This is a genomic window from Frischella sp. Ac48 (genome assembly GCF_019641635.1).
Lineage (GTDB): Bacteria > Pseudomonadota > Gammaproteobacteria > Enterobacterales > Orbaceae > Frischella > Frischella japonica.
Map to the genome: position 1 here is coordinate 696,994 of NZ_JAETXP010000009.1, position 57,671 is coordinate 754,664.

The following is a 57,671-nucleotide window of genomic DNA, read 5'->3' on the forward strand; positions in this document are numbered from 1 at the left end:
AATTGCTGACTAATAGTAAGAAGGCTTTAAAGTTAGTAATTGACAATCAAACACAACGTCTATATTCAATGATGTGCATAACAGAACAGTGGTCGTATACAGATTGGCATCATTATTTATATCAACATCCGATAATGAATCGATTAATTCAACGTTTGGTCTGGCTGGAAATGGATCAAAATGGGCAACTTATTCATGCTTTTCGACCAACGGAAGAGGGTGCGTTCATCAATATTGATGATCAAGAAATTACGCTAAACACCAATCATCAATTGCAGTTAGCCCATGGCATCCATTTGCCAGAACATGCGATATCAAGCTGGTTGATCCACTTTGAAGATTACAAAATCAAACCTTTATTCAACCAGTTCGCACATCCAAAACCGAATATTAGCCATCAGGTTGAGAATAAAATCGCTGATTATTTTGGACAGAATATCGCTGTGATGACATTAAAAAATCGGCTGCATAGCCGTGGATATCAGCCGATTACTGATTGGGATCGAATTGAAGGTTATAGTAAAAGTTTTCCAAAACTAGCGATACAAGCATGTATTACAATAAGTAATTATTATCGTCAGATGAGCACAGCCAACGAAACCGTAAAGCTTTACCATTTGTACTTCAAACAACGTATTGGACTTATTGATAAAATTATGCATATTGAAAATGTGCCACCTATTATTTTAGCGGAATGTTATGGCGATTATCAATCATTGATAACTGTGTAATTATTTCAAAATTATCACTGACATTGTTAAGGCAACAAAATAGCTGAGCTGCTAAATGTTATCGCTAAATAAATGAAACCAGCGTAGGAATAAATAGGCGTAAAAATGAATAACGACATCCGAAATATTTTGTGTTTTTTTATCTATTTGATGATTTCTTTTAATAGTTATGCAACAGGGATTGAAAAAACAACCTATTCAATAAGACGTGATATGCAACTTTTTTCAGTGGCTAAGATTGATTATCTTGCTCAAACTGATCCTTTTCTCTTTGTTTCTTTGTCGGATGTCATTCCTTATGGCGGTAATGATGAAAATATTCAATACATACCAGAAAAAAATTTAACCGACTCGCATCAATATCAATATAGTAAAAGGCAATATCTTATCACCAAACCATATCGCGCTAATCTTATGAAGGATCTTGGCTTATCAGAAAATGATCAGGTTTTTATCTACGATTATGCGCTGAATCGGTTAATTATGTTTAAAATAAGCGAACTTAAAGCATTAGCGGTGATTGATTTACTTAGTTATCAGCAAAATGGTCCTTTTTATGGTTACCAATATATGCTTGGATTTGCCATTACACCACCAAAAGCCTTTGATCCTGCTACCACATTAGTCTATTTCGGTAAACAAAATCCATTTGCGCAACAAAAATTGACACTGTTGAAATGGGAAAAAATTGATAATCAGCGATTTCCTAAAACGAATGACTTTGAAGTTGACTACTCCAAACCTATCAAATACTTATTAGATCGAATTACATTTTTAGCTAATGCAAATGGTTTACGTTATTTAGTACAATACTATCAAAATAGCCAGCGATTAATTATAGAAGATTCTAAGGCTAATATTATTGCTGATTTTATTCATGTTGTAGACGAAAATAATGATTTATGGTTTTTAAATGGTAACTACAATGGTATTTATTATACCAAACAATGGTCCGGTTATTTATTTGAAAATCAGTCGCTAGTCGTTTTTGGATTTGAGCGACCTTTATCGGGTTGTCCAACCATTAATTTTATTAATCCATCTTATGATAGATTAGTAATAAATTGTGATTATCGCCACTTGCAACCTATGAAGGATCTGAAATTTAAAAAAACAGATCAATAAAAAGGATTTCAAAATCATAAAATTGCAGTTCATCGAGTAAACAATATATATTTCTAAAAAATATAATTTTTAGTAAATTTATTTTTAATAAGGACAAACAATACCCACAGAACCGTGAGCAGAAGGTTATGCTGAATATATGGCAATGTTAGTGTAATGAGTTGCAATGATTCAGAATGGTAATAAAAACGATTTAGATGAAATAGTGCAAGTTTAAATTATTGCCATCAAAGATAAAATTACAATCATCAATACTTGAAATATTAAAATAAGATTGGAGAAAGGGATGTTTAAAACGTTAAAAAGTAAAATTTTGAATAATAATTCTAAAGAAGGGCAATTATTATTAGACATATTTGAACCATTGGATTCATTAGAAAAAAATATATCAAAGCAAATTACAAATTTTATTCTAAAAGGGGATGATATCGAGGTACTAAACCGTGTATATCAATTAGCAAGTAATCAACCCTTACATCAATTATTGGCCTATCCATGTAGCTCTGATAGGTATTATCTTGATAGAGATCTAAAGAAAAATGTTAAAGCCAGAATAAGATTCTATAAGGACTGGACCAATGTTTATTCATTGCAGCAAATTACGCGTTTTGGTAAAGTTTTAGCCGCTACCGATAGACCTGATAATCATATTAATGTTATCACACCAAAGCTACCATTATGGTTTCTATATTTGTTATTAGATGGATTGGTTACCACCCTCCCTAGGGGGGATATGGTGACAATTTTAGCTACTGAACGTAAAGCTTGGTCAATTAGTCAATTACATGATCTGCTTGAATTAGAAGAAGCGGGTTTGGGGCAAAAATTGCTATTTGCGATTTTTGATCGTCAAAACATCAAAGAATATTACCTCAGTGATTTTAAACATTTTTATCATTTTCAAGATTTATTACCTTATATAAACAAACATCTGGATATATTTAAATCTTTACCGGAGCAAGGTCTTTCGCTGTCAGGGGAAATAGAACAATTAAACTATATCGCCTGTCATCCAGAGCTATCTGTATTGACCATCGATTTGCTAGCTGAGCAATCAGTCAGCGAATTAAAGCGAATTAATGAAGTAGCAGCGACAATTTTAGTTAGTTCTCCGCAAGAAAGAGTACTAACCGAATTACAAACCATCTTAACCCAAGGGACTGCTAAGCAGCGTAGTAGGGCAGTAACCATACTGGCCAGATTATCTGCTGATCGAGAAATTTTTGACAATGCTCTACAGAAAGAAACCAATAAAACGGTAATTAAAGCACTGGAAAAGGCACTGTCGGCGCTAGAAAGTACTCAACAAGCTAAATTGCATGAGCTGGAATTAATTATTCCGCCTTACCAAACTATTACTGAAGTTGCATTGCCAGCTAGTGCACGAGAAATCATAAAGCAGAATTTTGTTGAACAGTTGGCAAAATGTGAGCAAAACGCGCTATATGAAATCGAAATGAATAAAAAAAATAACAGTAATTATCGCTATCAGCAATCTCATTTAGCCAAACTAAAAAAAGTCACTGAAACTGATCTCGATTCAATTTTTGATTATATCAATGGTAAGACAGAATTGTCGCAAAGTTTATTAAAAAAGAAAATCGATGAGAATTTCGACTTTATTTTAATAAAAGGTCGCTTACAAGCATTACCTGAATTTAACCTGTTTCACTTACTACGGATTCATAAACTTTCTTCTTCTGGAACATCACATTATTCTTTATTTACATTATTTGAAGAAAATACATTATTGTTACAGAGTGATTTACGACAAATTGTCGATGTGTTAAATAAAATAGATTATTGTTCTGATGCAAGTCGCTCTGTAGCGTATCTTTTTTTGGCTAATTCTTATTTTAATCTTACTTGGCACGTTGATTCGCATTATATTTGGCCATTTTTCGCAGAAAATTTAGTGTATATAGATGAGAGCTTGGGATTATTACCCCCACACGTTGATAAAGACTATGATAGTATTTGTTTAGATAAAGCTAATGCAATTGAAATTTTAAGTTTTTTCCCTAATATTCCAGCAAAATATGTTAGTTACTTACTCGAAATTGCTTTTGGCGATAATAAATCATTGCGAGTTTTAGCGCAAAAGGCTTTGGGTTCTTTACCAGACATTCATTATCGAGCAGAAGAAGCACTTTTATCCGCTAAACAGGATGTGCGAATTAATGCTGCACAATGGCTTGCCAAGCTCGGTCAAACTTCCTCGATTAAACCCCTTAAAGAGGCATTAAAAAAAGAAAAACGTGAAACCGTTCAAGCGGTCTTTCTAGTTGTGCTTGAAGATTTAGGAGAAGACATTAGCCAACATTTAACAAGTAAAAAATTATTAGATGATGCTCGTAAAGGATTAAAAGGTAAAAAACCTGCCGACTTAGAGTGGTTCGATGAAACACAAATACCGCCACTAACTTGGAAAACGGGGGAGACGGTAGAACCAGAAATTATTAAATGGTGGATATGGTTAGCTGTGAAATTAAAAGAGCCAGCTAACCCCTTATTATTCATATACACTCGCCTTTTGAGTCCACAAAGCCAACATCACCTGGGACTATTTGTGTTACAGTCTTTTATCCATAAAGATACCCTAGCACCGACCATTCAAGAGGCAGAAAGAGAAGCCAAACGAGGTGCGTTACGGCGTCAACAAGATTATTTAAACTACGCTAAACGTTATCCCGAATACTATGGACAATATGCAAATATGACACTGGAAGATGCTTTCGAGATGATCAAGAAGGAAGAGCTTGCGCGATTAATTGGGTCAGCTATTAAATTTAAAGGTTTACTCGCTTTAACCAGTGGCATTGAAGGTTCTTCCGTCGTGCCGATTTTGTATAACTACATGAAAGTGTTTTATAAACGACGTGCGCAAATTGAGGCAATGTTGGAATCGATAGCGAACAGCGATGACCCTCTCATCATACAGTTATTATTGTCAATTGCGCGTCGTTATCGTACCTCTTCTATACAAGAAAAAGCGAAATTATTGGTTAATAATATTGCTGAACGCAATCACTGGACACCTGATGAGCTGGCTGATCGAACGATTTCGACGGCTGGTTTAGATGAATCAGGCATACTACATTTAGATTACGGTGAACGTGAATTCACGGCTATTTTAGATCACAATTTTAAATGGATCTTAAAAAATCCCGAAGGTAAAGTGATTAAAGCCTTACCAGAAGGACGTAAAACTGAAGATGAAGAATTAGTGAAAGAAGCGAAAAAACAGTTTAGTAATAGCAAAAAAGAAGTTAAACAAATTCTTGATTTACAGATATCACGCCTATATGAAGCTATGTGTATCCAGCGCTATTGGACAATAGCGGATTGGCAAAAATATTTACAAGGTCATCCGATCATGAACCGCTTAATTCAGCGTCTTGTTTGGTTAGTGATTGATCAGCAAGGTAATATTTGTCAAAGTTTCCGACCAACCGAAGATGGCAGCTTGATTGATTTCGAAGATGATGAGTTAACGCTGAACGAAGACTGTAAAATCATACTGGCTCATGGCGCACTATTGACTCAAGAAATGGTTGAAAAATGGCAAACCCACTTCAAAGATTACAAAATTAAATCACTGTTTACTCAATTTGATCATCCTTTACCTGATCTCTCAGCGGTGAAAGATGGGATCATTAATGACTATAAAGGCTGGGTAACCGATACCTTTACCTTACGCGGTATTTTAACTAAATTAGGGTATAAACGTGATGATATCGGAGATGCTGGAAGTTTTGATGGTTATTATAAATATTTTAGTGGTAGTGAATTATATATTAATATTCAATTTAGTGGTAGTTATGTTCCTGAAGATAATATTCCTGCCGTGCTATATAGTCTGTACTTTAGTAAACAACATGGTTGGAATGATAAAGCAATTGATATCAATGAAATACCGCCGGTGCTATTAGCTGAAGGTTATGCGGATTATACGGCAGTAGCCAATGCATCAAGTGGCTATGATCCTGAGTGGGAGAAGAAAGCATTATGGTAAAAGTAACACAAGCAATTCGGTTAAGTGCTGAAGAACGTTATCGTGAAGAATTAAATCGATTAACCCAAATTGATAGCCAAAATAATAAGCCAGAAGGCTGGTTATTATCGCCGAAATCGGTACGGCAGTTTATATTAGGTGATGAAAATTTAGCTGTAAGCCGTAAATTTTTTGGTGATGATCCGTTGGTTGATAGGGCGATAGTTTCTCTACTTGGTAAGCAAGGCTTAATGCTCGTTGGGCAACCCGGCACAGCTAAATCGATGTTATCAGAATTGTTAGCGGCGGCGATAAGTGGTGACTCAAATCTAACTATTCAAGGTACGGCTGGTACAAGCGAAGATCATATTCGTTATTCATGGAATTATGCATTATTACTGGCTGAAGGACCAACTGAACGCGCATTAATAGGATCACCTATCTATCAAGGAATGAAGCAAGGAAAGATCGTTCGTTTTGAAGAAATAACCCGTTGCCAACCAGAAGTACAAGACATGTTAGTATCTTTAATGTCAGAAAAGAAAATGATGATCCCTGAAATGGGATCTAATAGTATGATCAGTGCCAAGCCTGGCTTTAATTTAATTGGCACGGCGAACTTGCAAGATCGTGGCGTACATGAAATGTCAGCCGCTTTAAAACGACGTTTTAATTTCGAAACCGTTAATCCAATTACAGATCAAAAATTTGAAATTGAATTGATCCAAAAACAGCTTACACAAGAGCTAGGTGATTTGATTACTCAGATCACTATTCCGATCGATGTGATTGAACTTTTAGTCACAACCTTTCAGGAACTTCGGGAAGGCGAAACTAGCCAAGGTACAAAAATCAAAACACCTGATGCTGTTATGTCAACCGCTGAAGCAGTTAACGTGGCCTATGCTTCGGCATTAGATGCCTACTATTTAGGAGATGGTACGTTAACGGGTGGACAAATCGCTAAACAACTTATTGGTGTGGTTTTAAAAGATAATGCTGATGATATTAAACGTATTCAATTCTATATGGATAATGTGGTACGTGAGCGTGCAAAAAAATCAGATAGTTGGCATTCATTTTATCAGGTATCAAAAACCTTCTGGAAATAATAGTGGATGAATATGACCAATAGTGAAACACGACTACCTGAGCGTTTGTTAAAAGCATTAGCTAATCAGCAGGCTTTACAGCAAGAACAAATCTACTTTGCACCGGTACGTCACCATAGTCCCGCTTGTAGTTATGCCGTTAGGCAGTTGATTAAACAAGTGAAACCGACACATGTTCTAATTGAGGCGCCGGCCAGCTTTTCTACTATGCTGGAAGTTTTATATGACAGCAGTATCCAACCCCCTATTGCCATACTCTGTCAAACAAAACTTAGTGCTAAAGCAGGAGCAGAAAAAATACAGCAGAATAATGTATTAACCGAGCAGAGGACGCATTCGGCATTTTATCCGTTTTGTGATTATTCACCAGAGTGGCAAGCAATGCGGATGGCAAAAGAACAGCATGCTATCGTTCAATTCATTGATTTACCTTGGTCTGAACAAATTCTTTGTGAAAAAAATACTGAACAAAGTCACTCATTACTTTCTGAAGTCTATTTAAAACATAGCCAATATATTAAACAGCTCCAGCAAAAATTGCATTGCCGAGATCATGATGAAGTTTGGGAACATCTTTTCGAATTAAGACAATATGATGATATTGCTAATTGGCAAAAATTTTTCTTAGATACATTTATTTGGTGTGCCATGGCACGCTTGGATTATGAACCTGAATCACTTGAAGCAGAGGGTACATCGCAACGTGAACAATATATGTTAACTGCGATAGCACAATTAAAACAAGCTCAGCCGGATGTGAGTATTGTAGTGGTAACAGGAGGATTTCATACATTAGGACTTCTGGAAGGATTGTGGCAAAATCAACTCGTTTTTCCAACAAAATCATCCATAACCCAATTTGAGCGTCAACAAAAAAGTGCTGAACAAGATCAATCATGGCTTATCCGCTATAGTTATGATCGATTAGATGCTTTAAATGGTTATGCATCAGGGATGTTATCACCTGCATTTTATCAAGCTTCTTGGCTATCTATGCTCGATTATGAACAAAATCCGCAGCAATATGGCACGAGTAAATCTAATCGACAAAAGCATGTATTACAGTTTTTATCAATAATTGCTGGTCAACTACGGAAGCGATCACAATTTGATGATGTGGTTGGGTTTGTTCCATTACGATCTGCAATCGAACAAGCTTGTTTATTGGCTGAGCTGCGTGGGCATGATGGTCCAGGACGTTTTGATCTACTTGATGCCATTCAATCGGCATTTATCAAAGGTAGTGTTCACGATATGCGAAGTGAGTTTTGGCAAATAGTTATCAATTGTTTATCAGGTAATCAATTGGGACATATTCCAGATGGTACAGTATTGCCGCCATTAATTCATCATGTTTATACAACATTGAAAACATATCGTTTTAAATTAGAAGATACCCAACCGAAATTGTCTCATATCGATATTTATCGCAAACCTGAGCATCGGCAACGTAGTCGTTTTTTACATTTAATGGCTTTTTTAGAAATTGGTTTTGCCAAACGTCTTGATGGTCCCGATTATATACATGGTCAGCGATTATCGATTATGTTTGAAGATTGGCAATATGCTTGGACCCCAATGGTTGAAGCCAATTTGATCGAATTATCTGACCAAGGTACTGAGCTAAAGCAGATCGCTATAAAAAAATTGCATTGGCAGACAGAACAATTAGCGCAAAAAGGTTTATCACAATCAAGTGGTCATGCAGTGAGCAGTGTAGTTCAAGCCGCGTTAATGGGACTTCAATCCTATTTTAGACAGGTGTTAAACGATCTGAGATATTTTATTGAAAGTGATAATGATTTAGATTCGTTAATCAGTTGTGGTGACCAGCTTCTTTATTTATGGCAGGGGCGAACTTTCTTAGAACTTAATGCTAATGATACATTATTGACGCTATTAGCTAAAATTCCTGCACAAGCCTTCTTTTTGTTTGAACGTTTTAAACAATCTGAAGAAGAGCAACAACAGCAAAATCTAAAGTTATTACTATCATTACGAGATTTTATCACTAATTTACCTGAACCGCTGGATAAGAAACAGCTTAAACAAGATTTTTATCAAAATCTATATCGTATACGCCAAGGTTTAAATTCAGCGCCGTTATTGCGAGGTGCAATCGATGGTATCAGTTACATAGATTCTTATCTTAGTGAAGTAGAATTAGAGAACGCGATAAAAACGGCATTTGCTATTGGTGCAGAGGGCGAACAAGCGACTAATTATTTCCTTGGAATCATGCAAAGTGCGCCGGAATTAATTCTTTACTCGACTATCTTAATTGATAGTTTGGATCATTTAGTCAAAACTTGGCAAGTTGAGAACTTTATCACAATGCTGCCTAATTTACGCTGTGCATTTAGTCAACTCACACCTAAACAAAATGTTATTTTAGCTGAGAAAATTGCCAGAAAATATGGTATTGAACATGAGGGTTTAGATCTTCAACCATCTGAATTTACCGAAAATGATCTTAAAACAGCTATTTCTTTAGAGTTATTGATCACGGATCATATTAAAGAACAGCATTTACAAAACTGGTTTAAACAATAGAGGTTTAACATGACAAATCATGATTCAGCCAGTGAGATAACTAACGCTGAACATCTAAAGCGCTGGCGACTGATTTTGGGCAAATATGCTGAAGAACATTTAAATCAAAATCAATTTAATTCAACCGATAAACAAATTTCACAGTCGTTGGATTATCTTTACCAACACGAATATCGTCGTCGCGGATTGCTCACTGAAAAAGAAGGGCAGGAGAAAAGCCAAGCAGGGGGGAAAGAAAGCTCAATTTATAATACGGTTAATTGGCTTAATCAATCACGTAAGTTATTTCCCCAAAGTACCTTTGAACGGATGCAATCACAGGCGATTGAGCGATATGGATTACAAGAAATTTTAAACGATCCCAAAGCAGTCCGATCGTTAGAACCCAATATTAATTCACTTCGTTTGTTGATGAATCTACGTGGTAAATTAAACAATGAAATGCATAGTGCAATAAAAGATGTATGCCAAAAAGTTGTCGATGAAATTTTACAAAAGATTCGCTCGCATTTCATCAGAGCGATAACCGGTAAAAAAAATCGTTTTAACCGATCGCAGATTAAAATTAATCAAAATTTTGATTGGCGTGCTACGATTAAAACAAATTTAAAACATTATGATCAGGTTAAGCAACGAATCACAATCGAGAAAGCCATTTTTAATTCACGTTCAAATCGACAGTTGGCTTGGGATATTATTTTATGTGTTGATCAAAGTGGTTCAATGGACAGTTCGATCATCTATTCGGCGGTTTGTGCTAGCATTATTGCTAAATTACCGGCGGTAAATTTAAAGTTATTTGTATTTGATACTCAAATCGTTGATTTGACTCATTTAGCACATGATCCGGTTGAAGTATTAATGACCGTACAACTTGGCGGTGGTACTGATATTGCTAAAGCGCTTGACTATGCTGAACAAAGAATAACCAATCCACTAAGAACAGTATTAGTATTGATTAGTGATTTTTGTGAAGGAGGAGCCCTAAATCATTTATATAATACCGTTGCAAGAATCAACAGCGAACGGGTTAAGATGCTAGGTTTAGCCGCATTAGATGAGAATGCTGAGCCTGTCTACGACACGCAAATATCTCAACAATTGGTTAACCGCGGTATGCATGTTGCTGCCTTAACACCAGAACATTTTGCTAATTGGTTAGCAGAGGTAATGCAATGAATAACTATCAAGTTTATCTAAGTTTTGACAATGCTATGTTGAAACAATACACCAATACCGAACAATTACTACGAGCACATAAAGATATTGCCGCAAATAAAATAATCTTGCTTGAAAAGCAGCAAGATGCAATAACGTTTAAAATAGGAAGTCAGCAAGTGAAACTTTCATCGCAAGGGATTCACATGGCCAGTTGTAGCTGTCAAGCCCATGGTCATTGTGCACATATAATTGGCGCTATATTATGGTTACAAGCCAATGCAGCTAGCTTGGACATTCAATTTACCCCTATAAATCAATCAGATCACTATTTCAATGAACAATCCTATTTAGACATTGATTTTATAGCGCATTTATTTTCAATCGTAACTTGGATATTCAAATGAGTTGGTACAAAGTCTATTTAAATTATGACCAAGATGCACTGGCAATGTATGCCAATATCGGACTAATTCGTCGGGCACGTAAAGATATCGAGGCAAATAAAATCACCTTGATTGAACAACAACATGAGGCTATGACTTTTGCTGTGGATGGACAAAATGTTACACTTTCATCGCAGGGTATCCATAATGCCAGTTGTGACTGTCCGGCTCATGGTCATTGTAAACATATCATTGGTGCTGTGTTATGGTTACAAGCAAATACTGATCGTTTAGCTCTAGAATCACAATCTGCTATTGATGTTATATCTAATGATCAGCAACCTAGCCAACAAGTTCGTGCTACAGTCGATGTCATATCTGAAATACTCTCTTTAGATGTCAAAAAACTATTAAAAAATTTTGGTAAAGCTGATATACGTTTAGCTTATCAATTGGTTTTTGATTGGCAGGAGCAAAATAGTATTAGCATACAGCAACAAGATGGGCAATTACGTTTTAGTATAGCAGAAAGTAGCACTCCTATAATCTATATGGCTGGGGCAGGTTTTAATGGTATGATTTCTGAGTTGCCGGCAAAACAAAAAAAAGCGGTGCATTTAGCGCTGATTGCTTATCTATTCCAACAACATCAACAAGCATGGGCTTGGCCCGAAGATTTGGCTAACACGCAAAATGACATCGGCAGACTTTCGTCTGATGAAATGGCATTGTTAGAACAAATTGAATCCTATATTCATGCGTTAATTCACCATGGATTGTTCCATGTTACACATAGCCAAGCTAAACAAATACAACTGCTTAATATGTCGGCGCGATCGCAAGGTCTTCCCAGATTAGCTGCTATGCTCAGGCATCTCTGTAAATTAGTGGAACTTATGGCAGATCGCCATTTTTCGGTAGATGAGCAAGATATTTTGCTTTTTTTAGCGCAGCTAAGTGGTTATATCAATATGTTATTAAATCATCAAGGTCAACAATTATCGGTGCTACGTGGGCAATTAAAACGTAACTATCAAACAGAAAAACAAACATTAGATTTATTACCATTGGGGGGTAATTGGTGGCAAAGTAGAACCGGCTCATTGGGAGCAACGTTTTATTTTTGGGATAAGAAACAACAACAATATTATGAAACAACCATAGCCAGAACTAATAGAAGCGATAGTAATTTTAATCAGCACTCAATATGGAATACGGCATCGCTTTGGCAAATGATGCCAAGTGCATTAATGACACACGCTTTTACACTTGATCATCCACGTTTATCAGTAGAAGGGAAACTTGCTAGCAGTGGTTCGAAAGTAACATTACAAAAAACCAGTTGGCAGCATCAAGATTATGAACAATTTAAAGCTAAGGTTGGTTTTAACAATTGGTCAGAATTAAGTCATTATTTACAAAAAAACACGGTGGATAATACATTATTAAATGAAGTCATTTTTATACATATTACTAATTTTGAGCAACCAAAGTTTGATGAAGTTGCGCAAAGCTTAATTTGGTGTGTTGAAGATAATCAACAAAATCAGCTTTTATTAAGAATATTTTGGTATGGGCAACAACAAAAACGTTTGGATCTCTTACATATATTTCTAAAAGCAGGTAATCGACCATTGACGGTACTAGTAAAATGCATAAGGAATGACAATTGCTTAGATCTCGAACCCTTTGCCTTACTTTATAAACCGTTGTTAGATGAAGATATCAATACGTTCAGTTTAGACTTCAACAATATTGAACAAGAACAAAAGGATAAATCAATACTGAGTAAACTGTTAGCTCGTTTCAAATTATCCGTGGCATCAAACACAAAATTCAAGCCAACGCATTACATGCAAAGTACCTTATCAACAATGATAATCCAACCTCTTTTAAATTTACTCCAAAGCTTGACTTGTTCAGGTCGATTGGAACTAGCGACTTACCATAAATCACGATTGATTCAGCTGAAAAATGATTGTAATACTTTAGGGTTAACAACACTTAGCGAAGTGTTAGACAAAATCGAACAAAACCAACAAGTAAACATTGATCATATCCTTCAAGCGGTTTATCTATGTAATTTAATAAGTCGATCTCATTATGAGCTCCCTATAAAGTTAAATGTATAATCATAATACATCCCGTGAGAGTTTACTGTTAACAACGTTCTAACAATATGCAAGTTTAAGCGTTGTTACCAATTTTAATATAATATTATTATGCTAATTCAAAATAAGTTTGATATGACCGAAAAATAGCTAAATTTGCTCAAAAACTTAACGCTTAAATGCGCATTGTTTATGATAAATATTTTTAAATACTAAATGGATATTATTTACGGTTAAAGATAGATATATTATTAATTAGAAACCGATTTATTTAAAATCCTTTTACTTTGTTAATATGCAAAAAATATGGGAAAATTTCTATTAAATAGACTCACTTCGCAACAGTATTATTAATTTATGTTTAAGACAACATTCAATTAATACCTTTTTATAGTAACCCTTACTGAACAATAGCGTACTAAATGAAACCCTTTATTTGATAGCAATGAAATTTAAAGCAGTTGGAATGTTTAAAGGCTTGATATGTTAATTGTATGCATTAGTGTATGAATAATATGCTGACAACAAATTGCGTTTTTTTTATTAATTAATAAGCCAGCCTATGGAAATTATGGTCCATCGATAAGTTAACAATTAATGATATTGGGAGTGTAGAAAATGATATTTGAACTAAAGATTTTTAAGAACATTCTAAAAGCGCTTTCATACTAATAAACTATTTTTACAGAATGTAAAAAAATTCAAGATAAGAAAAAAGTTGCTGAGCTTCATGGAATTTAAAAGAAAGCTTAGATTAAGAGGTTAATTTCAAAAAATTAAAATCATTTGTCAACTAATTTGATTTATTTATATTACTTTAGGTTAAGCATAAATGTTTAAATAGAAATAATGATAACTATATGCGTAACGCTAATTAATTGACTTTATGTGATTTTTAATATAATATTTGATTTAAAACTTGTTTTATATATTATTAATTTTGTATGTAAAATTAATTAAGTCTTTAGCCAAACTGTCGGTTGTCAGTTTATTTAAGTTCATACATCAGAAGTTTCTATCGATTAAACTAATTGGTATTAACTAATTAGTTAATAAGTTTTTAACGTAGACATAATTTTGTCTTTTGTTATAATTTGAATTAATTATTCAATAAAAACATGGTGTTATAATAAATATCGCGTCGTTTAGCAAGAGGTGCCTCAACTTAGAGATACTTCTTGTGTAAAATTATTATTAAGAAAAATTCGAAATAGCTTGCTATCTGTCATGTTATGTGCGTTAATATGCACAGCATACGACGTGCAGCTCTATTAAAGCATTAGAATTTGAAAATAATTCGTTAATAGTATACTTACCATTGTTTGTTTTTATTAGCTTTAGCTTCTTTCTAAGTGTTATAAATAAGATTTGTAAGTTTTATGTCAATCCACATATTTTTGATATGTGTTTATTTTGTTTATATATTTAGGATATTGTTAAATGACTAAAAAAACTGGCCAAGTTAAATGGTTCAATGAAAGTAAAGGTTTTGGATTTATTACACCTGCTGACGGAAGTAAAGACGTGTTTGTTCATTTTTCTGCAATTGTTAATGATGGTTTCAAGACTTTAGCAGAAGGTCAAAATGTTGAATTTTCAATTCAAGACAGTGCTCGCGGACCAGCTGCTGCGGACGTAAAAGTAATCTAAATAACCGATTACACCGAATATTTAAGAACCCTATTTATAATAGGGTTTTTTATTTTTTGTGTGACTGCTTATATACCCATGGTTCAATTGGCTGTTTATCTTGCCATAATCCTAATTTTTTTTGCCTTGCATTTGCTTCAATTTTTAGAAATTTTTGATTGGTTGCATTATTTTTAAAGCTATAAGCCCAAGCATAGCCACTTTTTACCATTTCTTGATTAATATTCATCTGATGATACAAAATAATAGCCAATGTTCTTTTATAAATATCCTTGCCTTTATCTATAATTAAAACCTGTTTTTGATCTATCAATGACGCTAGGTATTGTTTTGACTTATGAGAATAGGGTTGACCATGTTCTGGTGCATCAATATCTATTAAGCGTACTTTTATTTTATTATTTTTCGTGGTTAGAACCTCAACTGTATCACCATCAATAACTTTAATTACTTTTGCTGAAAAATTAGCAAATGCATTAATACTAAAAAAAATAAAAACAATAATCCATTTTTTCATAATGTGGCCTCTAAATTTTATTTAATTACTATAACCGAATTTAGCGTAGATTAACTGAAAGGCATGGCATTTCTCTTATGGTAATAAAATCTATGTGGAAGTTAATTTAATTTTAATGCTAAGTAGCGTTTTTGTGATTTATGTACCAATTTTCTTTAAATGATTTTCATCCGATTTTCGCGTCTATTTATTAAATAAAAATATTTAATCATAACAAAATCTCTATTAAAGCATACTCATTAGCATTAATCAGTTGCATTTTTGGTATAATTATTAATAGTAACAGTATTAAAAGGTGATTAATATGTATTTGGTATCATTTAAACATGCACAATATGCTCAAACTTTTGTGGATTATATGAAAACTAAGGGAATTATTGTGCGGATGGAATCCGATGCAGAAGGAAATTATGCATTATTTCTCGATAGTGATGATGAAAATACTCTTATAACCGTTAAATCAGCATTAAATGCTTACTTAGAAAATCCGCTTGATCCTCACTATACCAATGCAAGTTGGCAAATTGGTAGTAACCTTCCTCATCGTACCAGTAAATTATTTACCCTTAGTTTACCCAACATTATTTCAGTTGGGGGATTAACAAAATTGATCACAGCGACTTGTATATTTTGTTATATGCTACTATTACTTTTTGGTAAAAATATACTTTTAGCCTATTTAGGTTATCCAATTGATGCTAATTATACTCAATTTTGGCGATATTTCACACCAGTATTCATGCATTTTTCATTATTGCATCTAGTTTCGAACTTGGTTTGGTGGTGGTATTTAGGGGGAATGATTGAAAAATATCGAGGAATATATAAACTGCTTGAAATATTAATTCTAGCAGCTATTCTTGGCAATTATGCGACAGCAGAAGTATCAGGTCCCTATTTTGGTGGTTTATCTGGGGTAGTATATGCTTTGATGGGATATGTATGGTTATATGGTGAGAATGTTAAAACTTCAACCATAAGATTTGATCGCGGAATACTTATTATAGCTATCGTTTGGTTGATTGCTGGTTATTCTGGCTGGCTAGGAGCAATTGCTAATACTGCACATTTAGTCGGTTTAATGATTGGCTTGTTATTAGCAGCTAAAGATATTTGGATTTTAAAAAAATAATCAATAACTATTTAAGGGTTGCAAAATAGCTTATTGATTATTTATGGCTAATAACTTGTCACGGCGATTAATTTGCTGTCTTATTTACGAAAAAGCTTATCAAAATCATGCAAACCATTTTTTGCATATGGATCACCAATCCAGCGGGTTGTTTCAACAAAGGCTGGATTAACTAGACTTTTACTTGGTTCATAGAGATTATAGTTTAATCCAGCAAGATCGGACCAAGTATGAATAAAGTCTGCCGTACTATATTTTCGATTAGTATATTGTTGATAATTTACGGCATGAGTCTGTTGCCATTGTGGAGAAATCCAAAGTAAAAATGGAATGGTATACATAGGTTCAGTTGGGGCTTTTTCATTTCGGCCTAATACATCATGACTTGGGCTTTCATAGACATCTTCACCATGATCAGAAAAATAAAGTAAAAACCCATTTGGTTTCGAATCGGCAAAAGTATGAATTAATTGACTTAACACAAAATCATTATAGCTTTCTGCATTATCATAATTATTGTAATGTTCTAACTCCTTATTATCCAAATTGAAATTTTTTGGTGCAGATGTAAACCGTTTGTATTGTTCAGGGAAACGGTAGCGATAATTCATGTGAGTACCTAACAAATGAACAATAATGAATTTCTTTTCATCTTGATCATTAAGTACTTGTTTAAATGGCTCTAGCACCACTTCATCATATTGACGTGAATTTTGATTACGATCATTATTCAAATAAAACTGTTTATCGGCTTGTTGTGAAAACATGGTCAACATGGTATTGCGTGCCGTCATGGTTTGTTGATTAGTAATCCAATAAGTTTTATAGCCCGCCTGTTTCATAATTTGTATTATTGATGGCGATTGCAAATATAAATCAGGATGATGTTCATCAGCAAATGTTAAAACTTGTTGTAATACTTCAATCGTATAAGGTCTGGATGTAATAACATCATTGAACTTGATCAAGTTTTTATCTTGTTGATAAAGTTGATCTAATAATGGGGTAGTATTACGTTCATAGCCGTAAAGGCTCATGCGTGTTCTCGTTGTGGATTCACCAATTACTAATACTAAAGTTCTGGGCATATTGCCATTGCTATCACTAAGATTAAGAATGGGGGGAACAGATTCATAATGTTTCAATAATGCATGCATATTAGTTAATTGTTGATGATATTTATTAAAACTAATCAATAATTGCCATGGTAACGTGGTTTCCATTTTAGACACAATATATTTGACACTGCCATCAACATTTTTATTTTTAATTAATAAGCAATTAAAAAATGGTAAAATCACCGTTAGAAAGATGATTAGCAAACCAAGCAGCAAACGTTTAGTATATTTGACATGAAAAGGGCGAACATGGGTCCACAACCAAAAGGCGATTAAACTATAAATAATTATCGTGATTAGCAAGGTTATACTAAAATATTGTTGTAGATATTCAGATGTTTCTTGCAAGTTTGATTCAGACATCACAAAAAATACACTTTGAGAAAATTCTTGTCTATAAATACAAAAGTAACTAATTGGAATTAATGAAGTCAGCCATAATATAATCCCCAATATTAAGGCAATTTTTTTGCAATATTTGGGAAATATTAATCCAGGAATTAAACATAAGAGTGTATAGATTAACGAATCACGTAATCCACCAATCATGCTATGCTTAGTTATCACTAACACGAGCTGCAATCCACATGAAAAGTAAGCATAAAAGAGATATTGCCAAAAAAAGGTTTGCCAAAAATTGATTTTTTTCTGATCCATGATTTAAAGAAATAAACATAAGGGTTAATCAAGTTTAGCAAATAAAAATTAAGAAAACCTTAAATCAAATTAATTTCTTAAAGTTTTCTTTCAAGCCGTTAGGTGAGATTTATTCTTGTGTTCGATAGAGATTAATTAATTTTTCTGTGCTATCCGCATAAATGATGCCAATACGAAGTGCTTTAAAATGCCATGATTAAATGATTGTATTTAGAATTAGCTTAATTCTTGCTCGACTGAGTATTGCAATAAAATTAATTAGCTTAATCTAAAATAATTATCTGTTCACGTCCTCGGGTCAGGTTGGTTACCGTTTGATTAAGGTTGGCTAACTTTTCTTCGGTAATCGCAAAAATGATGTCTGTACCAAGCGCATTAAAGTCTTGTGATTCAATGACTGCATTAGCTTCTTTAAGCCGGTTCTCCAACACGGGCCATTCAGCATATAAACATGACAAAGCACATTTTATACGAATCACAATGGGTTGTAATGGTGCTTGTTGTAGGCAATGGCTGGCAGTACTTCCATAAGCTCTAATTAATCCACCTGTTCCTAATTTTATACCACCAAAGAAACGTGTTATCACCACAATAGTCTGATCACAATCTTGTCCTTCAATAGCAGCTAAAATAGGGCGGCCAGCAGTACTGGTGGGTTCACCATCATCATTAAAACGATATTGATTACCGATTTTCCATGCCCAACAATTATGAGTAGCAGTAAGATCACTGACTTTTTCAATAAATTCACTTGCTTCCTGAACAGTATTAATTGACGCTGCATTGACAATAAAGCGACTTTTTTTAATTTCTTCAGTAAGACAAAAGGGGGTAATCAGTGTAAATGCCATGAAATAATCTGCTAAAATAGTGAAACAGCTTAATAATACGATACTAAAAAAAAATGTCTATCAATTTAGAGCAATTAAAGCAACAACAACTGGATTATGCTTGTCGTATAATCACCCAAGATGATTTTGATTTTTCTGAACCACGCTATATTGGTGGTACTGATGTGGGATTTGAAAATGGTGGTGAAATAACTCGAGCGGCGATTGTTGTGTTGTCATATCCTGATTTAGCACTGGTTGAATATAAAATTGCTAAAATTAAGACAGCCTTTCCCTATATTCCAGGATATTTATCATTTCGGGAATATCCAGCTTTGCTTCAAGCATGGCAACAAATTGATCATAAACCAGATCTCTTGTTAGTGGATGGTCAAGGTGTTGCGCACCCAAGAGGTATCGGTATTGCCAGTCATCTTGGTCTATTATTAAATATGCCAACGATTGGTGTTGCCAAAAAAAGGCTTTATGGTCAACATGCAGAACTTGCTGGTACGCCATTAGCTTATGAAAAATTAATGGACAAATCAGCGGAACAGCAAATCGGTTGGGTATTACGTAGTAAACTTCGCTGTAATCCGTTATTTATATCGACCGGTCATCGAGTGAGTCAACAAACTGCATTAAAATGGGTCATCAACTGTTTGCAAGGTTATCGTTTGCCTGAACCAACTCGTTTTGCTGATGCCGTGGCATCTAATAAACCCTTGTTTGTCCGTCGTTTGCAAAGGTAGTTAAATGCAGAAATTAAAAAAAGGTGGTTTTACGTTTAAACATTTTTTTGTTGCTCATGATCGAAGCCCAATGAAAGTTACTACCGACAGCTGTCTATTAGGTGCCTGGGCACCAATTGATATTAAGGTTAGGCGAGTATTAGATATCGGTACTGGTTGTGGCGTTATTGCTTTAATGCTTGCTCAGCGTTTAGCACAACAGCCTTGTCAAATTGATGCAGTGGATATTAATGAGCAAGCCATTTTGCAATGTCAACAAAACATTCAAGAAGCACCTTTTAACAATATTACCACCTATTTACAAGATATTAATCAATTTAATGCCAGTAAGTCAGGCTACTATGATCTTATTGTTACCAATCCACCTTATTTTGAACCGGCAGTCAGTTGTCGCAATCAACAGCGTCAACAAGCACGTTATACGGAAAGTTTAAATTTCCAACAGCTGATAACGACAGTAAAGCGCTTATTAACACCTGATGGTAAATTTTGTTTAGTATTACCTTATCATTTAGCTGAGTTATTTAAACAACTGTGTGAAAATAATCAACTTCTACTGTGCAATAGATTAAATCTACGTTATACAGTGGCGAAACCATATTCGCTTACTTTAATGTGTTTTTCTCCCTGTCAGCAAATAACTAGTGAATCTGAGCTTTATCTACGCGAAGAAAATGGAAAGTATAGTGATGATTTTAAACAATTGTTAGCCGATTTTTATTTATTTAGATCATCAGTAACGAATAATTAATTTAATTGACTAATCGTTACTGACCCGTTCTAATTATCTTATTACAGATAAAAATACCCTAACGCACTTATGGCCAATAGCACGATAATTGTGGCATAAACCTTATCATGAAAATAATTGAATACCATTAATCCTCTTTGCTTACGGGCATAGCGGTAAAAAAACAGCCCTAAGCTGTAAAGGATCATAGAAAGCAATAAATAGCTTAAACCACCTGCGTAGATCAGCCATAATCCGTATATTGTGCCACTAAGGCCAATGATAATTAAATATATTTTACCCTGTGCTAAGGCAAGTTTAAACACAAAAGCGGCTGAAAGTAGGTAAGGGATTAATACCATTGAGGTAGAGAGCTGAATCAAGGTATTATAACCAGATTGATAAAAATGAGCCATAATTAGCAAAATACTAATGAGTAGACTTGTTAGCCATAAGGCATTTGCCGGCGTACCTGCTTTATTTACTATACCAAAACAGCGAGGAACAGTATGTTGTTCACCATGACCACTTAAGAATAACATTTCGGCCGCTAACATTATCCACGATAATAAACCTCCACTGACCGAAACAATTAAACCAAGATTGATAAAAGTAGCTCCCCAGCTTCCAACAACGCGTTCAATCACTAATGCCATTGACGGATTTTTCATGGCGGCTAATTCGTGTTGTGGTACGATCCCTAATGATAAAACTGATACACATACTAATAATAAGCTGGTAATAGCAAAGCCGAAAAAGGTTGCACGGCTTATGGTAAGGATATTTTTAGCTCTGGCTGCATAAACAGTGGCACTTTCAATACCTAAATAGACCCATACGGTATATAACATGGTATGTTTAACTTGTTGCACAATCGATCCTAGCTGGGGAGAGCCCCAAAAATCAATATTAAATGTTGTGACATTAAAAGCCAGAATGATACAAACAATAAACAGTCCAATCGGAATAATTTTAGCCAAGGTAACTATACAGTTTAACAGGAATGCTTGATAAATACCTTTTAATACAAAAAAATGCACCAGCCATAGAAAACACAGTCCGAAGATGAGTGAGGCAAGGGTGGTACCATCGCCAAAAAAACGCAAATATTGAAAGGAGCCAAGTGCGCTACATAATATGACTAAATAGCTTGCGCATGACATCCATGCAGATATCCAATACCCCCATGCGGCATTAAAACCAATATAATCACCAAATCCCTCCCGAACATAGCCATACAAACCGTCGTTAATCTTATAAAATCGCACTGATAAATATTGAAAAATACGCGTTAGCATGAACATGCCTAATAAGGTAATTATCCAGGCAATTAATATCGAGCCAGCTCCAGCACCTTCAGCCATATTTTGTGGCAAGCTAAATATACCACTCCCGACAATACTTCCTACCACTAAAAGAGTTAATGGCAATAAGCCAAGCTTTTTTTTCACTGATTTATTCATTATCGATTCTTAATGTTAGTTTGTTAGACGATTAATATTTTGTATAACGTTAAATTAGTATTAAAATCTTAATGACATACAACTAACGCCACCATCAATTTTTCGATATTCGGAGGTATCAACTTCAATAACCTGATAACCTAAAGCAGCAATTTTTGCTTGAGTTATTGGATATCCTGCAGGCATAATAACTTTGCCATTTACCCATATACAATTAGCAGCATAGCTTTCAGATTCTGGAATTTCAATTATGTTAAGATGTTGAAACTCGGGTTTAGTAATAAATTCTCCAGCAGCTAATAGATTATTATTTTCTAAATAAGCCAGACCTGTTTTGAGATGTAATACTTTTTCTAAAGTAACGATGGATCCCGTCATACCATATTGATTTAAGATTGCAATTATTTGTTCCGCACCTTGCTGATTCGTTCTGGCGGATAAACCAATATAATAATGATTATCGACCATCATGATATCGCCTGCTTCTACTGTTCCTGGGGCGGTAATTTTTTGTACTTTATCGCGATAAAAACGTTTAATAGTCTCTTCTATGATTTGGGTTTCACCTCGGCGGCTTTCTGCACCTGGTCGAGTAATAATGGCACAATGTGGTGTACACAATACCGGATCTTCAACAAAGACAGAATCGGGAAAATTTTCATCAGCGGGGAGAATTGTAATATCAACATCACATTTTTGTAATGCACGGATATAATTATTATGTTGATCTAAAGCTTTTTGATAATCAGGTTTACCTAAATTGGCTGAAGTCAATCCATTGATAAGTGATTTGGCAGGAGTTCTAGTAATAATGTGGTTGAATTTTGTCATTTTCATTCCTTAATAATTATGCTTTATTAATGAATAATAATTCACATTATTTGCTTAATCAAGCACTAAATTGATTTTTTATGCTGTTTTTATTGTATATTAATACAATAAATAAAAATAATTTCATAACTATTGGTTAATCGGATTGAAAAAAGTAGGGAGATTAGGGAAACGTTTCATGAAAATTAAAGTAGGGCAATAATCATATTGCCCGAGTTTAAAATTATTCACCAGCAAATTCGACTAATGTAAAACAATTTACTCCCATTTCAGTAAGTTTGGTTTTACCACCTAAATCAGGTAGGTCAATTACAAAAGCAGCATCTTCAACGATTCCACCTGCTTTACGAATTAAATTTGTAGTGGCAGCGATGGTTCCACCAGTCGCTAATAAATCATCGATCATCAGTACCCGTTCACCAGGATTAATGGCATCGGTATGGATCTCTAATGCATCTTTACCATATTCTAATTGATATTCTTCTTTAAAAACATGGCGAGGTAACTTGTGTGGTTTACGAACAGGAATAAAACCCGCATTAAGAGCTAAAGCGACAGGTGCAGCAAAAATAAATCCTCTGGCTTCTGTACCAACAACTTTATCTATTTTTTTATTACGGTAGTGTGCAACGAGTAATTCAACCGTTGTTTTAAAAGCCTCTGGATTTTCCAATAAACTGGTAATATCCCTAAATAGAATTCCTTTTTTCGGATAATCAGGAATAGTAATAATACTATTTTTAATAAAATCTAATTGTGCTTGGTTGTTTGGCATAACTCATGTTCCTTAATTGCAAAAATTTTTTTCTGGGTGGTACACTTAGCAACAATGTAGCCCAGTATACCACCAATAATCGCTGGTGTGATCCACCCAATTCCTTGTTGATATAAAGGCATGTAATCGATAAATCTATTATGGAGTAGATTAACAAGTTGAGCGATAGTTGGTAGATATTCGTATAATGTTGTATCTGGTAAAAGCATAGTATTAAGTTCAGATAGAATACTGGTAAAAAGCGTAAAATAGATCGCACCAATATAAACTAACTTATAACCATCAAATAGTCGATGAATAAAAGTTAGTGCGATGAACACAATGGTTACAGGATAGATGACAGATAATACCGGAACCGAAAATGCTATCAGGGCATTAAGCCCAATATTGGCAAATAACGCACTGATAATAGTAAATAAAATTGCATAATGACGATAAGTCAATTTAGGATATAGTGAAACAAGATAATTGGCACAGGCATGCGTCAACCCAATGTTGGTTGTCATACAGGCAACTATCACCATTAGACCTAATATCAGATTACCCCAAGTACCAAAATAATAATTTGATGCATGTGCCAGCACTTGTCCACCATTTTTAAGTATCCCTAATTGAGAAACACTACTTGCACCCATATAAGCTAAAGCGATGTAGAAAAAAGCTAAAATAGCGCCAGCTATCAAAGTAGCTTTAAAGCAACCAAGCATAATTTTATGTTTATCCTCTATGCCAGACTGTACAATACCTTGTACAACAATTATACCAAATACTAAAGATGCTAAAGTATCCATAGTTAAATAACCTTGTGAAAAACCGGTAAAAAAAGGTATTTGTTGATAGTCTATGTTAACTGGTGGTAATGGTATGCCCATAGGAAAACATAACGCAGCCAAAATTAAGATCAGAATAAAGCCGATTTTGATGGGTGTTAAAAATTTCCCAACGATATCGATAAATTTATGCGGACGTAAAGATAGAAAGCAGCATAACCCATAAAACAAGATTGAAAAAATGGCTAAAGCTAACGAGCTATGATTTTCACTAACAAATGGTTTTATGCCAATTTCATATGATACACTTCCTGTTCTTGGCATAGCAAATAGCGGACCAATGGTAAGATAAAGGGTTGTGGCAAAAATAAAACCAAATATCGTTCCCGCACGTTGGGTAATTTTCAGACAATCTTGCTCACCGGAAAATCCTACCGCAATCACACCTAATAAGGGTAGTATAACCCCAGTAATAATAAATCCCCATGAGGCCAACGCAAAATGATCGCCCGACAATTGTCCTAGCATCACTGGAAAAATAAGATTGCCTGCACCAAAATACAGTGCAAACAATGTTATCCCAATTACAAAAATCCGCATATTATCCCTTTATAATTTAGATCGAAACTCAAAAACTGACTATTATATACTTTACTGAGTGTTTTTGGCAAAATTAGATGTATTTCCTAGACTTATATAATGTAATAACCTTGAAATAATCATTTAAAAATTAGTATCACATATTTTAATGATGCATAGTGAATATTTTTCTGTTTTATTATGATCAAAGAAGTGTTTTTCTAGATTGGTGGATTCGATATTAAATAGCTAAAGTTAACATAATGACAATAATCAATTTTAAGCGAATTAGTGAAATATCATTACTCATAAAATAAATATAGAGAACGAAATGAAGATCCGTAGTTTGATATATTGACATTTCAGTAACGGTGATATCGCCTAAGTAGGTTAATGTTGCTGTTATGGAGTTAAATTTTTACAAAATAAAATCTTAGCAGATTGAATTCATAAAGGCCATGACAACTAGAAGGTACATAGTCCGGTGATGCTTAATATCACCGGATAGAGATTAATCTTTAAGGAAAATTACATCTTTTCAACTGTCTTAATGCCTAACATATCTAAACCTATTTTTAATGTTCTCGCGGTTAGAGCAGCTAGTTTTAAGCGACTTTGTTTTTGTAAATCATTATCAGCGGATAAAATTGGACAGTTTTCATAAAAACTTGAGAATAAAGTAGCAATATCATATAAATAATTACATAAAATATGTGGTAAACCATCTTTAGCGACTGTAGCGATAGTTTCATCAAATTGCGCTAGACGAATGGCTAATGCTCGCTCTTTGTCTTGCGTTAGCAAGATATTACCGCGCAATGCTGCGTTTATCGCCAGCTCGGCTTTTCTAAATACTGATAGTACACGGGTATAAGCATATTGTAAGTAAGGCGCAGTGTTACCTTCAAAAGAGAGCATGTTATCCCAGTCGAATATATAGTCAGTAGTCCGGTTTTTAGAAAGGTCAGCATATTTGACTGCACCTATCGCTACCGCATCGACAACTTCAGCTAACTCTTGGGCAGTAAGTTCTGGATTTTTGGTTTTTATTAAATTAGTTGCACGCTCGCAAGCTTCATCTAAAAGATCGTTGAGTTTAACTGTATCACCGGAGCGAGTCTTAAATGGTCGACCATCTTTTCCTAACATCATACCAAACATATGATGTTCTAATGCTAAAGTTTCTGGAATGTAATGTGCTTTTTGGGCAATCAACCATACTTGTTGCAAGTGTTGATGTTGGCGTGAATCAGTATAATACAATATCCGATCGGCATGTAATCGTTCATAACGATACTTTAGGGCCGCAATATCCGTGGTGGCATATAAAAAACCGCCATCACGTTTTTGAATGATGATACCCATCGGATCACCTTCTTTGTTTTTAAATTCATCTAAAAACACGACTAAAGCACCTTCACTAACCACGGCTAAGCCTTTAGATTTAAGATCAGCAACAATGTCTGGTAATAGGGCATTATAAATACTTTCACCCATGGTATCTTCAAGTGATAAAGTGACATTTAAACGTTGATAGGTAGCGACATTTTGTGTCATAGTTATATCAACTAGCTTACGCCACATATTACGGCAATATTCATCACCACCTTGTAATTTGACAACATAATTTCGCGCTTTTTCAGCAAATATCTCATCTTCATCGTAATGTTTTTTTGCAGCACGATAAAATGATTCTAAATCAGCTAATGCCATATCATTAGCATTTTCGTTTTGCATCTTTTCCAGATAAGCTATCAGCATTCCAAATTGTGTTCCCCAGTCACCAACATGGTTTGCACGAATAACATGATGACCCAAAAATTCCAGTACTCGGACAGTTGCATCGCCAATAATCGTCGATCGTAAATGGCCAACATGCATTTCTTTGGCAACATTTGGTGCTGAATAATCGACGACTACATTTTGGGGGTGACTGGCTAAAGTCAGATTTAATTTGTTATCATTCAATGCCGCTTCATTTAGCTGAGCAATAAAGTCAGTTTTGAGAAAAATATTAATAAATCCAGGACCGGCAATTTCGATCTTTTCTGCAACATCGGTAAGTTCTAATTCAGCAACCACTTTTTCGGCTAATTGGCGTGGATTAATAGCCATTTTTTTGGCTACAGCCATAATACCATTTGCTTGATAGTCACCAAATTGGACTTTTGTTGATTGCTTAATTAAGGCGTCACAGTCATGTGGAGCACCCGCTGCAATCATGGCTTGTTTAATTTTGTCAGATAATAAATTTTGAATATTCACAGAAATGTACCTAATTATTGCGCAATAAATTGGGCAATATAATACCTGTAAAGGAGACAATTGTCATGTTAACAATGTGATATGCATTTACTTTATTAATAATTCAGTTAAGATAATTATTGTTCTCAACGGGGAGCAAAAGGCGAAAGCCAAGCTGAGAGTTGCGCTTCATGGACTATGGAAAGCATGACCCGTCGAACCTGAACCGGCTAATACCGGCGGAGGGATTGAGCCTATCAAAGATGTCTTATGCATCATCTTGTGTCAACTCAAACCTTTTGTCTTTTTTCTTACTTTTTGACATTGGAGGCAAAATGTTTCGTCATTTATTGATTATTGGCTTTATGTTAGCCATAACTCCTTTAGCGATGGCAAAGGATAAACCAGTTTTAACTATCTATAGTTATAGTTCATTCCAATCTAAATGGGGAGCAGGAGATGAAATAAAACAAGGCTTTGAGGAGCAATGTGACTGTACCGTCAAGATTGTTGGTGTAGGTGATGCAGTAACGATCCTTAATCGATTACGATTAGAAGGCTCAAACACCAAAGCCGATATTATTTTGGGGTTGGATACGAATTTAATCAGTGCGGCAAAAAAAGCGCGATTAGTGCAACCGCATCAATTAACGAAACCGGCTGATTTAGCTGTTAATTGGTGGGATGATGATTTTATTCCTTATGATTATGGTTATTTTGCATTTATATACAATCAAAATAACATCACCAATCCGCCGACGAGCTTAGATGATTTGATTCATAACCAACATAATTGGAAAATTGTTTATCAAGATCCACGAACTAGCTCACCTGGATTAGGTTTTTTATTATGGATGAATAAAGTCTATGGTGCCAAGATTGACCAAGCCTGGCAAGATCTAGCGAAGAATACGTTAACCGTTACTAAAGGATGGAGTGAGGCATATGGTTTGTTTTTAAAAGGGGAAGCTGATTTTGTATTAAGTTATAGTACGTCGCCAACAGTACACATTATTAATGATAACGATTATCAATATAAAGCTGCAATCTTCCAAGACGGTCATTACCAACAAATCGAAGTAGCAGCGATGACACGTTATACCAAACAACAAGCTTTAGCGCAGCAATTTTTAGCATTCTTGTTAACGCCTAACGTTCAACATCAATTTGTCGAAAAGAATTACATGTATCCGTCGATTAAGATTGATTTACCTAAAGCATACAGTGAAATTGATTCGGTCACCCATTCATTATCGTTTACGGCTGATGAGGTTAAAAAATATCAAAAATCATGGATCACCCAATGGCAAAATTCCGTCAGTCAGTAACCGATTATCTACCCGGTACCTTAGCGGTTTTATTTGTCGCTGTGGTGGTGGTCAGTGCTTTAATGACGTTATGGTTGTTTGCTTATGAACAGGGCGAAGAGGGAATGTATTTTGACAGTTACCTGCAACATGTGGTTACCTTTACCTTGTTTCAGGCTGTTATATCAACCTTGATATCACTTATATTTGCGATGTTTGTGGCTAAAGCACTGGATATAGTCAATTTTCGTTGTAAATCCTTTTTGCTCAGTTTTTTTTCGGTAACCTTTGCTTTACCTTCGTTAGTCGTCGTTACGGGTTTGTTATCTGTTTATGGTTCACAGGGTATGGTAGCGCAGCTTTGTCGTTATTGGGGGATGAACTATTCATTTTCAATTTTTGGTTTAAATGGCATTTTATTAGCCCACGTATTTTTTAATTTCCCTTTTGCCACAAAAGTTTATTATCAAGCTTTACAACTCATTCCTAATGAACAAAAAAAATTAGCCCAGCAGCTTGGTTTTAATGCCTGGCAATCATTCAAATATCTTGAATTACCGATAATAGCTAAACAGTTATTGCCAATAGGTGGATTAATTTTCATGTACTGCTTTTCAAGCTTTGCCACGGTATTAACGTTAAGCGGTAGCCCCAAATATACAACGATTGAAGTGGCGATTTATCAAGCAATCCGGGATTTTGAATTATCTCAAGCAGTAGTATTATCATTAATTCAATTGTTATTTTGTATTGGCTTTATGATTATATTAAGGTTATTCATCCCCAGACATACTCCACAATTGACCTTCAATTATGCGGTTTATCGACCACAAGCTACGATTTTGACTAAAAGTCTGGCAAGCTTGGTTATTGTTGTTAGTGGGTTATTTATAATTAGTCCATTATTTGCCATTGTTATCGATACTATACAGTATTTTGCAATGTCTTTTGTAACACCGACGTTAATTCGGTCATTGATCACTTCGCTTTCGGTGGCGTTCTGCTCTGCATTGTTAGCTATGATATTCGCTGTTTCTATTTTGTGGACGCATAGTCGATTGCGTTTAATGGGCAAAGTCATTGTTAGTGATTATCTAATGTTTCTTGGTTCATTGATTCTTGCTATACCAAATATGGTATTGTCGGTCGGTTTTTTTTTACTATTTTTTAATTTGGTAGAGATGCACGGTTTTATTTTTTTGTTGGTAGTGTTAAGTAATGCTATGTTGGCGTTACCATTTATCCTACGTCATTTAGCTACCCCCCTCAGCGATTTAACTAAACGATATCATTGGTTAGCATTATCATTGAATATATCAGGAATACGATATTTATATTTAATTGAATATAAAGCATTAAAACGCTTATTTGCCTATAGTTTTGCATTTGCTTGCGTGATGTCAATGGGTGATTTTGGCATTATTGCTTTATTTGGTAGTCAAGACTTTATGACGTTACCTTATTATCTTTTTGAGTTAGTTTCTCATTATCGTTATCAGGAAGCATCATTATCAGCATTGATATTATTAATGATCAGTTATTTATTAATCAATTTATTCGAGAGTACTCACCATGATTGAATTACATCAAGTGAGCTATGCTTACCAAAATCAATCTATGATGTTCAATTTTTCTGTCGCTAAAGGAGAAATTGTGACGTTATTAGGACCAAGTGGCGCAGGTAAAAGTACCTTGTTAAATATCATTGCTGGATTTATTGCGCCTAACCATGGACAAATTATACTAAACGGCAAAGATGTAACGACAACACCGCCTGCTAAACGGCCAGTATCAATACTATTTCAGGATAACAATCTTTTCACTCATTTAACAGTTGAGCAAAATTTAGCACTAGGAATCAGTCCTGGCATGAAGTTAACGCCAGAACAACGGACAAATTTACATCATATTGCTAAACGGATAGGATTGATTGATTATCTTGATAAGCATCCTGCACAATTGTCTGGTGGTCAACGGCAAAGAGTCGCTATCGGTCGCTGTTTGTTGATACGTCGCCCCATTTTGTTATTAGATGAACCCTTTTCTTCTTTGGATCCAAAACTTAAAAATGAAATGTTCTGTTTACTTAAGGAGATTCATGCTGAATACCAGTTAACAATCGTAATGGTGACTCATCAGTTAGATGATATTGATATTAGTCATAATCGTTGTTTGGTTCTAATTGATGGGAAAATTGCGTATGATGGCGATTTTAAAAAAATCCAACAATACCCGGATGTTGCCTTACATTTAGGAATAGCATCTTATAAAATAAACAAAAGATGGCAAAACAATAGCTAATATTAGGGTAATTATTTGTATCTTTTTATCCTTGTTTAATCATTTATTGCTACCTTGTTAAAATGCTTGTTCTTTTAAGAAAGTGAAATCGATCCTATGAATGTCGGTTCACATAACTAAAACCAGTTAATCACACTGTGGTGAGTGTTTAATGGCGAAAGTATTTACTAGGTGTGAGTTAATCTTAAAATTTGCCATAAAACTGAATAAATATCTTTTGCTATTTATCCTAAATCGTTATATAACTTTTAATCTAAATCTATTTAATAATCAAAGAGGAACCTCATGGAACAACGTATCGGATTTATTGGGCTGGGAAATATGGGGTGTGCAATCTTACAAGGGATTATAGCTAGCCAATCTGTTCCCGCATCACAATTCTATGTTTATGATATTCATCCAGAAAATGGTGAAAAATTAAAAGCGAATTATGAAGTTTATGTGATGGAGTCGGCAAAAGAAGTTGCAAAAGAAGCCGATATCGTATTTATTGCTGTCAAACCAAACAATATTAATGATGTTTTGAGTGAAATACAGAAAGAGCTCAAAAAGTCGACAGTGGTAGTGTCAGTCGCTGCTGGTATTACAATTAAAATGATTGAAGCCGTGATTGGTTATGATCAAAAAATTATCCGAGTTATGCCAAATACACCAGCTTTAGTCAACTCTGCGATGTGCTCATTAACGCCAAATACGGAAGTGACTCCAGAAGAGCTGTTAGCTGTCAGAGCCTTATTAAATTGTATTGGCTTAACTGAGGTCTTACCTGAATATCAAGTCCATTCTGCAACTGGAGTAGGAGGAAGTGGTCCAGCATTTGTCTTTATGTTTATTGAAGCACTGGCTGATGGCGCGGTGAAAGGCGGTATGACCCGTCGACAAGCTTATAAATTTGCGGCGCAAACCGTTATGGGATCAGCGAAACTGATGTTAGAAACAGGTAAGCACCCTGGTGAATTAAAAGATATGGTGTGCTCACCCGGCGGTATTACCATTGAAGGCGTACAGGAGTTAGAACAAAATACTTTTAGAGCTGCCGTTATGGATGCAGTAGAAGCGTGTATCAACCGTTCAAAACAGTTGTCAGGTGAAAAATAGTTTTCATCATGTTCATAATTTTTTTATTTGATAAATTTAATGAATGTTGAAAATAAACAATTACGAGTTGGTTAAATTTAGCAATATATGTAACATATTCGATATGAATCTCTTTTTATAAGTTTAAAACCAGATATTGAGTATACAGATATCTGGTTTTTCCATGTTAAAGCTTAATTTTAGCGATAAGTTCCCTTTATTTAAATTTAAATATGCTGGTGTACATTTATACGAAAAAGTACGTAGTATCATCATAGCAAGGCTTCAAATTATCTTAAAAGTATAATTCTTACTCTTTTACAGTCATTTTTGGAAAATTTTCTCTTTTTATTCAGTAATTTAATAGACATCTGAGTAAAATAATCTATTATACTTAAGTTATCGCTACCGCTAATTAAGCGGTAATTTAATTAATATTAAATTAATTTGTAATGATCTAATTTTTATAACTTATAATTCATCAACAGATTATCGGTATAGCTTTTATGAAAGCACCTTATTTACATAAATCGTCACAACACAACAGTAAGCTAATTATAATAAAGCATTTTGTTTAGAATCACCCTTTTTACAAGAAATCAAGTAGTAGCATAAGAAATTGATATTAGCGATATTTTGCTAAATGCTCCCTGTAATTTATTCATTGATTAATGTGATTGTTATTCACAGCGCATTAATTAGTGATGAATTTTACAGGGTTCAATATTCATGTTAAACGTCAAATATTATGAGAAGGAAAAACAATGAATAAATACTTTTATCGTGTTGTCTTTAATCGTGTGCGTGGCATGCTAATGGTGGTGTCGGAAATTACCAAAAATCATCAGGGTAATGCGCGCAGTAGTCAAAAAGTGAAATCCGTTCATAAGCTAAGTAATAAAGCATTTACTTTAAAACCAATGGTTTTTATGTCATATCTGGCATTAGGATTAGTTAGTGTGATAACCCCAAGCTATGCTGGCACCATCATTGTAGATAAAAATGCCGAAAGTCATCAACGGCCGATAATTGCGCAAACCGACAAAGGCGCAACACAAGTCAATATTGCTGCACCGAATAAAAATGGTGTTTCACATAATAAATATAATCAATTTGATGTTGATAAAAATGGTGTCATTTTAAATAACACAAAATTGGATAGTAGGAGTAGACTTGGCGGTAATATCAAAGGTAATGCATTATTGCAGGAAACCGGTAGTGCGAAAATCATTTTAAATGAAGTCAATTCAAAAGATCCGAGTAAACTCAATGGCTATATTGAAGTTGCCGGAAAAAAAGCTCAGGTAATCATTGCCAACCCAGCTGGAATAACCTGTGATGGGTGTGGTTTCATTAATGCCGATCGGGCTACGTTAACGACAGGTAAAGCCCTATTCGAGAATGATCAATTAGTTGGCTATCGGGTTGAAGGCGGTAATATCACAATTGCAGGAGATGGATTAGATAGTTCAGCACAGGATTACACTGATATTATTACACGAAGTGCCAACATAAATGGTGAATTATGGGCTAATAATCTTAAGGTTATTACTGGATTGAATGAAGTAACTGTTGATGGCAGTGTGACAAAATCAGACCAAACGTCAGGAGCTCCTGAGTTTGCTATTGATGTCTCTGCTTTAGGTGGAATGTATGCGGGTAAAATTGAGTTGATCGGCACTGAATCTGGTGTTGGTGTGCATAATGCTGGGTACTTAGGGGCGAGTTCAGGTGAGTTAACTATTACAACCGATGGTAAAATTATTAATGGAGGTACTATTCAAGCTGCTAGTAATTTAACCTTAACAAGTCAGGAGCTTGAGAATCGTAAAGCCAAATTAACAACCGAACAAAATTTAGTAATTAAGGCTAATAATATTGTTAATGAAAACGCTGAACTTAAAGCTGAATCTAAAATTGTGATTAATGCGGAGAATATTAAATCTAATTATTCTGATTTAGTAAGCGATAATATTAATATCAATGCCAATGTTGTCAATAATGAACATTCAAAATTTAATGCCAAGCATAAACTAAGTGTTAAAAGTAATGAAATACATAACCAAGAATCAAAATTCGAAGCAGATGATATTAACCTAACAACTTCAAAGCAGCAAAATATTGCTTCAGAGATAAATGGTGATAACATTGATATATATGCTGATACGCTAAATAATAAAGATACTGTATTCAAAGCAAAAAATGAACTAACTGTACGAGCTAACAACATTGAAAATATTAGTTCAATCTATAATGCAAATAATATTATCGTAGAGGCACAAAATATACATAATTTACTTTCTGATTTTCATAGCCTTCAACAGATTGATATGAAAGGGGAAGGAATCATAAATCATGGTGCCAATTTCACTGCAGATTCCATATACCTTCATGGATACGATATTGATAATGGTACTACATTAATTACTGGAAATAATATTAGGCTTCAAGCTAATAAATTAAAAATTTATTCAGGATATATGGATGCATTTAATATTACTTTAGATGCAGATAGAATAAATAACGATTTTAATCGTATAGTAGCTTATAATTCTATAACGATGTATGGTAATAAAATCAGAAACAATTCATTAACCATTGAAGTGGTTAACGGAAATTTGACCTTAATAGGTGGAATAATCAATAATCAAATAACTTCCTTAGCCGCTCATGGTGATATCTTTATAGGAGGCTATGATGGTTCAAATGGTATTTTTACACCAAAATTTATTAAATCACCTACACCGTTAATCTATGTCACAAATGAAGCTTCTAAAATATTAGGCAGTGGTAATATTGTCATTAATGCAGAAAATTATATTAATAATCATAAGGCTGTAATAACTTCGGGGGGAAATACGCTTTTAACAGCTAAAAATATCAATAATACCTTAGCGACTATTTTAAGTGAAAATTCAATAAATATTCGTAGTAATATTATCAATAATAGTTTCGGTAAATTAAAAGCAAATAATATTGATATAACTTCAGATGATCTTCATAACAATGATACAGAAATTATAGCCGATAATAAATTTAATCTTGTTGCTAAAAATATTTCCAACAAAAATGGTAGCATTACAGCGAAAAATATTCAGATTAGTGCAGATAAATTTACTCACGAATCAGGCAATATTAAAGCGAATGAAGTTTTTATTTACGGAAATAATTTAAATAATTATAGCGATATTGAAGCTGATGATATTCATATTGAATTGAATCAAAATCTTAAAAATTTTCAAACTGGTTTTATAAAGGGTAATAATCTTTTCATAAAAGCTTCAGAAATTGACAATTTTGGTGAAGACTCAATATTGAATCGTCGAATTTATGGTTTATTCGCTGAAAATTCCCTGATTATCAAGGCAAACACAATTAATAATTATCCAAATGCATCAATATTAAGCAATAATGAATTAGAGATTTTTGCTAAAACAATCAATAATTATAATGGAAGGATTTACGGTAAAGGATCTGAATATTTCCTTGTTGATGAATATAATAAATATGATGATAACTGGTTTTAATTAAACTTAACTTTTGGGGTATAGTAAATATGTTTATGCATATTTACTATTTTTTAGGTGTTTTGGCTAGTATTTGGTTTCAATTTACTATAATAATTTTAATTTACGAAATTTAGCTTTTGAACGGTAATGTTATAAATTAATTAAATAATTAAATAATTAAATAATTAAATAATTAAATATTTAATCAAAATATTATGATAAAGTGTTGTGAAACACTAAAAATTATTAGTAGAACTAATAGCCAGTTTTTTACTTTATTTGACATTCAGACTGCTATTCAAAATAACTTATCATGTTCTGCTTATTGAAAGCGATAGTTAATAACTAAAATAATAAATGGACATATTAAACATTTCAAAATTTATACAAATTTAAACCGATTATCGTTATAAGTGTGTTTATAAGATGCAGATTTAATAAATTTTTTTACGATAAAAAATACCACTAATTGTGTTAGTAAGTTTGATTAGAAATCGTCTTTTCACAAAAATTGAAGTTGTACCATAAGGAATTGATATTAGCTATATTTTGCTAAATTCACCCTGTAATTTATTCATTGATTAACGTGAAAGTTATTCACAGCGCGTTAATTAGTGATGAACTTTACAGCGTTTAATATTTTGTTAAACGTTAAATATTAATAGAAGGAAAAAACAATGAATAAATACTTTTATCGTGTTGTCTTTAATCGTGTGCGTGGCATGCTAATGGTGGTGTCGGAAATTACCAAAAATCATCAGGGTAATGCGCGCAGTAGTCAAAAAGTGAAATCCGTTCACAAGCTAAGTAATAAAGCTTTTACTTTAAAACCAATGGTTTTTATGTCATATCTGGCATTAGGATTAGTCAGTGTGATAACCCCAAGCTATGCTGGCACCATCATTGTAGATAAAAATGCCGAAAATCATCAACGGCCGATAATTACGCAAACCGACAAAGGCGCAACACAAGTCAATATTGCTGCACCGAATAAAAATGGTGTTTCACATAATAAATATAATCAATTTGATGTTGATAAAAATGGTGTCATTTTAAATAATACGAAATCGGATAGCAGGAGTAAACTTGGCGGTAATATCAAAGGTAATGCATTATTGCGCGAGACAGGTAGTGCAAAAATCATTTTAAATGAAGTCAATTCAAAAGATCCGAGTAAACTCAATGGCTATATTGAAGTCGCCGGAAAAAAAGCTCAGGTGATTATTGCCAACCCAGCCGGAATAACCTGTGATGGGTGTAGTTTCATTAATGCCGATCGGGCTACATTAACGACAGGTAAACCCATATTCAAGAATGATCAATTAGTTGGCTATCGGGTTGAAGGCGGTAATATCACAATTACTGGAGATGGATTAGATAGTTCAGCACAGGATTACACTGATATAATTGCACGCAGCGTTAATGTCAATGCTGAATTATGGGCCAGTGATTTAAAGGTTATAACTGGATTAAATGAAGTTACTGTTGATGGTATTGTGACACAATCAGTTCAAAGTGAGGAAGCTCCTGAGTTTGCTATTGATGTTTCCGCTTTAGGTGGAATGTATGCGGGTAAAATTGAGTTGATCGGCACTGAATCTGGTGTTGGTGTGCATAATGCTGGGCAACTAGGGGCAAGTGCTGGCGGTTTAACTATTACAGCTGATGGTAAAATAGTCAATAGCGGCACAATAAAAGTGGAAAAGGATATTGTTCTAAATGCAGATAGCCTAAATAATAATGGAAATATCTTGTCAGAAAACAATTTAACGCTTAAAGCGCAAGAAATTATTAATAAAAATAGCAAGATAGTAGCTGATGGCAATGTAACAATTGAAAGTGATAACATTAAAAATGTAGATACAATTATCCGTGCAGGCAATGTGTTAAATATACATGCCAAAATTAAGATTGACAATAGTAAATCCAATTTATTTGGCTATAAGGTTTTATTTGAAGCTACAGAAATGGATAATTATAACACCAGTTTGAAAGGTACATCATCGATTTCTATGAAAAATGTTATTTTAAAGAATAACCTTTCTACGATTACATCGCAAAATCTGAATATAGACAGTCAATTATTTACTAATGTAAAAACTCATCTTGATGGAACAATAATAAAATTAAACTCAATTTATTTAGAAAATAATGATAGTAATATTACTTCAGAGGAAATATTATTAAAAGCTGCACAAGTTTTTAACAAAAACACTACACTACACAGCTACAGAGATTTAAAAATTACAGGTAAAAGTATTGATAATACTTCTTCAGTAATTGCTTCAAGTGGTTATATAACAATAACTGGAGAAAGAATAAATAATCGAAATACTGAAATATTTTCAAAAAAAGATATAATTATAAATGCCGACAGCCTTGATAACAGCTTTGCCAAAATGAAGTCTGAGCATATGATTGATATTGCATCCAATGATGTCATAAATAGTAATGCCGAAATATTAGCTGAGAATAATTTATCTATTAAAGCAAAGACGATTAAAAATGATGATACCAAATTAATTGCGGGCAATATATTTATTAAAGCCAATAAATTAATAGGAAATGGGGATTTGAAGTCTTATAATGATTTGAAGTTAGATTTGCAATCGTCTTTTATCAATCAAGCTAATATTGAAGCGGATGGGGAATTAAAAATCATAAGTTTAGATAACATTAAAAACTATGGTCTCATTACAGGAAAAAAATTAGCTCTATCAGGATTGACTATAACAAATGATGAAAACGCGATGCTTAATGCTAATACAATACTTATATCTGGTGAAACCTTGAATAATTATGGAATAATAAATGGTAATAATGTCAAGTTGGAATTGAAGCAAGATCTTAATAACTATAAAATGGGTCGTTCAGGAATTTTTTCACAAGGCCATATGTTTATTAAGGCGACAACAGTTAATAATTATCCAAACGCTATAATAAGTACCACAGGTTATTTGCTAATTGATGCTCAAACGCTTAATAATTATTATGGACGTATTTCGGCTTCTGAGTACGATCTTAAAGTTGGTGAGTTTAATAATTATATTAAATATACCGATTAGTAAAAATAATTCAAATTAGTGCTTTAACTAATAGTGAATATGCATTGCATATTCACTATATTATTACCCAGAATTTTTTGCCTATTCTAGTATTTGGAATCATTCATCTAATGGCGAAAAATAACCAGTGCTTTGCTTATTGTATTATTATTTACTGTTTTTACTCTTAGATTTAAATTCAGCATAGTATTCTTCGGCTAATTTGCGTAGTGATGAACCTATTGCCGCGTATTGATATTCGTTTAAATTAGCTAATGAAGCACGTGCTGAAGGGTGTTGGACAGCAAATCCTTTCCCTGGCAATAACACTACACCCGCTTCGTCGGCAATACGGAATAGCAACTCAGTTGGATTCTTATTTTTCAATATCCATTTGGCAAATTTATCGTCATATAATTCACGACAAATTTTTTCCAGATCAATTAAGGTATAATATTCAACACTGTTGATATTGCGTTGTTTATTTGACCCTAATCGTTGATACAGGGTAGCATCACGGCGGCGAATTAATGTTTTTAAGGTGGATTTATAACTTTGGTCGGTATCCATCATTTCACATAATGCAAAAAGCACCATTTGGATTTGTTGGGGAGTGGAAAGTCCTGCTGTATGGTTTAATGCCACAGCTCGACTATCTGCTACTAAACGATCAATAAATTTTAGCTGATCAGGCTCTGTCACAATTGAGCTGTAACGTTTATGCAATATCTGTTTGGTCTTTTTTGGTAACGCGCTTATGGATTTATCTAAAATATTATCTCGCGCTAAACCAATAACACCTAATCGCCAGCCAGTAGCACCAAAATATTTAGAAAATGAATAAACTAAAATGGTATTTTGAGGGCAAATCGCAAATAACGATTGGAAATCATCGGCAAAAGTACCATATACATCGTCAGTTAGAATGATCAAATCAGGTCGTTTTTTGACGATATCAGCAATAACTTGCAGGCTTTTATCATCAATTTTTACTGACGGTGGATTGGATGGATTAACAATAAAGAAAGCCTTGATACTTGGATCTTCTAATTTACGCAGTTCCGATTCTGGATATTGCCAGTCTTTTTCTGGATCAGCATTGATTAATACTTCTTCCAATTGATAATCATTCAAACCCGGTATTTCAAGATAAGGCGTGAAGATAGGTGCACCAATGGCTATCTTATCACCTTGTTGAATCAAACCATTTTCTTTCATTGAATTAAATACATAGGTCATTGCGGCAGTACCCCCTTCCGTGGCAAACAAATCAATATCAGTATTAGTTAGCGTTTGAACTCCCATCTGTTGTAAAACATATGATTTAATAACTTCTTCACTATAATGTAACATTCGATCAGGAACAGGATAATTACACCCCAAAATACCTTCAACCATTTCTTGGAGGAAGGCATTTTCATCTAAACCTAACTGATCACGAATATAGGAAAATGCTTTGCCTAAAAAAGCGACACCTGGCGTGTTATAGTTACGACGCACAAATTCTTCAAAACGTCCAGTTAAACCAGGCTTAATAGGGAATCCTCCGACACCTTCATTCATATAAGAATAAGACATTTCTGATTCTTCTACTGCAAAAATTCCTAGTTGAAAAAACGCTTGTCTTGGCCAAGTTGCAAGAAAATTGGGATTACCGCGACCGGCATTTAACATCATCCGATCGGTATGACTTTGAGCCAGTTTAATTAAATTATCTTTTAATTCGAATGGACTTAAATTTGCGTATTGAGCATAATCTATTTTGTTTTTCATGATTTGATAACCTTATTTTGACAGTTTGAATTAAGCAAATGCAATAACTAATGGGCCGAGCAATGTTAAAAACACATTAGCTAAGGCATAAGTAATTACAAAAGAATTAGTAGGGGTAGCGTTACCGGCTTTGTTAAGCACTTCGCCAAAAGCAGGATTGGCACTGCGGGCACCAGCTAATGCACCAGCAAAAACAGCTGCGTTTTGATAACCCAGTACATATTTTCCGAAGTAGATAGCTAGTATCATTGGAAGCAATGTGACCACAATACCAATTAAAAAGAGTGAAAGTCCTTGTTGTTTAATCGTATTAATTGCTTCAAGTCCTGAACTTAAACCAATTACGACGACAAATCCAGCTAAGCCAAAGTCTTTAAGTAATTGCAGGGCACCTGATGGGATATTACCGATAGTTTGATGGCGTGAACGGTACCAACCAAACAATAAACCAGATAACAGTGCACCACCACCAGCACCTAATGTGACTGGAATTTCACCAATACGTAAAACAATAAGACCAATAATTAAACCGACAACTAAACCTAAACCATGAAAAATCCAGTCAGTTTTTCCGCTTTTGGTAATGGGTGCACCAATGCGATCAACAACACGTTTTAAATCACTATCAGCACCATATATGGTTATTACATCACCAAGCTGTAAATGAATATCACCAGTTAGTGGAAGTGATTCACCGTCACGGTGTATCGCAAGCAAGTAAATGCCATGTTTAAATTTCATCACTTCGTCAGAAGAGAGAACTTTCGTTAGACTCTGCCCAACATATTGGGTATTACGCATTTCAACATCCTGCGTATTCATCACAAAATCCATACCTGAAGCTGAATTTAATTCTGTTCCAAATTGTGAACTTGCTTTGAGGATAGCATTGCGATGACCGACAACTAAAACAATATCTTTCAGCTTTAAAGTCGTTTCAGATGAGACTTCAATAATTTTTCTGCCTCGTTTTATGCGCTCAATGCTGATGCCATCATATTTTTTCTCAATTTGTGCAACAGATTGTTTCATTAGGTGATTGACTTGATATAGTCGACCAGTAATATCAGATAAAGCTAAATGTTGATTACTGCCTAACACGACTGATCCATTCAATTGTTCAGCTTGTGCTTTCATCGCATCATCACGGATATCTCTCCCCATGATTTTGGGTAGAATATTAACACAAACAATAATCGCGCCTAACGATCCAAAAATGTAAGTCACTGCATAACCAATAGTAATATTACTTTGGTATCGACTAAGTTTTTCGGGCATTAAGCCTAATTGATTTAAAGCATCTGATGCTGTACCCATAATGGCTGATTGCGTTAATCCTCCAGCCGCAAGTCCTGCAGCTAACCCTTTGTCAAGATGGAAGATTTTTGCTAACACCAACACTGTGATTAGTCCAGCAATGGCAATAAATAACGCTAAAAAGATCTCACGTAAAGTTTTTACACCTAGAGAACGGAAAAATTGTGGACCACTTTCGAAACCAACCGCATAGATAAATAGGGCAAACAGAACGGCTTTTACGCCAGCATCGATCGTGACACCTAACAAACTAAACCCTACTGCAACCAGTAATGATCCAGCGACACCACCTAATTGAAATTTTCCTATTCGGATATTACCAATTAAGTAACCTAGACTTAATGATAAAAATAACAGAATTTCAGGTGAGCTTTTCAGCCCAGCCATAATCCAATGTGACAGCCATTGCAGCATTTTATCCTCCACAAATACTAAAATGAATCAAGAAATAGTGAATTGTTTGTATCCCTGATATTTTTATTTATTACCTGAATTTTATTTAACCGAAAATCAGTATTAAAAATTCACATTTTTTAATAAATATTAAGTTTTAATTCGATATTTAAAGCGTTACCTCATTGATATTTTTTTAAAAAAAAGGGGAATTGATTTTAAAAAATAGAATTGTGATTAATATTTATTAAAGAACGCGTTTTGTGACGTTGTCACAAAAAAATAGCTAAAACTATTTTAAAAAGTGGTAAATTTGGTTTTTAATCTTGTAAAAGTACCCCTTGGAAACCCGTTCAGCATAAAAAGGACCAGAACATCAAATGCTTAATTTTATTGACATGATATTTTTTGGTTATTAGGAAAAAATGATTATTTTTGAATGTGTTAGCGCATTTATGCGTTACGATAGTGTGAAAGTTAGTGTTCATAATACATTCGAGAAAAAATAGAAGGTGTCTTAGCGACACCATAAATTACTATTTCTGATGTGTTTTAACGCTACGATTATATTTCGGTTTTTTGCTGGTAATCTGATAATACACCCAAAGGCTTTGCAAAAATACCATCACACTAACGGCAGCAAAAAGAAGGTAAATTTCAAGGATAAAGAATAATTGATCAATGATGTACAAAGATGGATTATAACCATTAAATAGATTGACCATAATGATAATAAAACAGATCACACCGTTAATAACAGCGAGACCCCCTAAAACAGATGCAATAACAGAAAGGATTTTAAGAAACTTTTTCATAACATTAAATATATCAAACAGTTAACGTAATTTGATGTTACATGGTTTTGTGTATAATAGCAATAAAAATTGTGTTATTTTACAATAAGTTATGTTTTTTGTGGTTGATATGGTAAATGACGAAAAATTTATGAAATCAAATAGTCGTTTGTTTAGTAAAAACAAATTATCAGGATAGTTTGTTTATATTTATAAATACGTGTGTTCATTATTATGTCATAAAAAACCACCCCTAAGAGTGGTTGTATCTTGCAGTGGTTAAGGATTAGAGGAATGAACGATATGGTAATTCAGGTTCATCTGTAAAGATATCTCTAAATCCACGATAATGTTGATAATACATACGACCTTTATCAGTTGGATAGGTATATTTTCCACCAACTTGCCAGAAAAATGGTGCAAATTTATATTGCAAACGATCACGTTTCATCTTCCATAGGACTTCGATTTCACGTGTATCACTTTGAAAGTTTGCCCAAATATCATGATGGAATGGAATAACGACTTCAGTATTAAGGGATTCCGCTGCACGAATAATGTCAGAAGAGGTCATTTTATCAGTCACACCACGTGGATTTTCACCATAAGATAATAGTGCAACATCGATTTTATGGTCATTACCATGTTTAGCATAATAATTTGAATAATGAGAATCGCCCGAATGATAAAGATTACCGCCAGTGGTTTCAAATAAATAATTGACGGCGCGATCATCCATACCATCTAAAATTGATTTATCTGTCGATGACACCCCTTCCGGTAAAGTTACTAATGACGTACGATCAAATGAATCAAGCACCTTAATAGTAATATCGCCCACTTCAATAATATCACCGACATGAGCGGTAATACATCGTTCTGCAGGTACCCCCCATTTTTGCCAAAGCTCTACACATGCTTTTGGTCCAATAAATTTGACATTATCGCTACAATTTTGTAATACTGCGGCTGCCACATTTACATCAATATGATCGGCGTGATCATGGGTAGCCATTATGGCATCGACTTCTTTGATTGCAAAAGGATCTAGGACAAATGGTGTAGTACGTAAGTTAGGTTGTAGTTCACGTACGCCACCCATACGCATCATTTGATGTTGTTTTTTCATCCAAGGATTAGCATGAGTACGTTTACCCGTACCACACCAAAAATCTACAGAAATATTTGTATTACCCGCTGATTTGAGCCAAATACCGGTACAACCCAGCCACCACATTGAGAAAGTGTTAGGAGCCACTTTAGTTGCTTCAATTTCTTCATTTAACCAAGTTCCCCATTCTGGAAAAGTACTCAAAATCCAGGATTCGCGTGTAATTTCATTAACTTTACTCATATTTCAATCCTTATCATTATTAAAATTATACTAATATTATTTCAACACCTTGTTGTTTAAGACTCTCTACTACGGATTTATCGGCTAACTTGCCAGTTATCACTACGTCTATTTTGGTGGTTGGACAAAAAAGCATACCTGATCCAATTTTTTCAGTAACTTTTGTACTATCCACCACAACTACTAATTTTTGTGCATTATTTAAAATTTGTTGTTCAGAAACAGCAGTTAAAATTTCACTTTTATAAAGTCCTGCTGGTGTCAATTGTTTACCACTGGTAAACATAATATTGCCACTATAAATTGCGGATAACTCACTGGTAGGATTTAATATGATGTTTTGCGTCTTATTGTATTGTCCACCAATGATTGTAACGTGCTCATGATCATGTTCAATTAAATAACTTGCTAGCGGAAAATAGTTGGTAATGATATTAACGTCTTTACCGCATAATTCACGACCCAGTAGAAAAGCTGTCGAACCACAGTTCAATATGACGCTTTCACCATCTTTAATTAACGTTGATGCTTTAATCGCAATTCGTGCTTTTTCATGGTAATTGTCGGTATTATTAATATCTAATGGTGACCAAATTGGTTTTTTTTCTTCGATTCTAACAATACCATTACGTACTTTTTTAACTTTACCGGCATCTGCGAGTTTTACAATGTCGCGTCGGGCTGTAGCTGGAGAAATATTAAATATTTCAGTTAATTCCACGACTGAAATACTTTCCATCGTGCCAATCAATTTAACAATATCTTCGTGCCTTTTGGCTTCATTCATGACCATAATGTATAAAAACCTATGTTATCAACCATTTAAAATGATTGTAATAATCTGCTTTATGATTACTTATGATTTTATTGTTAATGGTTATCATTGTCAATCATTTAATGTTAAATACATTTAAGTTCATATTTGACAACATGTCTATAGAAATTACATTGAAAATATAAATAAATAACCTAATCGTGATTGTTATCACAATAATCATAAATAATCATTGAGTGATTTAATTTGATTGTTATCATTGTGGTGTTTAAGTCATAAGCGCGAAAATGAGAGAGGGTGCGCTAAATATAATTAATGTTATGTAACTAACGATTTTTTTTAAATAAAAAAAAGAAACAAGGTGAGGCAATATGGAAACAATTTATAGTGTGTTTTACATTTTCTATAGTCAAGTGATGACTAAAGCTCCATTGTTATTAGGTTTAGTAACTTGTTTAGGCTACTGTTTACTTAAAAAAGATGTAACAACTGTTATCAAAGGAACAATTAAAACAATTGTCGGATTCATGTTGTTACAAGTGGGTTCAGGTGTTTTGGTATCAACATTTAAACCAGTAATTGAAAAGCTTTCTGAATATCATCATATTGATGGTTCTATTATTGATACCTATGCTTCAATGGTAGCGGTAGAACAAGGCATGGGAGATAATTACTCATGGGTAGGTTACGCCGTTTTATTAGCCTTAGCGTTTAATATCGTGTTAGTGTTATTTCGCCGCATAACCGGTATTCGTACCATTATGCTTACCGGACATATCATGTTTCAACAAGTTGGTTTAATTGTACTATTTTACTATCTTTTCGGTTTTAGTATGTGGGAAACCATCATATATAGTGCCATTATCATTGCATTATATTGGGGGATCTTCTCCAACATGATGTTTAAGCCGACTCAAGCGGTTACTGGTGGGGCTGGTTTTTCGATCGGACATCAACAACAATTAGGTTCATGGATTGCAGTCAAATTAGCTCCAAAGTTAGGTGATAAAAATGATTCTGTTGATAATTTAAAATTACCAAAATGGTTACATATTTTTCATGATAGTATCGCTGCAACAACCATCGTCATGACATTCTTTTTCGGTATTATTCTGTTATCTTTTGGTTTATATGACTTACAAGTTATGGCTGGTAAAACGCACTGGACCATTTATATTCTTGAGACCGGCTTAAAATTTGCTGTGGCAATTCAAGTTATTGTTGGCGGCGTACGTATGTTTGTTGCAGAATTATCTGAAGCTTTTAAAGGTATTTCTGAAAAATTAATTCCTAATGCCGTCTTGGCGATTGATTGTGCAGCTATCTATGCTTTTTCACCGAATGCTATGGTATTTGGCTTTATTTGGGGGGCATTAGGTCAGTTTGTGGCTATTGGTATCTTATTAGGTTGCCAATCACCGATTATGATTATTCCTGGTTTTATTCCAATGTTCTTCTCAAATGCAACTATTGGGGTGTTTGCGAATCACTTTGGTGGTTGGAAAGCAGTAATGAAAATCTGTTTTGTGATGGGGATTATTGAAGTACTTGGTTCAGCTTGGGCATTAGATATTTTCTTACAAAACGGTACACCTATTCCAGCTTGGATGGGGATGGCTGACTGGGCTATTTTATTCCCACCAATTTTACAAGGTTTATCCATTTCTCATCTATTTATCTATGTATTAATCGCTTTATCATTGGTCTATATGTTTTTTGCTGCCAAAGCACTACGTTTAGAAGAAGCTACCAATGCACAAAATAAAGTTAATGATGATGAAGCAGATGCTACAGAAGATCAAAATCCAGCAGTACTTAGTAAATTAAATGAAGTGAATCAAACTGAAACACGACCAATTAGAATCTTAGCGGTATGTGGGAGTGGTCAAGGTTCCTCAATGATGATGAAAATGAAAATAGCTAATTACCTTGATAATAAAGGCATTGCCAATGTTATGGATTCTTGTGCGGTCACTGATTACAAATCACGTTTAAATAATGTAGATATCATTGTTTCATCTAAACATTTATCACATGAGATTGAAGTGGGCGAAAATCAATTTGCACTTGGTGTGCAAAACATGCTCAATCCTAATACATTTGGTGATGAATTGATTGAGTTGATTCAGCAAGTTAATCAAAAACAACAGAACTAACAACGAATAATATTTTGGGGAGAAATGGGATATGGCATTAAAACAATCACTAATTGAAAACGATTCTATTTTACTTGGTGCTTCGGCAAGTAATTGGCAAGAAGCAGTAAAACTAGGTACTGATATGTTAGTGAAATCGGGTGCAATTGAAGCGGCTTATTATGACGCCATCATTAACTGCGTAGAGAAAATGGGACCTTATATTATTATAGCCCCAGGCTTTGCCATGCCACATGCACGTCCTGAAGATGGCGTTAATCGCACTGCATTTGCCTTAGTTACTTTAAAAGAACCGGTTCTTTTTGATGGTGAAGATGAACCAGTTAAAGTATTAATCACACTAGCTGGTAGTGATTCGGATAAACATATGGCTGGATTGATGGAAGTGACTCAAGCGTTGGAAGATGAAAACAGTGAAACTGGAATAAATTTAGACAAATTTGTTCAATGTCATACTAAAGAAGATGTTTATGACGTTATTGATCAAGCCTTAGAATAGGGAGTCAGTTATGTTTCAAGCATTAAAAGAAAAAGTCCTAAAGGCGAATCTACTCTTGCCAAAGTATCATCTCGTGACATTTACTTGGGGTAATGTGTCAGAAATCGATAGGGAGCAAAATGTAGTCGCGATAAAACCTTCTGGTGTGGAATATGAGCAAATGCAAGCTGATGATATCGTTATCGTTGATTTGCAAGGTAATATAGTTGAAGGAAAGCTTAATCCATCTAGTGATACCCCTACTCATCTTGAGTTATATAAAGCCTACCCTTCGATAGGTGGGATTGTGCATACTCATTCCACCCATGCAACAATTTGGGCGCAAGCTAGTAAAGATATCCCTGCGTTAGGTACTACGCATGCTGATTATTTTTATGGTGACATTCCCTGTGCCAGACATTTGACAGATCAGGAAATTAAGCAAGAGTATGAAAAAAATACGGGGTTAGTCATCGTTGAGGAATTTGCTAATCGTCATATTGATCCGGTGGCAATGCCAGCGGTTCTAGTATCGGGTCATGCGCCATTTTGTTGGGGTAAAGATTGTTTCGATGCGGTACATAATGCTGTAGTACTTGAAGAAGTTGCCAATATGGCTTTAGCAACACGCTTACTTAATCCGGTTATTCACATCGAACAAGCGTTATCTGATAAACACTATTTTCGTAAGCATGGTGCAAATGCTTATTATGGTCAACATAAATAATTTTCAATTTATAATGAAAAATAAGGAATAATATAATGAGCAAACCAATGATTCAAATCGCCTTAGATCAAACCCAATTAGAACCAGCTATGGTTGTTGCTAAAAATGTTGCCAATTATGTTGATGTTATTGAAGTTGGCACGATTTTGGCATTTGGAGCAGGAATGGAAGCTGTACGTAAATTACGTAAAGAACATCCCAATCATATATTAGTTTGTGATTTAAAAACAACTGACGGCGGTGCTATATTAGCGAAAATGGCTTTTGAAGCAGGAGCAGATTGGTTAACCGTATCTGCAGCAGCGCATATTGCAACTGTTGCCGCATGTAAAAAAATTGCTGACGAGTTTGGTCGTGAAATACAAATTGAACTCTATGGTCATTGGACATACGATGATGCAAAAGCTTGGCGTGAATTAGGAATAAAGCAAGCGATTTATCATCGATCACGTGATGCTGAATTAGCTGGGGTAGGCTGGACCGAGGAAGATTTAGTCAAAATGAGAAAATTATCTGATCTTGGCTTAGAATTATCCATTACAGGGGGGATTGTACCCGAAGATATTCATTTATTTGCTGGCATTTCAACTAAAACTTTCATTGCTGGTCGAGCATTAGCCGGTGAAAATGGGCAAGAAACAGCGGCGGCATTGAGAGAACAAATTGCTAAATATTGGTAAAACTCGTTAGTTGTTTTCTTTATAGGATCAGCGATTATGCTGATCCTTGCTAAACAAACTAATATTAACCACTCATTGTTGATAATTTAAAAGATAAAACGCATTGTGGCTATTATTTTGATCAAAAAGGCAATTTTATGACAATAATTAAATCGAAAAATCGTGTCGGTATTTATGAAAAAGCACTCCCTGTTGAAATGACCTGGTCAGAACGTATTGCAGCAGCAAAACAATTAGATTTTGATTTTTTAGAAATTTCGATTGATGAAACTGAAGCTAGACAGGCTAGACTGGATTGGTCGCAGCAGCAAATTCGTGAAATAAAATTACTATGTGATGATTATGCATTACCATTACAATCAATGTGTTTAAGCGCGCATCGAAAATTTCCTTTTGGTTCTGCCGAACCAAATAATGTAAAACAAGCAAAAGTGATCATGCTAAAAGCCATCGAATTGGCACATAAATTAGGCATAAGGGTGATCCAATTAGCCGGTTATGATGTATATTATGAACCTGCCAATCAAGATACTCACTTAAGATTTATTGAAGGTATGCAATATTCTAGCCAGTTAGCGGAACAAGCTGGTGTAATGCTAGCGGTAGAAATAATGGATACTGATTATCTTAATAGTTTAAGTAAATTTGAGATACTTAAAAAACAGGTATCTTCACCTTATTTTATGGCTTATCCCGATGTAGGTAATATAAATGGTTGGAATTATGATACTTGCACCGAGTTGAAATTGGCACAAGAACATATTGTTCAAATTCATTTGAAAGATACCTTGAAAGTGAAACCTGATTTTAAAGGACAGTTTCGTGATTTAGTTATTGGGGAAGGCGAAGTCAATTTTGTTGAAATATTCAACACATTAAAAGAAATGAATTATCAGGCACCATTTGTCATTGAAATGTGGGCTAATGATAATAACTGGCATCAGAATATCATTATCGCTAAAAATCGCTTAAAACAAGCTGCTCAATCAGTTAAATTTCCCTTTATGTAAACGCATTTGTCATAATAAAAGCAGTAATTTATTGCTGCTTATTTATTTTTTTAACTATAAATCATTTCCCAATTGATTAAGTTTTTATTTTTAAGCATTGTAAAAACGATAAATACAGGATCGCCTAAAGTAAACGAATTATTATGATAATCATCGATGATAACATGTAAATGATTTGATTTTCTTTTTTTAATAAAATTTTGCACTTTTTGGGTGTTATTAAAAATAACATAATCTATATTTACATTACTTTTCCAATATCTGCTTTATTAGTTTAAGTGATTGTTATTGTTATAATAATTCAAAAAAACTATTGTGTCTGATCAACAAATACGTCTATGATAGTAAAAAAATTGTAAGGAATGATTATGGTAACTTCTCTAGTTATTGCAAAATCGGAGCCTGATCATCGTGATCTGGTTCTTTTACCCGCATTTGCTAATCGTCATGGTTTGATTACTGGGGCTACTGGTACTGGTAAAACAGTAACATTACAAAAAATGGCCGAAAGTTTTGCGCGAATAGGTGTACCCGTGTTTTTAGCTGATGTGAAAGGGGATCTAACCGGTTTGGGCGTTGCGGCTACTGTGTCAGATAAATTAACTACCCGTTTAACTAATATTGGGGTTAACGATTGGCAACCGTGCGCATCATCGATTGAGTTATGGGATGTATATGGTGATAAAGGTATACCGTTACGGGCAACGATTTCGGATATCGGTCCCTTATTACTAAGTCGGTTATTGAATCTTAATGAGGTACAAACGGGTATTTTACAACTAGTGTTCAAAATTGCTGATGATAATCAGCTATTATTATTGGATTTTAAAGACTTACGTGAAATGGTTAAATATGTTGGTGATAATGCCAAATCATTCATAACCGATTACGGCAATATTACAGCAGCTTCAATTGGTAGTATACAGCGTAGCTTATTGTCATTAGAGCAACAAGGTGCAGATTATTTCTTTGGCGAACCAATGTTAGATATTGCTGATATTATGCAGTTAGATGCTAATGGCAACGGAAAAATTAATATTTTAGAATGTGAAAGATTATTTAATTCGCCAAAACTTTACTCTGTATTTTTACTATGGTTATTATCGGAATTATTTGAACATTTACCCGAAGTGGGTGATTTAGCAAAGCCAAAATTAGTGTTCTTTTTTGATGAAGCGCATTTATTATTTAATGATATTTCTAAAGTATTACTTGAAAAAATAGAACAAGTGGTACGATTAATACGTTCAAAAGGCGTCGGGATCTATTTTGTTACCCAAAATCCAACCGATATACCCGATAGTGTTTTAGGCCAATTAGGTAACAGAGTTCAACATGCTTTACGAGCATTTTCAATTAATGACCAAAAAGCAGTTAAAGCTGCAGCTCGAACAATGCATCAAAATCCGGAAATTAATACTGAACAAGTGATAACTAATTTAAGTGTTGGGGAAGCATTAATCTCATTTCTTGATGAAAAAGGTCGACCTAATATGGTTGAGCGAGGAATGATTATTGCACCTGAATCATTAATGGGTGCAATGTCAAATGAGCAACAGCATGCGCTTATCTTACAATCAGTTTTACAACAAAAATATGCTACACCAATTGATCGTCAATCTGCTTATGAAAAATTAAAGGCTGGTGCAGTCTCTACACGTACAGAATCTACAGATACTTCATCTACCTCATCCCAAACTGAATCGAGCGGATTTTGGGATGGAATTAAAGATTTTCTGTTTGGCAGTAAGGGTGTTCGGGGTGGGCAGAAAGATGGTTTAGCGCAAAAAGTAATTCAAAGCACTTCACGACAAATTGCTAATAATATTGGTCGTGAAATTACGCGTGGAATATTAGGGAGTTTAAAGAAACGTTAGTGAAAATAGTTTTATGGTAAGTATAATTTTTATTGACTAATTGCCCATTAGTTGTGTTCTATTTTATATAAAAATGCCAATTTGCTATATATTGTTATAGTCTCAAAAATGAGACTATAACTTTTTCATTTATTTACCTTTTTTTTAATTAAAAAGGTTGCTATTCATAAATTTTCCATTAAAATCTCAATCAATTAAAAGACAGCGGAGACGTTGATTTCTAAAATGCATTACCAAGTACTTTATTTTAATACTAACAATTTTAATGATAGTTTAGTTATTTCTCATTATTAATCCTCCTATTGGAGGATTTTTTTTGGCTAAAATTTTATCGATTACAATAGGACAATGACGAGAATTTATTATGACAAATAAAGATATTTTATTAGCAAGTCGGGATCAGAGTTTAAAAGCTTTTTTGATGAAAAGTATCAAACAAAATGGTGGTTGGGTTAATGCTCATATGCATGCAGATCGTGCTTTTACCATTACACGGGAAAGTTTTGATATCTACCAAAAACAAACTTTAATTGAAAAATGGGATACGCTCGATCGTATCAAAGCTGCTATGACTGAGGAAGATTATTACCGCCACTTTAGTATGGCTGTGGAACGTATGATTGAGCAAGGCGTATCTGCAATGGGCTCATTTGTTGATATCGATCCTATTGCTCAGGAACGTGCGATAAAAGGGGCTTTACGTGCCAGAGCAGTATATAAAAACGATATTGTAATTAAATTAGTTAATCAAACATTGAAAGGGGTGATAGATAAAGAAGCGCGTTATTGGTTTGATAAAGGAGCTGATATGGTGGATATCATAGGTGGATTACCACGTCGCGATGAGCGTGATCATGGTCCTGGAATGGGACTAGTTCACTTAGATGTATTAATGCAAACCGGCAAACGTTTAGGTAAAATGGTACATGTGCATGTTGATCAATTTAATTCCCCAGAGGAAATCGAAACAGAGCAACTGACTGATAAAACCATTGAACACGACATGCATGGCAAAGTTGTAGCTATTCACAGTATTTCCATTACAGCGCACGATTTTGCGTATCGACAGAAACTCTATCAAAAAATGAAAGAAGCAAAAATGATGGTGATAGCTTGTCCTTTTGCTTGGATTGATAGTCCTCGTCGCGAAGATCATGGCCCAACACGAAATTCCCTTACTCCAGTGGATGAATTATCAACTGCTGGCATTCCCGTTGCGATTGGTACCGATAATATTAGTGACTATATGTTGCCGTTTTCAACCGGAAATATGTGGGAAGAATTAAAGTTACTCGTAACAGGGTGCCGTTATACTGATTTAGATAATGTCATTAAAGTCGCAACCCAAAATGGACGTTTAGTTTTAGGTTTATGAGTTCAATAATATTATAAAATAGTTAATGTTAAAAATACTCTATGTTTCATTAGTATTAGTAAAATCAGTTTGGTAAGTTTAATTAATATTTCAAGGGTACACCATGAATAACAACATCACGCCTTTTTATGACCCACTGCTCAGTTATGAGGATAATTATCAACAAGGACCTTTTGGTGATTTTGCCTATTTACCTAAATCATCAATTGTCATGCCTCATAGTTCTCGATTTTTGAATTTTGACGTAAATTTACCCTTTGGTATTCCAGCGGGACCGCTATTGAATGCTAAGTATGTAAAAGCTGCTTTAGGTTATGGTTTTGATCTCTGTGTATATAAAACGGTACGAACCCGCGCGCATAAAAGTCATCCTTTACCGAATGTATTATCTATTCACCCAAAAGGAAAGTTGTCGGCTGAAGTTGATACGGTTTTGGCTGATCACGATTTTACTTTTCCAATTTCGATAACCAACTCTTTTGGGGTGCCGTCGTTTGATCCTGATGTTTGGCAACCTGATATGGCTGATGCTGTGTTGGCAGCTAAATCAGGGCAACATGTTATTGGTAGTTTCCAAGGTACTCCAGGTAATGAAGCAACGATTGAGCAAGATTATGCCAATGCAGCTAAATTAGTGGATGAGACTGGTGCTCCCATTTTGGAGGCGAACTTAAGTTGTCCAAATGAAGGTGTGAATAAATTATTATGTTTTGACTTTACAAAAGTGGAGCGAGTTGCTCACGCGATTAAAAATGCGGTGCCTAATAAGCCTTTATTTTTGAAATTGGCTTATTTTGCGCATGATGATGCCATATTACCGTTATTAAAGAAATTAGATGGTGTGATTGAGGGATATAGTACAATTAATACATTATCAGCTAAACCGGTAGATGCTCAGGATCAGCCTGCTTTAAGTTCAACCAGGCCAGTTGGTGGCATATGTGGAGATGCTATCCGTTGGGCTGGATTAGATATGGTTGCACGTTTAGCTCGATTAAGAGCCGAGCTAATTCATCATTTTACTATTATTGGGGTAGGTGGGGTTAGCAGTCTGGAGCATTATCAAGCATTTAGGCACGCTGGTGCCGATGCCGTCATGAGTGCAACTGGGGCAATGTGGAACCCACAATTAGCTTTTGAGATTAAACGTGCATTGCTTGAATAATAAAAAATTAATTTTATGCATGCATCAATGCCCATTTGGGCATTTTTAGCATGTTATTATTTAGATATTAGCGCGAAAAGCGATATGGCTCATCTATCGCAACAAAATGGTGTTCCTTTAAAGCTGCATCAATCCATTGCGTGATTCCATGAGTTGAACAAAGTGTCTGAATATACTTTAGTAAATCATCAGATACTTGGATTTGGTAATTTTTTAATCTTAAACAAAGAGGGGCATAAAACGCATCAGCAATTGTAAAATTACCGAATAAATAATTACCTTGTGAACGTTTTAAGTAACGGCTTAGTAAATTATCAAGAAATTCAATTTCTTTTTTGACTGGCAGGTGATCACGTAAAATAATTTTACCAATTTCAGGTAATTGTGCTTCAATATTAAAAGGCAAATATTGACGAATTTTCTGGTATCCGGTATGCATATGTGCTGTTAAACTTCGCGCTTGTGCGCGTTGTTTTATATCAGTTGGCCAAAGTGCTAATGCAGAGTGTTGCTCCGCTAAATATTCACATATTGCTAATGAGTCAGTTATAACGAAATCATCCACGACTAAAAAAGGAACACAGCCAAATGGATTGAAGGTTAGGACGGTCTGTTTAAACTTAGAATTTTTATCAAAATTGTCAAAATGGATCCATTTTTCTTCAAATGGGATGGCGAAATGTTGCATGACAATCCAAGGTCGCATTGACCAACTGGAATAATTTTTATTGCCAATATAAAGAGTGTATGACATGGTGATTTCCTATAAACTTTATTGTTGTGAGTTTTTGACCTATTTGTAAGAGTAGCGTAGGTACTTAAAATTTACTATGAATAATTTAAATAAAATTATTCAAGTAAATCGATTTTCAATTTTCTGTTATCACTACGTCCTAAATCATCAATAACTGTGATTTTAAACATACCACTTTGTATCGGTACCCAATCAATGGAAGCATTGACCGGGCTACTGCCAAGGAAATTATTGCCAATAAACCAATATAATTCTTTTACCTCACCATCAGCGGTAGCTTTTAAACTAATCTTTTCATTCTTTTGATTATTAACTCTTAATTTATAAACTGCATTTTTTAATGGTGAAGTTATTCGAGGTGGATCACCTAAATAGGTTTGTGCATTATTACAATGGGTACTTTTAGGCGGTTGTTTTTTCGGCATTCCTGCTTTAGCAAAAACTTTTGCTAAGTCTGATGGCCAATACTCAAATACTTCGATATGTGATGTTTGCGGATTATAAGGAGGACAAGCTACTTTGTTGGTTTTGTTATCAATCAAGACCGGTCGATAAACCGTGTCAACGGTGATTGGTGAAACACCAGGAATGAACCAAGTTTTCCCTTTAATTTTACACCATTGCGTCACTAAATTACCGCTAGGTAAACAAATTTCAACTTGAGTAAGGTTGGCCGGAGCAGGGTTATGATATTGCTTTTGTGAAGGATAATAGGCGGTTATGGCATCAATTATATTAAAATATAATGGTGTAGCTGCATTAGCGCCAATTAAAGCATTGTTGCTTGTGCCGTCAAAATTGCCTAACCATACCACTAATGTATAATGATTAAATCCACCAGCAGTCCATGCATCCCTAAATCCCCAGGAGGTACCCGTTTTCCAATAGATTGGTGTCATTGCTTTTTGTTTTTTTATTAAAATATCTTGTTTACGGGTATTTTTTAATAACATATCCAGCGTCATAAAACTTGCTGCTGGACTAAGTAACGGTTTACGCAATGCTGGTTCATGCTCATTTTGAGTCAATGTTAATGGTTGCCATACGCCTTGATTTGCTAACATAGCATAGAGTGAAGCGAGTTCCTGTGGTGTCACTTCACCCCCTCCAAGTACTAATGCTAAACCATAATGTTCTTCTGCCGCCATATTACTAATATTAGCTTGTTTTAAAAATTGGTAGAATGAAGGTTTTTTTAATTTGCTCGCTACATAAACAGCAGGGATATTACGACTATGAATTAAGGCATCAGTAACTGAAATGGGGCCTTTAAAATGTCGATCAAAATTTTCTGGGTTATAAAAACCGAAGTCAGTTTCAACATCTTTTAGGATAGTTTTGGGATGAATAATGCTTTGGTCCATACCTAAGGCGTAAATAAACGGTTTTAATGTTGAGCCGGGCGAGCGTTTAGCTAAAGTTCCGTTAACTTGCCCATGTATGCTAGCATTAAAATAATCAGCCGAACCTACCAGCGCTTTAATTCCCATATTTTTATTATCCACTAATAATACAGAAGCATTATAAATACCTTTTTGTTTGCTACGCGCGATAAAAGCATTGACTTGTTGTTCTATAATCTGTTGTAAATCTGTGCTTAACGTGGATTTAATTACGCGTTGTTGGTGTTTATTTAAATTTGTATCCTGCTGTAAGATTTGATCGGTAAAATGAGGAGCAATAAACGGAAGTTGTTCTGGTTGACGCATGACTAAAGGTAAATCAAACAGTGCGATGATATTATTATCAGTGTGATATTGTTCTTGCCAACGTTCCAATAATCGTCGTCTGGCATTAATCAATGCTTTACCTGCTATGCCAGTTTTTTTATCAATGCGGTAAGTCGGAGATTGGGGAAGAACGGTGAGCGCTAAAGCTTCAGGTAAGTTAATTTTATTGGGTAATTTATCAAAATAAATTAATGAGGCCGCACCAACACCTTGGATATTTCGACCAAAAGGAGCATAATTAAAATAAGCTTCTAAAATATCGTGTTTAGAATACATTAATTCTAATTGAATAGCTCTGAATATTTGCTGTAATTTGCCACCAATTGTTTTAGTATTGATTTTCCAGTGCATCCGAGCCAATTGCATAGTAATTGTCGATGCTCCTTGACGATTGCCCCCTCCCAGATAGGTAGCCCAAAATGCGCGAACTATACTAATTGGATTGAATCCTAAATGATAATAAAACCATTGGTCTTCATGTAGTAACAGACCATTAATAATATTGGGGGAAATATCTTCTAGTGGCGTCCATAATCGATATTGTTGATCATCAGCCAAGGTCAATCTTAATAATTTATTATTTTCATCATAAATAACCGTTGAAAACGATAGTGCTTCTGATAATGGAGGATGAGGCGTTAAACGGAAAGCAAAAACAATCAACATAAATATTATCAGTGCTGCGATAATATTTTGGACATATCTTATAAATTTTGTCATGTTATACAGATTATTATATTGAATAATAGGTTATTATTATCATAATACGTGAACGATTTAGAAAAGGGGTACAATTATAAAATTGTACCCACTTAACAAAAGGTGGATTAACGTGTTTCAACAGTAATTTTACTACC

At 34.4% G+C, this 57,671-nt stretch carries 42 protein-coding genes, 1 pseudogene and 1 riboswitch (2 of these 44 only partly in view); of the genes and pseudogenes, 27 read left to right on the plus strand and 16 right to left on the minus strand.

The features are described from left to right. The 9 genes from JMI89_RS07820 to JMI89_RS07860 form a co-directional block, all read left to right on the plus strand. On the plus strand, positions 1 to 731 hold the final stretch of the coding sequence (locus JMI89_RS07820; protein ID WP_220679742.1) for a DUF4132 domain-containing protein. Its footprint begins 1,810 nt before the window's first position; 731 of the gene's 2,541 nt are visible here — the last part of the coding sequence; its start codon lies off the left edge, out of view; its stop codon occupies positions 729 to 731. A 105-nt stretch (positions 732 to 836) separates the two neighbouring features. Further along, on the plus strand, positions 837 to 1,856 hold the full coding sequence (locus JMI89_RS07825) for a hypothetical protein (protein WP_220679743.1): 1,020 nt from the start codon (positions 837 to 839) through the stop codon (positions 1,854 to 1,856). Between the two features lie 286 nt (positions 1,857 to 2,142). Next, positions 2,143 to 5,871, plus strand: a complete 3,729-nt coding sequence (locus JMI89_RS07830) for a DUF4132 domain-containing protein (RefSeq protein WP_220679744.1) — start codon at positions 2,143 to 2,145, stop codon at positions 5,869 to 5,871. After that, positions 5,865 to 6,962 (plus strand): AAA family ATPase, encoded by a 1,098-nt coding sequence (locus JMI89_RS07835; RefSeq protein WP_187755066.1) that lies wholly within the window; start codon positions 5,865 to 5,867, stop codon positions 6,960 to 6,962. Before JMI89_RS07830 ends, JMI89_RS07835 begins: the two co-directional genes overlap by 7 nt. A gap of 12 nt (positions 6,963 to 6,974) precedes the next feature. Then, complete coding sequence (locus JMI89_RS07840) at positions 6,975 to 9,515, plus strand: DUF5682 family protein (RefSeq protein ID WP_187755067.1); 2,541 nt, start codon at positions 6,975 to 6,977, stop codon at positions 9,513 to 9,515. 9 nt (positions 9,516 to 9,524) lie between these two features. After that, positions 9,525 to 10,694: a VWA domain-containing protein gene (locus JMI89_RS07845; RefSeq protein WP_187755068.1), complete on the plus strand. Its 1,170-nt coding sequence runs from the start codon at positions 9,525 to 9,527 to the stop codon at positions 10,692 to 10,694. Continuing rightward, on the plus strand, positions 10,691 to 11,080 hold the full coding sequence (locus JMI89_RS07850; RefSeq protein ID WP_187755069.1) for a hypothetical protein: 390 nt from the start codon (positions 10,691 to 10,693) through the stop codon (positions 11,078 to 11,080). The genes JMI89_RS07845 and JMI89_RS07850 overlap by 4 nt, the downstream gene beginning before the upstream one ends. Continuing rightward, complete coding sequence (locus JMI89_RS07855; RefSeq protein ID WP_220679745.1) at positions 11,077 to 13,191, plus strand: hypothetical protein; 2,115 nt, start codon at positions 11,077 to 11,079, stop codon at positions 13,189 to 13,191. Before JMI89_RS07850 ends, JMI89_RS07855 begins: the two co-directional genes overlap by 4 nt. A gap of 1,419 nt (positions 13,192 to 14,610) precedes the next feature. Continuing rightward, positions 14,611 to 14,820 (plus strand): cold shock domain-containing protein, encoded by a 210-nt coding sequence (locus JMI89_RS07860; protein WP_187755071.1) that lies wholly within the window; start codon positions 14,611 to 14,613, stop codon positions 14,818 to 14,820. 49 nt (positions 14,821 to 14,869) lie between these two features. On the opposite strand, the gene JMI89_RS07865 is transcribed toward JMI89_RS07860, so the two are convergent. Beyond that, positions 14,870 to 15,337, minus strand: coding sequence for a thermonuclease family protein (locus JMI89_RS07865; RefSeq protein ID WP_220679746.1), 468 nt, complete (start codon positions 15,335 to 15,337; stop codon positions 14,870 to 14,872). A 304-nt stretch (positions 15,338 to 15,641) separates the two neighbouring features. Here JMI89_RS07865 and glpG point away from each other — a divergent pair, with 304 nt between their 5' ends. After that, positions 15,642 to 16,469, plus strand: coding sequence for a rhomboid family intramembrane serine protease GlpG (gene glpG / locus JMI89_RS07870; protein ID WP_220679747.1), 828 nt, complete (start codon positions 15,642 to 15,644; stop codon positions 16,467 to 16,469). A gap of 80 nt (positions 16,470 to 16,549) precedes the next feature. Here the strand turns inward: glpG and cptA are convergent, their stop codons facing one another. Next, positions 16,550 to 18,244, minus strand: coding sequence for a phosphoethanolamine transferase CptA (gene cptA, locus JMI89_RS07875; protein WP_220679748.1), 1,695 nt, complete (start codon positions 18,242 to 18,244; stop codon positions 16,550 to 16,552). Between the two features lie 263 nt (positions 18,245 to 18,507). Further along, on the minus strand, positions 18,508 to 19,095 hold the full coding sequence (locus tag JMI89_RS07880) for a YigZ family protein (protein ID WP_220679749.1): 588 nt from the start codon (positions 19,093 to 19,095) through the stop codon (positions 18,508 to 18,510). Positions 19,096 to 19,154: 59 nt separating this feature from the next. Between JMI89_RS07880 and nfi the strand changes: the two genes are divergently transcribed. Both nfi and JMI89_RS07890 read left to right on the plus strand, forming a co-directional pair. Further along, on the plus strand, positions 19,155 to 19,826 hold the full coding sequence (gene nfi / locus JMI89_RS07885; protein WP_220679796.1) for a deoxyribonuclease V: 672 nt from the start codon (positions 19,155 to 19,157) through the stop codon (positions 19,824 to 19,826). Positions 19,827 to 19,830: 4 nt separating this feature from the next. After that, a complete protein-coding gene (locus tag JMI89_RS07890) occupies positions 19,831 to 20,577 on the plus strand; it encodes a tRNA1(Val) (adenine(37)-N6)-methyltransferase (protein ID WP_220679750.1) in 747 nt (248 codons plus the stop codon). Between the two features lie 41 nt (positions 20,578 to 20,618). Here the strand turns inward: JMI89_RS07890 and JMI89_RS07895 are convergent, their stop codons facing one another. The 5 genes from JMI89_RS07895 to argS form a co-directional block, all read right to left on the minus strand. After that, positions 20,619 to 22,019, minus strand: coding sequence for a basic amino acid/polyamine antiporter (locus tag JMI89_RS07895; RefSeq protein WP_187755077.1), 1,401 nt, complete (start codon positions 22,017 to 22,019; stop codon positions 20,619 to 20,621). Between the two features lie 60 nt (positions 22,020 to 22,079). Next, positions 22,080 to 22,850, minus strand: coding sequence for a dimethylargininase (gene ddaH / locus JMI89_RS07900; RefSeq protein WP_220679751.1), 771 nt, complete (start codon positions 22,848 to 22,850; stop codon positions 22,080 to 22,082). Positions 22,851 to 23,073: 223 nt separating this feature from the next. After that, entirely contained in the window at positions 23,074 to 23,625 is a 552-nt protein-coding gene (gene apt, locus JMI89_RS07905) for an adenine phosphoribosyltransferase (protein WP_187755079.1), read from the minus strand. Continuing rightward, on the minus strand, positions 23,601 to 24,995 hold the full coding sequence (gene brnQ / locus JMI89_RS07910) for a branched-chain amino acid transport system II carrier protein (protein ID WP_220679752.1): 1,395 nt from the start codon (positions 24,993 to 24,995) through the stop codon (positions 23,601 to 23,603). Before brnQ ends, apt begins: the two co-directional genes overlap by 25 nt. A 507-nt stretch (positions 24,996 to 25,502) precedes the next feature. After that, on the minus strand, positions 25,503 to 27,239 hold the full coding sequence (argS, locus tag JMI89_RS07915) for an arginine--tRNA ligase (RefSeq protein WP_187755081.1): 1,737 nt from the start codon (positions 27,237 to 27,239) through the stop codon (positions 25,503 to 25,505). A 119-nt stretch (positions 27,240 to 27,358) separates the two neighbouring features. Continuing rightward, positions 27,359 to 27,483: riboswitch (TPP riboswitch) on the plus strand. A gap of 70 nt (positions 27,484 to 27,553) precedes the next feature. Between argS and thiB the strand changes: the two genes are divergently transcribed. The 7 genes and pseudogenes from thiB (at position 27,554) to JMI89_RS07945 (ending at position 38,477) form a co-directional block, all read left to right on the plus strand. Further along, positions 27,554 to 28,546 carry a thiamine ABC transporter substrate binding subunit gene (gene thiB / locus JMI89_RS07920; RefSeq protein WP_220679753.1) on the plus strand — a complete coding sequence of 331 codons (993 nt, stop codon included), beginning with the start codon at positions 27,554 to 27,556 and terminating at the stop codon, positions 28,544 to 28,546. Beyond that, positions 28,522 to 30,105, plus strand: a complete 1,584-nt coding sequence (gene thiP, locus JMI89_RS07925; RefSeq protein ID WP_187755083.1) for a thiamine/thiamine pyrophosphate ABC transporter permease — start codon at positions 28,522 to 28,524, stop codon at positions 30,103 to 30,105. Before thiB ends, thiP begins: the two co-directional genes overlap by 25 nt. Then, complete coding sequence (gene thiQ / locus JMI89_RS07930; RefSeq protein WP_187755084.1) at positions 30,098 to 30,826, plus strand: thiamine ABC transporter ATP-binding protein ThiQ; 729 nt, start codon at positions 30,098 to 30,100, stop codon at positions 30,824 to 30,826. The genes thiP and thiQ overlap by 8 nt, the downstream gene beginning before the upstream one ends. A gap of 285 nt (positions 30,827 to 31,111) precedes the next feature. Beyond that, positions 31,112 to 31,924 carry a pyrroline-5-carboxylate reductase gene (proC, locus tag JMI89_RS07935; RefSeq protein ID WP_187755085.1) on the plus strand — a complete coding sequence of 271 codons (813 nt, stop codon included), beginning with the start codon at positions 31,112 to 31,114 and terminating at the stop codon, positions 31,922 to 31,924. A gap of 743 nt (positions 31,925 to 32,667) precedes the next feature. Continuing rightward, the gene (locus JMI89_RS07940; protein WP_220679754.1) at positions 32,668 to 35,430 is read left to right on the plus strand and encodes a filamentous hemagglutinin N-terminal domain-containing protein; all 2,763 of its coding nucleotides are present in this window, start codon (positions 32,668 to 32,670) and stop codon (positions 35,428 to 35,430) included. 659 nt (positions 35,431 to 36,089) lie between these two features. Continuing rightward, a pseudogene (locus JMI89_RS12060) lies at positions 36,090 to 36,194 on the plus strand (ESPR domain-containing protein); the annotation flags it as partial. A 60-nt stretch (positions 36,195 to 36,254) separates the two neighbouring features. Next, positions 36,255 to 38,477: a filamentous hemagglutinin N-terminal domain-containing protein gene (locus tag JMI89_RS07945; RefSeq protein WP_255562867.1), complete on the plus strand. Its 2,223-nt coding sequence runs from the start codon at positions 36,255 to 36,257 to the stop codon at positions 38,475 to 38,477. Positions 38,478 to 38,624: 147 nt separating this feature from the next. On the opposite strand, the gene JMI89_RS07950 is transcribed toward JMI89_RS07945, so the two are convergent. The 5 genes from JMI89_RS07950 to ulaR form a co-directional block, all read right to left on the minus strand. Beyond that, a complete protein-coding gene (locus JMI89_RS07950) occupies positions 38,625 to 40,229 on the minus strand; it encodes a bifunctional aspartate transaminase/aspartate 4-decarboxylase (protein WP_220679756.1) in 1,605 nt (534 codons plus the stop codon). Between the two features lie 30 nt (positions 40,230 to 40,259). Beyond that, complete coding sequence (aspT, locus tag JMI89_RS07955; protein WP_370633733.1) at positions 40,260 to 41,948, minus strand: aspartate-alanine antiporter; 1,689 nt, start codon at positions 41,946 to 41,948, stop codon at positions 40,260 to 40,262. Positions 41,949 to 42,475: 527 nt separating this feature from the next. Next, the gene (locus JMI89_RS07960; RefSeq protein ID WP_187755294.1) at positions 42,476 to 42,754 is read right to left on the minus strand and encodes a hypothetical protein; all 279 of its coding nucleotides are present in this window, start codon (positions 42,752 to 42,754) and stop codon (positions 42,476 to 42,478) included. Between the two features lie 265 nt (positions 42,755 to 43,019). Next, positions 43,020 to 44,087 carry an L-ascorbate 6-phosphate lactonase gene (ulaG, locus tag JMI89_RS07965; protein ID WP_187755293.1) on the minus strand — a complete coding sequence of 356 codons (1,068 nt, stop codon included), beginning with the start codon at positions 44,085 to 44,087 and terminating at the stop codon, positions 43,020 to 43,022. Between the two features lie 25 nt (positions 44,088 to 44,112). After that, complete coding sequence (ulaR, locus tag JMI89_RS07970) at positions 44,113 to 44,874, minus strand: HTH-type transcriptional regulator UlaR (RefSeq protein ID WP_187755299.1); 762 nt, start codon at positions 44,872 to 44,874, stop codon at positions 44,113 to 44,115. A gap of 404 nt (positions 44,875 to 45,278) precedes the next feature. Here ulaR and JMI89_RS07975 point away from each other — a divergent pair, with 404 nt between their 5' ends. The 8 genes from JMI89_RS07975 to JMI89_RS08010 all read left to right on the plus strand — a co-directional run bounded on the left by JMI89_RS07975 (position 45,279) and on the right by JMI89_RS08010 (position 54,330). Continuing rightward, positions 45,279 to 47,018 (plus strand): PTS ascorbate-specific subunit IIBC, encoded by a 1,740-nt coding sequence (locus JMI89_RS07975; RefSeq protein WP_370633734.1) that lies wholly within the window; start codon positions 45,279 to 45,281, stop codon positions 47,016 to 47,018. Positions 47,019 to 47,049: 31 nt separating this feature from the next. Further along, a complete protein-coding gene (locus JMI89_RS07980) occupies positions 47,050 to 47,517 on the plus strand; it encodes a PTS sugar transporter subunit IIA (RefSeq protein ID WP_187755291.1) in 468 nt (155 codons plus the stop codon). 10 nt (positions 47,518 to 47,527) lie between these two features. Further along, positions 47,528 to 48,223, plus strand: coding sequence for an L-ribulose-5-phosphate 4-epimerase (gene araD, locus JMI89_RS07985; protein WP_187755290.1), 696 nt, complete (start codon positions 47,528 to 47,530; stop codon positions 48,221 to 48,223). Positions 48,224 to 48,258: 35 nt separating this feature from the next. Continuing rightward, positions 48,259 to 48,903, plus strand: coding sequence for a 3-keto-L-gulonate-6-phosphate decarboxylase UlaD (locus tag JMI89_RS07990; protein ID WP_187755289.1), 645 nt, complete (start codon positions 48,259 to 48,261; stop codon positions 48,901 to 48,903). 137 nt (positions 48,904 to 49,040) lie between these two features. Beyond that, complete coding sequence (locus tag JMI89_RS07995) at positions 49,041 to 49,913, plus strand: L-ribulose-5-phosphate 3-epimerase (RefSeq protein ID WP_187755288.1); 873 nt, start codon at positions 49,041 to 49,043, stop codon at positions 49,911 to 49,913. Positions 49,914 to 50,281: 368 nt separating this feature from the next. Beyond that, a complete protein-coding gene (locus tag JMI89_RS08000) occupies positions 50,282 to 51,790 on the plus strand; it encodes a helicase HerA-like domain-containing protein (protein ID WP_187755287.1) in 1,509 nt (502 codons plus the stop codon). 364 nt (positions 51,791 to 52,154) lie between these two features. After that, the gene (locus JMI89_RS08005) at positions 52,155 to 53,165 is read left to right on the plus strand and encodes an amidohydrolase family protein (protein ID WP_220679758.1); all 1,011 of its coding nucleotides are present in this window, start codon (positions 52,155 to 52,157) and stop codon (positions 53,163 to 53,165) included. Positions 53,166 to 53,268: 103 nt separating this feature from the next. Further along, the gene (locus JMI89_RS08010) at positions 53,269 to 54,330 is read left to right on the plus strand and encodes a hypothetical protein (RefSeq protein WP_220679759.1); all 1,062 of its coding nucleotides are present in this window, start codon (positions 53,269 to 53,271) and stop codon (positions 54,328 to 54,330) included. Positions 54,331 to 54,397: 67 nt separating this feature from the next. Here JMI89_RS08010 and JMI89_RS08015 read toward each other — a convergent pair whose 3' ends face one another. The 3 genes from JMI89_RS08015 to JMI89_RS08025 form a co-directional block, all read right to left on the minus strand. Next, entirely contained in the window at positions 54,398 to 55,084 is a 687-nt protein-coding gene (locus tag JMI89_RS08015; protein ID WP_220679760.1) for a glutathione S-transferase family protein, read from the minus strand. Positions 55,085 to 55,179: 95 nt separating this feature from the next. After that, a complete protein-coding gene (gene pbpC / locus JMI89_RS08020) occupies positions 55,180 to 57,534 on the minus strand; it encodes a penicillin-binding protein 1C (protein ID WP_220679761.1) in 2,355 nt (784 codons plus the stop codon). A gap of 107 nt (positions 57,535 to 57,641) precedes the next feature. After that, on the minus strand, positions 57,642 to 57,671 hold the 3' portion of the coding sequence (locus tag JMI89_RS08025) for an alpha-2-macroglobulin (RefSeq protein ID WP_187755282.1). Its footprint extends 6,000 nt past the window's final position; 30 of the gene's 6,030 nt are visible here — the last part of the coding sequence; the start codon falls outside the window, past its right edge — the gene reads right to left on this strand; the stop codon is at positions 57,642 to 57,644.

Coding starts and splice junctions, on each gene's coding strand:
- ulaG (WP_187755293.1), bottom strand. CDS start 44,087: ATGAGTAAAGTTAATGAAATTACACGCGAATCCTGGATTTTGAGTACT.
- JMI89_RS07940 (WP_220679754.1), top strand. CDS start 32,668: ATGAATAAATACTTTTATCGTGTTGTCTTTAATCGTGTGCGTGGCATG.
- proC (WP_187755085.1), top strand. CDS start 31,112: ATGGAACAACGTATCGGATTTATTGGGCTGGGAAATATGGGGTGTGCA.
- JMI89_RS08015 (WP_220679760.1), bottom strand. CDS start 55,084: ATGTCATACACTCTTTATATTGGCAATAAAAATTATTCCAGTTGGTCA.
- JMI89_RS07980 (WP_187755291.1), top strand. CDS start 47,050: ATGGCATTAAAACAATCACTAATTGAAAACGATTCTATTTTACTTGGT.
- JMI89_RS07945 (WP_255562867.1), top strand. CDS start 36,255: ATGTCATATCTGGCATTAGGATTAGTCAGTGTGATAACCCCAAGCTAT.
- JMI89_RS07850 (WP_187755069.1), top strand. CDS start 10,691: ATGAATAACTATCAAGTTTATCTAAGTTTTGACAATGCTATGTTGAAA.
- JMI89_RS07995 (WP_187755288.1), top strand. CDS start 49,041: ATGACAATAATTAAATCGAAAAATCGTGTCGGTATTTATGAAAAAGCA.
- thiQ (WP_187755084.1), top strand. CDS start 30,098: ATGATTGAATTACATCAAGTGAGCTATGCTTACCAAAATCAATCTATG.
- JMI89_RS07860 (WP_187755071.1), top strand. CDS start 14,611: ATGACTAAAAAAACTGGCCAAGTTAAATGGTTCAATGAAAGTAAAGGT.
- cptA (WP_220679748.1), bottom strand. CDS start 18,244: ATGGATCAGAAAAAAATCAATTTTTGGCAAACCTTTTTTTGGCAATAT.
- JMI89_RS07865 (WP_220679746.1), bottom strand. CDS start 15,337: ATGAAAAAATGGATTATTGTTTTTATTTTTTTTAGTATTAATGCATTT.
- JMI89_RS08000 (WP_187755287.1), top strand. CDS start 50,282: ATGGTAACTTCTCTAGTTATTGCAAAATCGGAGCCTGATCATCGTGAT.
- JMI89_RS07895 (WP_187755077.1), bottom strand. CDS start 22,019: ATGAATAAATCAGTGAAAAAAAAGCTTGGCTTATTGCCATTAACTCTT.
- apt (WP_187755079.1), bottom strand. CDS start 23,625: ATGCCAAACAACCAAGCACAATTAGATTTTATTAAAAATAGTATTATT.
- JMI89_RS07835 (WP_187755066.1), top strand. CDS start 5,865: ATGGTAAAAGTAACACAAGCAATTCGGTTAAGTGCTGAAGAACGTTAT.
- ulaR (WP_187755299.1), bottom strand. CDS start 44,874: ATGAATGAAGCCAAAAGGCACGAAGATATTGTTAAATTGATTGGCACG.
- JMI89_RS07890 (WP_220679750.1), top strand. CDS start 19,831: ATGCAGAAATTAAAAAAAGGTGGTTTTACGTTTAAACATTTTTTTGTT.
- brnQ (WP_220679752.1), bottom strand. CDS start 24,995: ATGCGGATTTTTGTAATTGGGATAACATTGTTTGCACTGTATTTTGGT.
- JMI89_RS07975 (WP_370633734.1), top strand. CDS start 45,279: ATGACTAAAGCTCCATTGTTATTAGGTTTAGTAACTTGTTTAGGCTAC.
- JMI89_RS07825 (WP_220679743.1), top strand. CDS start 837: ATGAATAACGACATCCGAAATATTTTGTGTTTTTTTATCTATTTGATG.
- glpG (WP_220679747.1), top strand. CDS start 15,642: ATGTATTTGGTATCATTTAAACATGCACAATATGCTCAAACTTTTGTG.
- JMI89_RS07880 (WP_220679749.1), bottom strand. CDS start 19,095: ATGGCATTTACACTGATTACCCCCTTTTGTCTTACTGAAGAAATTAAA.
- JMI89_RS07960 (WP_187755294.1), bottom strand. CDS start 42,754: ATGAAAAAGTTTCTTAAAATCCTTTCTGTTATTGCATCTGTTTTAGGG.
- JMI89_RS07830 (WP_220679744.1), top strand. CDS start 2,143: ATGTTTAAAACGTTAAAAAGTAAAATTTTGAATAATAATTCTAAAGAA.
- ddaH (WP_220679751.1), bottom strand. CDS start 22,850: ATGACAAAATTCAACCACATTATTACTAGAACTCCTGCCAAATCACTT.
- JMI89_RS08005 (WP_220679758.1), top strand. CDS start 52,155: ATGACAAATAAAGATATTTTATTAGCAAGTCGGGATCAGAGTTTAAAA.
- thiB (WP_220679753.1), top strand. CDS start 27,554: ATGTTTCGTCATTTATTGATTATTGGCTTTATGTTAGCCATAACTCCT.
- araD (WP_187755290.1), top strand. CDS start 47,528: ATGTTTCAAGCATTAAAAGAAAAAGTCCTAAAGGCGAATCTACTCTTG.
- JMI89_RS07950 (WP_220679756.1), bottom strand. CDS start 40,229: ATGAAAAACAAAATAGATTATGCTCAATACGCAAATTTAAGTCCATTC.
- JMI89_RS08010 (WP_220679759.1), top strand. CDS start 53,269: ATGAATAACAACATCACGCCTTTTTATGACCCACTGCTCAGTTATGAG.
- JMI89_RS07990 (WP_187755289.1), top strand. CDS start 48,259: ATGAGCAAACCAATGATTCAAATCGCCTTAGATCAAACCCAATTAGAA.
- JMI89_RS07845 (WP_187755068.1), top strand. CDS start 9,525: ATGACAAATCATGATTCAGCCAGTGAGATAACTAACGCTGAACATCTA.
- JMI89_RS07855 (WP_220679745.1), top strand. CDS start 11,077: ATGAGTTGGTACAAAGTCTATTTAAATTATGACCAAGATGCACTGGCA.
- pbpC (WP_220679761.1), bottom strand. CDS start 57,534: ATGACAAAATTTATAAGATATGTCCAAAATATTATCGCAGCACTGATA.
- thiP (WP_187755083.1), top strand. CDS start 28,522: ATGGCAAAATTCCGTCAGTCAGTAACCGATTATCTACCCGGTACCTTA.
- JMI89_RS07840 (WP_187755067.1), top strand. CDS start 6,975: ATGACCAATAGTGAAACACGACTACCTGAGCGTTTGTTAAAAGCATTA.